59 protein-coding genes and 2 tRNA genes (2 of these 61 only partly in view) are annotated in these 54,349 nt (G+C 63.1%); 38 read left to right on the top strand and 23 right to left on the bottom strand.

Features of this window, described 5'->3' with window-relative positions; all coding sequences use genetic code 11:
* Positions 1–162, top strand: partial view of a molybdopterin-containing oxidoreductase family protein gene (locus tag AC1RZR_RS26360; protein WP_481826457.1) — the end only. It extends 1,953 nt beyond the left edge of the window; 162 of the gene's 2,115 nt are visible here — the last part of the coding sequence; its start codon lies off the left edge, out of view; the stop codon is at positions 160–162.
* A gap of 26 nt (positions 163–188) precedes the next feature.
* Here AC1RZR_RS26360 and AC1RZR_RS26355 read toward each other — a convergent pair whose 3' ends face one another.
* Positions 189–1,331 carry a flavin-containing monooxygenase gene (locus tag AC1RZR_RS26355; protein WP_481826456.1) on the bottom strand — a complete coding sequence of 381 codons (1,143 nt, stop codon included), beginning with the start codon at positions 1,329–1,331 and terminating at the stop codon, positions 189–191.
* A 73-nt stretch (positions 1,332–1,404) separates the two neighbouring features.
* Entirely contained in the window at positions 1,405–1,884 is a 480-nt protein-coding gene (locus AC1RZR_RS26350) for an Lrp/AsnC family transcriptional regulator (RefSeq protein WP_481826455.1), read from the bottom strand.
* Positions 1,885–1,990: 106 nt separating this feature from the next.
* Between AC1RZR_RS26350 and AC1RZR_RS26345 the strand changes: the two genes are divergently transcribed.
* The 11 genes from AC1RZR_RS26345 to AC1RZR_RS26295 all read left to right on the top strand — a co-directional run bounded on the left by AC1RZR_RS26345 (position 1,991) and on the right by AC1RZR_RS26295 (position 13,372).
* Positions 1,991–3,199: a diaminopropionate ammonia-lyase gene (locus AC1RZR_RS26345; RefSeq protein WP_481826454.1), complete on the top strand. Its 1,209-nt coding sequence runs from the start codon at positions 1,991–1,993 to the stop codon at positions 3,197–3,199.
* Positions 3,196–4,422 (top strand): Zn-dependent hydrolase, encoded by a 1,227-nt coding sequence (locus AC1RZR_RS26340; protein WP_481826453.1) that lies wholly within the window; start codon positions 3,196–3,198, stop codon positions 4,420–4,422. The genes AC1RZR_RS26345 and AC1RZR_RS26340 overlap by 4 nt, the downstream gene beginning before the upstream one ends.
* An 18-nt stretch (positions 4,423–4,440) precedes the next feature.
* The gene (locus AC1RZR_RS26335; RefSeq protein WP_481826452.1) at positions 4,441–5,613 is read left to right on the top strand and encodes a M20 aminoacylase family protein; all 1,173 of its coding nucleotides are present in this window, start codon (positions 4,441–4,443) and stop codon (positions 5,611–5,613) included.
* Positions 5,614–5,758: 145 nt separating this feature from the next.
* Positions 5,759–6,556, top strand: coding sequence for an agmatinase (speB, locus tag AC1RZR_RS26330; RefSeq protein WP_481826451.1), 798 nt, complete (start codon positions 5,759–5,761; stop codon positions 6,554–6,556).
* Between the two features lie 285 nt (positions 6,557–6,841).
* Positions 6,842–7,054, top strand: coding sequence for a hypothetical protein (locus AC1RZR_RS26325; RefSeq protein WP_481826450.1), 213 nt, complete (start codon positions 6,842–6,844; stop codon positions 7,052–7,054).
* A gap of 107 nt (positions 7,055–7,161) precedes the next feature.
* Entirely contained in the window at positions 7,162–7,335 is a 174-nt protein-coding gene (locus tag AC1RZR_RS26320) for a hypothetical protein (protein WP_477276362.1), read from the top strand.
* Positions 7,336–7,408: 73 nt separating this feature from the next.
* Positions 7,409–9,502: an ATP-dependent helicase gene (locus AC1RZR_RS26315; protein WP_481826449.1), complete on the top strand. Its 2,094-nt coding sequence runs from the start codon at positions 7,409–7,411 to the stop codon at positions 9,500–9,502.
* Between the two features lie 15 nt (positions 9,503–9,517).
* Entirely contained in the window at positions 9,518–10,312 is a 795-nt protein-coding gene (gene dapB, locus AC1RZR_RS26310; RefSeq protein ID WP_481826448.1) for a 4-hydroxy-tetrahydrodipicolinate reductase, read from the top strand.
* Positions 10,313–10,462: 150 nt separating this feature from the next.
* On the top strand, positions 10,463–11,470 hold the full coding sequence (locus AC1RZR_RS26305) for an ABC transporter substrate-binding protein (RefSeq protein ID WP_477276368.1): 1,008 nt from the start codon (positions 10,463–10,465) through the stop codon (positions 11,468–11,470).
* Positions 11,471–11,624: 154 nt separating this feature from the next.
* The gene (locus AC1RZR_RS26300; protein ID WP_477276370.1) at positions 11,625–12,479 is read left to right on the top strand and encodes an ABC transporter ATP-binding protein; all 855 of its coding nucleotides are present in this window, start codon (positions 11,625–11,627) and stop codon (positions 12,477–12,479) included.
* 14 nt (positions 12,480–12,493) lie between these two features.
* The gene (locus AC1RZR_RS26295; protein WP_477276372.1) at positions 12,494–13,372 is read left to right on the top strand and encodes an ABC transporter permease; all 879 of its coding nucleotides are present in this window, start codon (positions 12,494–12,496) and stop codon (positions 13,370–13,372) included.
* A 21-nt stretch (positions 13,373–13,393) separates the two neighbouring features.
* Here AC1RZR_RS26295 and AC1RZR_RS26290 read toward each other — a convergent pair whose 3' ends face one another.
* Both AC1RZR_RS26290 and AC1RZR_RS26285 read right to left on the bottom strand, forming a co-directional pair.
* Entirely contained in the window at positions 13,394–14,746 is a 1,353-nt protein-coding gene (locus AC1RZR_RS26290; protein ID WP_477276374.1) for a sensor histidine kinase, read from the bottom strand.
* A complete protein-coding gene (locus tag AC1RZR_RS26285) occupies positions 14,736–15,404 on the bottom strand; it encodes a response regulator (RefSeq protein WP_477276376.1) in 669 nt (222 codons plus the stop codon). Before AC1RZR_RS26285 ends, AC1RZR_RS26290 begins: the two co-directional genes overlap by 11 nt.
* Positions 15,405–15,977: 573 nt before the next feature.
* On the opposite strand from AC1RZR_RS26285, the gene AC1RZR_RS26280 reads away from it, so the two are divergent.
* The 3 genes from AC1RZR_RS26280 to AC1RZR_RS26270 all read left to right on the top strand — a co-directional run bounded on the left by AC1RZR_RS26280 (position 15,978) and on the right by AC1RZR_RS26270 (position 16,965).
* The gene (locus tag AC1RZR_RS26280; protein WP_477276378.1) at positions 15,978–16,211 is read left to right on the top strand and encodes a DUF680 domain-containing protein; all 234 of its coding nucleotides are present in this window, start codon (positions 15,978–15,980) and stop codon (positions 16,209–16,211) included.
* 61 nt (positions 16,212–16,272) lie between these two features.
* The gene (locus tag AC1RZR_RS26275; RefSeq protein ID WP_379106408.1) at positions 16,273–16,500 is read left to right on the top strand and encodes a DUF680 domain-containing protein; all 228 of its coding nucleotides are present in this window, start codon (positions 16,273–16,275) and stop codon (positions 16,498–16,500) included.
* Between the two features lie 225 nt (positions 16,501–16,725).
* On the top strand, positions 16,726–16,965 hold the full coding sequence (locus AC1RZR_RS26270; RefSeq protein WP_477276380.1) for a DUF680 domain-containing protein: 240 nt from the start codon (positions 16,726–16,728) through the stop codon (positions 16,963–16,965).
* A 49-nt stretch (positions 16,966–17,014) separates the two neighbouring features.
* On the opposite strand, the gene AC1RZR_RS26265 is transcribed toward AC1RZR_RS26270, so the two are convergent.
* From AC1RZR_RS26265 to AC1RZR_RS26250, 4 genes are read right to left on the bottom strand one after another with little or no spacing between them, the layout of a single operon-like run.
* Positions 17,015–17,524, bottom strand: a complete 510-nt coding sequence (locus AC1RZR_RS26265; protein WP_477276382.1) for a SixA phosphatase family protein — start codon at positions 17,522–17,524, stop codon at positions 17,015–17,017.
* A gap of 16 nt (positions 17,525–17,540) precedes the next feature.
* Positions 17,541–18,254 (bottom strand): phosphoribosylglycinamide formyltransferase, encoded by a 714-nt coding sequence (gene purN, locus AC1RZR_RS26260; RefSeq protein WP_477276384.1) that lies wholly within the window; start codon positions 18,252–18,254, stop codon positions 17,541–17,543.
* A complete protein-coding gene (gene purM, locus AC1RZR_RS26255; protein WP_477276386.1) occupies positions 18,251–19,315 on the bottom strand; it encodes a phosphoribosylformylglycinamidine cyclo-ligase in 1,065 nt (354 codons plus the stop codon). Before purM ends, purN begins: the two co-directional genes overlap by 4 nt.
* Entirely contained in the window at positions 19,312–19,518 is a 207-nt protein-coding gene (locus AC1RZR_RS26250) for a hypothetical protein (protein WP_477276388.1), read from the bottom strand. Before AC1RZR_RS26250 ends, purM begins: the two co-directional genes overlap by 4 nt.
* Before the next feature lie 70 nt (positions 19,519–19,588).
* Here AC1RZR_RS26250 and AC1RZR_RS26245 point away from each other — a divergent pair, with 70 nt between their 5' ends.
* From AC1RZR_RS26245 to hdaA, 4 genes are all read left to right on the top strand, one after another.
* The gene (locus AC1RZR_RS26245; RefSeq protein WP_477276390.1) at positions 19,589–20,578 is read left to right on the top strand and encodes a methyltransferase; all 990 of its coding nucleotides are present in this window, start codon (positions 19,589–19,591) and stop codon (positions 20,576–20,578) included.
* A gap of 133 nt (positions 20,579–20,711) precedes the next feature.
* Positions 20,712–21,269: a CDP-alcohol phosphatidyltransferase family protein gene (locus AC1RZR_RS26240; protein ID WP_477276392.1), complete on the top strand. Its 558-nt coding sequence runs from the start codon at positions 20,712–20,714 to the stop codon at positions 21,267–21,269.
* The gene (locus tag AC1RZR_RS26235) at positions 21,241–22,443 is read left to right on the top strand and encodes an AI-2E family transporter (protein ID WP_477276394.1); all 1,203 of its coding nucleotides are present in this window, start codon (positions 21,241–21,243) and stop codon (positions 22,441–22,443) included. Before AC1RZR_RS26240 ends, AC1RZR_RS26235 begins: the two co-directional genes overlap by 29 nt.
* 47 nt (positions 22,444–22,490) lie before the next feature.
* Positions 22,491–23,195 (top strand): DnaA regulatory inactivator HdaA, encoded by a 705-nt coding sequence (gene hdaA, locus AC1RZR_RS26230; RefSeq protein ID WP_477276396.1) that lies wholly within the window; start codon positions 22,491–22,493, stop codon positions 23,193–23,195.
* A 50-nt stretch (positions 23,196–23,245) separates the two neighbouring features.
* On the opposite strand, the gene AC1RZR_RS26225 is transcribed toward hdaA, so the two are convergent.
* Complete coding sequence (locus tag AC1RZR_RS26225; RefSeq protein ID WP_481826447.1) at positions 23,246–24,148, bottom strand: LysR family transcriptional regulator; 903 nt, start codon at positions 24,146–24,148, stop codon at positions 23,246–23,248.
* Between the two features lie 118 nt (positions 24,149–24,266).
* On the opposite strand from AC1RZR_RS26225, the gene AC1RZR_RS26220 reads away from it, so the two are divergent.
* Positions 24,267–25,133: an NAD(P)H-binding protein gene (locus AC1RZR_RS26220; protein ID WP_477276400.1), complete on the top strand. Its 867-nt coding sequence runs from the start codon at positions 24,267–24,269 to the stop codon at positions 25,131–25,133.
* A 21-nt stretch (positions 25,134–25,154) separates the two neighbouring features.
* Here AC1RZR_RS26220 and AC1RZR_RS26215 read toward each other — a convergent pair.
* A tRNA-Pro gene (locus tag AC1RZR_RS26215) sits at positions 25,155–25,231 on the bottom strand.
* Positions 25,232–25,355: 124 nt separating this feature from the next.
* On the opposite strand from AC1RZR_RS26215, the gene AC1RZR_RS26210 reads away from it, so the two are divergent.
* From AC1RZR_RS26210 to AC1RZR_RS26185, 6 genes are all read left to right on the top strand, one after another.
* Entirely contained in the window at positions 25,356–25,661 is a 306-nt protein-coding gene (locus AC1RZR_RS26210; RefSeq protein WP_109662967.1) for an ETC complex I subunit, read from the top strand.
* 46 nt (positions 25,662–25,707) lie between these two features.
* Positions 25,708–25,784, top strand: a tRNA-Arg gene (locus AC1RZR_RS26205).
* A gap of 285 nt (positions 25,785–26,069) precedes the next feature.
* Positions 26,070–26,294 (top strand): hypothetical protein, encoded by a 225-nt coding sequence (locus AC1RZR_RS26200; protein WP_477276404.1) that lies wholly within the window; start codon positions 26,070–26,072, stop codon positions 26,292–26,294.
* 189 nt (positions 26,295–26,483) lie between these two features.
* A complete protein-coding gene (locus tag AC1RZR_RS26195) occupies positions 26,484–27,272 on the top strand; it encodes a GGDEF domain-containing protein (RefSeq protein WP_481826446.1) in 789 nt (262 codons plus the stop codon).
* 155 nt (positions 27,273–27,427) lie between these two features.
* Entirely contained in the window at positions 27,428–28,435 is a 1,008-nt protein-coding gene (locus AC1RZR_RS26190) for a glycosyltransferase family 4 protein (protein WP_481826445.1), read from the top strand.
* A gap of 148 nt (positions 28,436–28,583) precedes the next feature.
* Positions 28,584–29,810 carry an anion transporter gene (locus AC1RZR_RS26185; RefSeq protein WP_481826444.1) on the top strand — a complete coding sequence of 409 codons (1,227 nt, stop codon included), beginning with the start codon at positions 28,584–28,586 and terminating at the stop codon, positions 29,808–29,810.
* Here AC1RZR_RS26185 and AC1RZR_RS26180 read toward each other — a convergent pair.
* Positions 29,807–30,394, bottom strand: coding sequence for a TetR/AcrR family transcriptional regulator (locus tag AC1RZR_RS26180; protein WP_481826443.1), 588 nt, complete (start codon positions 30,392–30,394; stop codon positions 29,807–29,809). The genes AC1RZR_RS26185 and AC1RZR_RS26180 overlap by 4 nt on opposite strands.
* 80 nt (positions 30,395–30,474) lie before the next feature.
* Here AC1RZR_RS26180 and AC1RZR_RS26175 point away from each other — a divergent pair, with 80 nt between their 5' ends.
* Positions 30,475–31,371 (top strand): crotonase/enoyl-CoA hydratase family protein, encoded by an 897-nt coding sequence (locus AC1RZR_RS26175; RefSeq protein ID WP_481826442.1) that lies wholly within the window; start codon positions 30,475–30,477, stop codon positions 31,369–31,371.
* Here the strand turns inward: AC1RZR_RS26175 and AC1RZR_RS26170 are convergent.
* The 5 genes from AC1RZR_RS26170 to AC1RZR_RS26150 form a co-directional block, all read right to left on the bottom strand.
* Entirely contained in the window at positions 31,317–31,625 is a 309-nt protein-coding gene (locus tag AC1RZR_RS26170; RefSeq protein ID WP_481826441.1) for a cupredoxin domain-containing protein, read from the bottom strand. The two genes, AC1RZR_RS26175 and AC1RZR_RS26170, sit on opposite strands and share 55 nt — an antisense overlap.
* Before the next feature lie 11 nt (positions 31,626–31,636).
* Positions 31,637–32,161, bottom strand: a complete 525-nt coding sequence (locus AC1RZR_RS26165) for a DUF4142 domain-containing protein (protein WP_481826440.1) — start codon at positions 32,159–32,161, stop codon at positions 31,637–31,639.
* Positions 32,162–32,274: 113 nt separating this feature from the next.
* A complete protein-coding gene (locus tag AC1RZR_RS26160; RefSeq protein ID WP_481826439.1) occupies positions 32,275–32,949 on the bottom strand; it encodes an RNA polymerase sigma factor in 675 nt (224 codons plus the stop codon).
* A 101-nt stretch (positions 32,950–33,050) separates the two neighbouring features.
* A complete protein-coding gene (locus AC1RZR_RS26155) occupies positions 33,051–34,139 on the bottom strand; it encodes an HPP family protein (RefSeq protein WP_481826438.1) in 1,089 nt (362 codons plus the stop codon).
* A gap of 252 nt (positions 34,140–34,391) precedes the next feature.
* On the bottom strand, positions 34,392–35,561 hold the full coding sequence (locus AC1RZR_RS26150) for a cystathionine beta-lyase (RefSeq protein WP_481826437.1): 1,170 nt from the start codon (positions 35,559–35,561) through the stop codon (positions 34,392–34,394).
* Between the two features lie 329 nt (positions 35,562–35,890).
* Here AC1RZR_RS26150 and AC1RZR_RS26145 point away from each other — a divergent pair, with 329 nt between their 5' ends.
* From AC1RZR_RS26145 to AC1RZR_RS26115, 7 genes are all read left to right on the top strand, one after another.
* Positions 35,891–36,526, top strand: coding sequence for a DUF1326 domain-containing protein (locus AC1RZR_RS26145; RefSeq protein ID WP_477276424.1), 636 nt, complete (start codon positions 35,891–35,893; stop codon positions 36,524–36,526).
* 9 nt (positions 36,527–36,535) lie between these two features.
* Entirely contained in the window at positions 36,536–37,426 is an 891-nt protein-coding gene (locus AC1RZR_RS26140) for a DUF2182 domain-containing protein (RefSeq protein ID WP_477276426.1), read from the top strand.
* A gap of 422 nt (positions 37,427–37,848) precedes the next feature.
* Positions 37,849–38,877 carry an amino acid ABC transporter substrate-binding protein gene (locus tag AC1RZR_RS26135; protein WP_481826436.1) on the top strand — a complete coding sequence of 343 codons (1,029 nt, stop codon included), beginning with the start codon at positions 37,849–37,851 and terminating at the stop codon, positions 38,875–38,877.
* Between the two features lie 63 nt (positions 38,878–38,940).
* Complete coding sequence (locus AC1RZR_RS26130) at positions 38,941–40,128, top strand: amino acid ABC transporter permease (protein WP_477276430.1); 1,188 nt, start codon at positions 38,941–38,943, stop codon at positions 40,126–40,128.
* A 4-nt stretch (positions 40,129–40,132) separates the two neighbouring features.
* Positions 40,133–41,290 carry an amino acid ABC transporter permease gene (locus AC1RZR_RS26125; protein WP_481826435.1) on the top strand — a complete coding sequence of 386 codons (1,158 nt, stop codon included), beginning with the start codon at positions 40,133–40,135 and terminating at the stop codon, positions 41,288–41,290.
* A gap of 79 nt (positions 41,291–41,369) precedes the next feature.
* Positions 41,370–42,119: an amino acid ABC transporter ATP-binding protein gene (locus AC1RZR_RS26120; RefSeq protein ID WP_031240865.1), complete on the top strand. Its 750-nt coding sequence runs from the start codon at positions 41,370–41,372 to the stop codon at positions 42,117–42,119.
* A 115-nt stretch (positions 42,120–42,234) separates the two neighbouring features.
* Positions 42,235–42,903 carry a TIGR02117 family protein gene (locus AC1RZR_RS26115; protein WP_481826434.1) on the top strand — a complete coding sequence of 223 codons (669 nt, stop codon included), beginning with the start codon at positions 42,235–42,237 and terminating at the stop codon, positions 42,901–42,903.
* Between the two features lie 29 nt (positions 42,904–42,932).
* On the opposite strand, the gene AC1RZR_RS26110 is transcribed toward AC1RZR_RS26115, so the two are convergent.
* Together AC1RZR_RS26110 and AC1RZR_RS26105 are read right to left on the bottom strand one after the other, a co-directional pair.
* Positions 42,933–44,171, bottom strand: a complete 1,239-nt coding sequence (locus AC1RZR_RS26110; protein ID WP_481826433.1) for an FAD-dependent monooxygenase — start codon at positions 44,169–44,171, stop codon at positions 42,933–42,935.
* Positions 44,172–44,190: 19 nt separating this feature from the next.
* Complete coding sequence (locus tag AC1RZR_RS26105; RefSeq protein ID WP_481826432.1) at positions 44,191–44,436, bottom strand: zinc-finger domain-containing protein; 246 nt, start codon at positions 44,434–44,436, stop codon at positions 44,191–44,193.
* 145 nt (positions 44,437–44,581) lie between these two features.
* Here AC1RZR_RS26105 and AC1RZR_RS26100 point away from each other — a divergent pair, with 145 nt between their 5' ends.
* Together AC1RZR_RS26100 and ppx are read left to right on the top strand one after the other, a co-directional pair.
* A complete protein-coding gene (locus tag AC1RZR_RS26100; RefSeq protein ID WP_481826431.1) occupies positions 44,582–46,783 on the top strand; it encodes an RNA degradosome polyphosphate kinase in 2,202 nt (733 codons plus the stop codon).
* On the top strand, positions 46,783–48,318 hold the full coding sequence (ppx, locus tag AC1RZR_RS26095) for an exopolyphosphatase (RefSeq protein WP_481826430.1): 1,536 nt from the start codon (positions 46,783–46,785) through the stop codon (positions 48,316–48,318). Before AC1RZR_RS26100 ends, ppx begins: the two co-directional genes overlap by 1 nt.
* A 10-nt stretch (positions 48,319–48,328) precedes the next feature.
* Here the strand turns inward: ppx and AC1RZR_RS26090 are convergent, their stop codons facing one another.
* From AC1RZR_RS26090 to betI, 5 genes are all read right to left on the bottom strand, one after another.
* On the bottom strand, positions 48,329–48,745 hold the full coding sequence (locus AC1RZR_RS26090) for a DoxX family protein (RefSeq protein WP_477276440.1): 417 nt from the start codon (positions 48,743–48,745) through the stop codon (positions 48,329–48,331).
* 193 nt (positions 48,746–48,938) lie between these two features.
* The gene (locus tag AC1RZR_RS26085; protein WP_477276442.1) at positions 48,939–49,358 is read right to left on the bottom strand and encodes a DoxX family protein; all 420 of its coding nucleotides are present in this window, start codon (positions 49,356–49,358) and stop codon (positions 48,939–48,941) included.
* Between the two features lie 178 nt (positions 49,359–49,536).
* Positions 49,537–50,934, bottom strand: coding sequence for a class II fumarate hydratase (gene fumC, locus AC1RZR_RS26080; protein WP_481826429.1), 1,398 nt, complete (start codon positions 50,932–50,934; stop codon positions 49,537–49,539).
* 125 nt (positions 50,935–51,059) lie between these two features.
* Positions 51,060–51,818, bottom strand: a complete 759-nt coding sequence (locus AC1RZR_RS26075) for an SDR family NAD(P)-dependent oxidoreductase (RefSeq protein WP_481826428.1) — start codon at positions 51,816–51,818, stop codon at positions 51,060–51,062.
* Between the two features lie 71 nt (positions 51,819–51,889).
* On the bottom strand, positions 51,890–52,552 hold the full coding sequence (gene betI, locus AC1RZR_RS26070; RefSeq protein ID WP_477276448.1) for a choline-binding transcriptional repressor BetI: 663 nt from the start codon (positions 52,550–52,552) through the stop codon (positions 51,890–51,892).
* A gap of 81 nt (positions 52,553–52,633) precedes the next feature.
* Here betI and choX point away from each other — a divergent pair, with 81 nt between their 5' ends.
* Both choX and AC1RZR_RS26060 read left to right on the top strand, forming a co-directional pair.
* The gene (gene choX / locus AC1RZR_RS26065; protein ID WP_481826427.1) at positions 52,634–53,572 is read left to right on the top strand and encodes a choline ABC transporter substrate-binding protein; all 939 of its coding nucleotides are present in this window, start codon (positions 52,634–52,636) and stop codon (positions 53,570–53,572) included.
* Positions 53,569–54,349, top strand: partial view of an alpha/beta fold hydrolase gene (locus tag AC1RZR_RS26060; RefSeq protein ID WP_481826426.1) — the 5' portion only. Its footprint extends 59 nt past the window's final position; 781 of the gene's 840 nt are visible here — the first part of the coding sequence; its start codon is at positions 53,569–53,571; its stop codon lies beyond the right edge, outside the window. The genes choX and AC1RZR_RS26060 overlap by 4 nt, the downstream gene beginning before the upstream one ends.

Genomic DNA, 54,349 nt, shown 5'->3' with positions numbered 1-54,349 from the left:
ATCAAGCGCGGCGTCGTCATCGCTGAGGGCATCTGGCCAAACAGCGCGCATGAACGCGGTGAGGGCATCAATGTGCTGACCGGCGCCGATGCGCCAGCACCCTATGGCGGTGCAGCATTCCACGACAACAAGGTCTGGCTGCGCGCGGCAAGCCGAGGCTGAAGAGAACTCCGCTCGTTCGCGCCAAATTATACCGGCAGGATTTCGGCCGCCTTTTTTCGGTCTCGTCGCAGGCGGATGTCGTCAGCGATCTGCTCTGCCTCGATCGAGATTTCGCGCAGCAATCCAGTGACTGGATTGTGAAAGCCGATGAGATAAAGGCCGAGCTCCGAGGCTCGCGCGTTGACGCCGCTGCGGCCCGGCTGGACGTCGGACGGTAGCAATCTGGCAAAGCCCGGCCGGAAGCCTGTGGCGAAGATGATCGCATCGAACTCGCTCTGCTTGCCATCGGCAAAACGGGCGCCCTGTTCGGTGATCTCGGCAATGTCGGGTGCGACCTTGATCGCGCCTTCGCGGATCTTGCGGACCGTGCCGACATCGATCACCGGGATGCGCGACGCCACGGCGATCTGCTGCAACATTCCTTGGCTCGGCCGCCTGAGCCCAAATTTCTCCAGCCGGCCGAGCGCCAGATCGAGAATGACAGGGAATAGCGCATCATTGATGCGTTGCGGCATCAGGCGCGCCGCCATGCCGATCATCTGGATGGGCACGCCAAGCAGCTCGCGCGGCACGATATGAACGCCGCCGCGCACCGAAATCGTTGGTCGCGCGCCGCCTTCCACCAGATCGAGCGCAATCTCGGCGCCGGTGTTGCCCATGCCGATGATCAGCACCGATTGGCCGGCAAAAGGCGTGGCGTTGAGATAGTCGGCGCTATGCAGCCTCTTACCCCTGAAGGCATCGGCGCCGGCAAATCCGGGCATCAGTGGCTCGGCGTTGTTACCCGATGCGATCACCACGTGGGAGGCATGCACGATGCCGGATGTCGCTTCGACATGCCAGCTTCTACCTTGCCGGGTAACCGCCCGCACCGTCTCTCCAAATCGGGGCCGCAGATCGAAGCGTTGCGCGTAGGCATCGAGATAGTCAGCGAAGAGATTGCGCGGCACGTAGCGCGGATAATTCTTGGGAAAGGGCACGAAGGGCAGCGAGGAATAGCGTTTGGTCGTGTGCAGGTGGACGCGCTCATAGTGGCGTCGCCAGGCGGGTGCGGTCTGCTCCTCTTTTTCGAGGACGACGAAGTCGACCCCCGTCTGCCGCAGGCATGCAGCAATGGCCAGGCCTGCCGGCCCGGCACCGATGATTGCAACTGAAGTGATGTCGTCCAACCGCGCCTCCGCCGCCGAATTCGTGACGCCGAGAATGTCAGAAACATGGCGGGCAGGCGAGGGCCAGCAATTCTCATCCGGGCAAGGGCACCGTCAGCCCGACCTTGACGCGGTCCATCGCAACGAAGGTGCGGAACTTCCGCACATTGTTGCTGTCGAAGAACAGTTTTCGCGTCAGCGCCTCATAGGCGCCCATGTCGGCCACGGTGATGACGAGGATGAAGTCGGCCTCGCCGGTGACGTAGTAGCATTGCTGCACTTCCGGTGCGGCCGAGAATTGCCGCTTGGCCGTGTCGATGAGCTCGGCGCGTTCGCTCTCGAGCTCCACCTCGACGAAGAGGGTGATCGGTTGGCCGACCGCCGCCGGCTCGAGGACGGCGACATTGCCGGCGATGACGCCGCTCTGTTCCATGCGCTTGATGCGGCGCTGCACTGCCGGCGCCGACAGGTTCACCGCTTCGCCGATCAGCCGCTGCGGCGTCGTGTTGTCCCGCTGCAGGATGGCAAGGATGGCGAGATCGAAACTGTCGAGTGGAAGCGGCGATTCAGGCAATAGACACGTCCTTGACGAAACAAACTTGCAATTCAAGGGCTATATTACAGCGCCCTTTGCATCGGTCCTGCAATATGTTCTCGCTGGACGCCAAGGAGGGCCGCCAGTGTTCCTGCTCAATCACAATGCCTTGCACCGCCGGCCGCTCGACCATGCCGATGCCGAAACCCTGGGGGTTGCCGGGGCCGACACGGTCGAGCGTTTCCTTGCCCGTCGCGACAATCACCGGGAAACGCCATTGCATGCGCTGCCGGCGCTCGCTGCCGAACTCGGCCTCGGTGCGTTGCATGTCAAGGATGAGGGGTTTCGCCTCGGCCTTGGCAGCTTCAAGGCGCTTGGCGGTGCCTATGCTGTCTTCCGTCTGGTGCTGGAAGAGGCAAGCCGGTCGCTTGGCCGGCCCGTCGACGTGGCCGATCTCGATCAGCCGGATGTGCGGGCGGTCGCCGCGACGATGACCGTTGCCTGCGCGACCGACGGCAATCACGGCCGCTCGGTCGCGCAAGGTGCGCAACTCGTCGGTGCGCGTGCGGCGATCTTCGTCCATGCCGGCGTCAGCGAGGAGCGTATCGCGGCGATCGCCCGCTATGGCGCCGAGATGATCCGGGTCGACGGCACTTATGACGACTCGGTCAGGCAAGCCGCTCGAGTTTCGGATGAGAAAGGCTGGACCGTGGTCTCCGACACCTCGTGGCCGGGCTATGAGCGCATTCCCGGCCTTGTCATGCAGGGTTATACGGCGATCGTACGTGAAGCGCTGCGCCAGCTCCGCGAGCCACCGACCCATGTCTTCGTGCAGGCCGGTGTCGGCGGCATTGCCGCCGCGGTGGCAGGCCATCTGGCCATCGTGCTCGGTGACGCCAGACCGGCGTTTATCGTGGTCGAGCCGGCGCGTGCCGCTTGTGTTTTTGCAGCCGCCCAGGCCGGGCGCCCGGTCAAGGTCGCGCATGACCAGCCGACCGTGATGGCCATGCTCGAATGCTACGAAGCCTCTCCGATCGCCTGGCGCGTGCTGGCGCGCGCCGCCGATGCCTTCATGACGGTGGATGAGGACGAGGCCATCGCGGTGATGCGCCGGCTGGCGCGGCCAAGCGCAGGCGATCCGGTGATCGTCGCCGGCGAAAGCGGCGGTGTCGGCCTGGCCGGGCTGATCCGGGCGGTGGCCGACAACCAGGCCAGTCTCGGACTCGACCGCCAATCGCGAGTGCTGGTGATCAACACCGAAGGCGCCACCGACCCGCATCGTTACGCCGAACTGGTTGGTATGAGCGCGGCCGATGTGCTGGCCGGCAAGATGCTTGCAGGAGCAGCGTTGTGATCGGGGTCGACGCGCTGCGCCTGCTTGGCCGCATCCGCGAACTGGGCGCCGTTGGTCGCAACGGCGAGGGCAAGCTGGTGCGCCTTGCCGCCTCCGATGCCGACCGGCTCGGCCGCGACCTGTTGGTCGGCTGGCTCAGGCAGGCTGGGCTCGATATCGCCGTCGACCGGGTCGGCAATATTTTCGGCATCTGGCAAAGCGCGGACAATGCAGGGCAGGCGCCGCTGCTCATCGGTTCGCACATCGACACCGTCATCGATGCCGGCATCTATGATGGCTGCTACGGCGTGCTTGCCGGGCTGGAGGTGATCGAGACGCTCAAGGCATCAGGCTTTTCGCCATCGCGCCCGGTGGCGGTCGCCGCCTTCACCAACGAGGAAGGCGTGCGCTATACCCCCGACATGATGGGGTCACTGGTCCATGCCGGCGGCATCGATGCTGATACGGTGCTGGCCGCGGTCGGCACCGATGGCAGTGTGCTTGGACAGGAGCTTGCCCGCATCGGCTATGCCGGCGACCAGGAGCCCGGCTTCCTTAAGCCGCACGCCTATCTGGAACTGCATATCGAGCAAGGGCCGGTGCTGGAGCGTGAAGACGTGCCGATCGGCGCGGTCGAAAATCTGCAAGGCATCTCCTGGCAACGCATCACCATCGACGGTGTCGCCAACCATGCCGGCACCACGCCGATGTCGATGCGCAGCGATGCCGGCCACGCTGCCGCCAGGATCATCACCTTCCTTCACGATAGGGCCAAGGGCTCGAACAAGCCGACGGTCGCCACCGTCGGTACGATGCGCTTCGAGCCGAATGCCATCAACGTCATTCCCTCCCGAGCCATCTTCACCGTCGATCTGCGCGATCCCGACGAGCAGCGCCTGCGGGTGGAGGAAGCTGCACTTGCTGCCTATCTCGAGCAGCTTGCGGGCGCCGAAGGCGTGACGATCTCGGTGGAGCGGCTGGCCCGCTTCGAGCCGGTGATGTTCGACATCCACATCGTCGAACTGATCGCGGCCGCCGCGAAAAACCGCGGCCTTGGCGTTAGACGCATGACGTCCGGCGCCGGCCACGATGCACAGATGATCGCGCGCATTGCGCCGGCAGCGATGATCTTCGTGCCGAGTGCCGGCGGCATCAGCCACAATCCGCGCGAGCACACCGAAGATGCCGAGCTTGTTGCCGGCGCCAACATCCTGCTTGATGTGGTCACAGAGCTTGCAAAGTAGTCAGGAGGGGCAGAAGAAATGTCCGAACTCGATCGTGACGCGCTGAAGCAGGAGCTGATTTTCTGGCGGCGCGATTTACACGCCCATCCGGAGTTCGGCTTCGAGGAAAAGCGCACCGCGGCCTTTGTCGCCGCCAAGCTGCGCGAATTCGGGTTGGACGATGTCGCCGAAGGCGTCGGCGGCACCGGCGTCGTCGGCACGCTGAAGCGCGGCAGCGGCAACCGGGCGATTGCGCTGAGGGCCGACATGGATGCGCTGCGCATCACCGAGCAGTCAGCCGCGCCCTACCGTTCCGGCAATCCCGGCATCATGCATGCCTGCGGCCATGACGGCCACACCACGATGCTGCTCGGCGCGGCAAAACTGCTGGCCGGTGAGGGCGGTTTCGACGGCATCGTGCGCTTCATCTTCCAGCCAGCCGAGGAATGGGGCAAGGGCGCACTCTCCATGCTCGACGATGGGTTGATGCAGCGCTTCCCCTTTGACGAGATCTTTGGCCTGCACAACATGCCCGGCCTGCCCATCGGGCATTTCGAGACACGCGCCGGTCCGATCATGTCGGCCGAGGACAATTTCGAGATCGTGCTGAAAGGGCTCGGCGGCCATGCCGCGCGCCCGCATTCGGGCAATGAAACGCTGGTCGCCGCCTGCGCGCTGGTCACAAATCTGCAGACCATCGTCTCGCGCCGGTTGAGCCCGGCCGACATCTCGGTGGTTTCGGTGACCGAGTTGATCACCGACGGCACTCGCAACGCACTGCCCGGTCTTGCCCGCATCCTCGGCGATGCGCGCAGCTTCCGCCCCGAGGTCAGCGCCGAGATCGAGCGGCAGATGCGCATCATCGCCGAAGGCACCGCAGCTGCCTACAATGTCAGCGCCGAGGTCAATTACAGCCGCGAGTTCGTGCCGCTGCGCAATGATGCCGAACTGGTCGATGCGGCGTTTGCCGCCGCCGGAAGCGTTTTCGAGCCCGCCAACATCGCCGTCGCCCGCGAGCCGATGACCGCCTCGGAGGATTTCGCCCGCTTCCTCGATCATGTGCCGGGCTGTTTCGTCTTCCTCGGCAATGGCGAGACGTCGGCGCCGCTGCACAATTCCAGCTACGACTTCAACGATGACGGGCTGCTGTTCGGTACGAATTTTCAAGTCGCCCTGGTCAGGCAACGACTGAGCGGCGACGCGGGAAGATGATCGCGGCTTGATTGCCAGGCTGCGCTCGTCGCTGGCCCAAACACCATCGCTATCGACAGCCAGCTCCCGAGATTATTGATCTCTCCCAGTCCTTTGTTGAATTCCCCCAATTCTTGTTGGACTCACTGCCGGAGATCGGACGCTGATGACCAGGGTTTCACTTCTGGGAATTCCCCACGACGACAACTCGTCCTTCCTTAAAGGCCCGGCGCAAGCGCCCGCCCATGTCCGTCCTGAATTGTTCTCCGATGCCTACAGCATGTGGAGCGAAACTGGTTTCGATCTGACCGACAGGCTTGTCGATCATGGCGACGTCCGCTTCGACGCCGCCACCGATCCATGGGACCTGATCGAAAGCGAGGTTGGACGAGCCTTGGAGTCGGGCGATCCGTTGATCTGCCTCGGCGGCGACCACGCCATCTCCTGGCCGATACTGCGCGCGGTGCGCCGGCGACATCCCAGCCTGACCATTCTGCACATCGACGCGCACCCCGACATGTATGATGCCTATCAAGGCAATCCGCGCTCCCACACCTCGCCCTTCGCCCGCATCATGGAAGCGCGGCTTGCCGACCGCCTCATCCAGGTCGGGTTGCGGACCGTCAACGACCATCATCGCGACCAGTTCAAGCGGTTCGGTGTCGAGGTGATCGAGGCGGCGCGGTTCAGCGACAATCTGCAACTCGATCTCAAGACGCCGGTCTATATCTCGATGGACCTCGATGGGCTCGACCCGGCTTTTGCGCCAGGTGTCTCGCACCGCGAACCCGGAGGTTTGACCTCGCGTCAGGTCATCAACCTGATTCAATCGGTCAACCAGCCGATTGTGGCGGCTGATATCGTTGAATTAAACCCGCCTCGCGACATCGCCAACCTGACCGCCATCGTGGCGGCAAAACTCCTCAAGGAAATTGCCGGAATGATGGTCAAGACGCGCGTGTAACGGGCCCGCGACCAGCAACTGGCGTCAATCGGTACGCTTTTAACGAAGACAATCACCCGATGACGCCAGGGAAAGACTCAGCTAGCCTCTGCTCTGCGGCGGACCTATTATCCGCTTGGCCGGCGCTTCATCCTCCTCCCAAGCGGCGCCGGCCTTCTTCCCTAGCCTTCTCTTTGCTGATGCTAAATTAGCGAAAGTTAAATTTGGAGCCTTTGGGCTTGCCGGAAATTAGCGTCTTTCGGTCATAAATTTGGCATGCCTTTGGGGTGGCTGGCAGGAAGATAGATGCGCGGGCGTGGATGGATCAAGGCGTTGCGTCAGGACGAGGCTCAGCAGCTGCGTGCGCGCATCGCCGAACTGGAGCGCGATCTGATGGCGACGTCAGCCCAGGGGCGCCACAAGCGGCACGAGGCAGGGCACGAACTTCGCAATGCGAAGTTCCGCCTCCAGCGTCTCGAGGAATGCATCACCGAAATACCGGAGAAATGTGTGCGTTAGCGGATCTATCGCCGCCCTCGATCTTTTGACGCCCAGTCAAGACGGTCGGCGGGAGGAACCAAATGCCGTCTCCTCGGTTGGTCCTGTTCCAATGGAGGATTGCAACTATGATCCGTCTGCTTTTGGCCGGCGCTTTGGCCTATGTCACTTATCGCATCACCAGGAAGATGGTCGAGGACGTGCCCGATACAATCGACCCGCTGCTGGTGCCGCCGTCGCAATATGATCGTGAGACCTTGCGCCGGCAGTCAGTGGCGATGGGGATCGACCCGCAGCGTTAGGTGATCCTCCACATGCGCCAATACATCGTCGCATCGACATTGCGAACAAAGCAGAAACGATGCTTGATGGGCGATGAACCTCGCCACCCCTGATTCGACCTTCCGGGAACCGACCCTCCAGCCTGCCTATCTCGCCCGGCTGAACGACGCCCAGCGTCAGGCCGTCGAGCATGGCGACGGACAGGTCGCCGGGCCACTGTTGGTCATCGCTGGCGCCGGCTCCGGCAAGACCAACACGCTGGCGCACCGCGTCGCCCATCTGATCGTCAAGGGGGCGGATCCGCGCCGAATTCTGCTGATGACCTTTTCGCGCCGCGCCGCGTCAGAAATGGCGAGGCGCGTCGAACGCATCGCCGGCGAGGTGCTGGGCCGCGACGCGGCGGTGATCACCGATGCGCTGACCTGGGCCGGCACCTTTCACGGCATCGGTGCCCGGCTGCTGCGCGACTATGCGCTGGAGATCGGCCTCGACCCGGCCTTCACCATCCACGACCGCGAGGATTCCGCCGACCTGATGAATCTGGTCCGGCATGAGCTCGGCTTCTCGAAAACGGAAGCGCGTTTTCCGACCAAAGGCACCTGCCTTGCCATTTACTCGCGTGCCGTCAACGCGCAGGCGCCGCTGGGCGAAGTGCTGGGGTCCGCCTTCCCCTGGTGCGCCGGCTGGGCCGAGCAGCTGAAGCAGTTGTTCGCTGGTTATGTCGAGGCCAAGCAGGCGCAGAACGTGCTCGATTACGACGACCTGCTGCTCTACTGGGCGCAGATGGCTGCCGAGCCTGAAATAGCGGCGCATCTGGGTGGACGTTTCGACCATGTGCTGGTCGATGAATACCAGGACACCAATCGCCTGCAGGCCTCGATCCTGATGGCGCTCAAACCCGACGGTGCCGGGCTGACGGTGGTCGGTGACGATGCGCAGTCGATCTATTCGTTTCGCGCCGCCGAAGTTCGCAACATCCTCGATTTTCCCCGGCAGTTCGCGCAGGCCGCCGATGTGGTGATGCTGGAGCGCAACTATCGTTCGACGGAGACCATTCTGGCGGCAGCCAATGCGGTGATCGGCGAGGCCTCGGAGCGCTTTACCAAAAACCTGTGGTCAGAGCGCAAATCAACCGACAAGCCAAGGCTGGTGAGCGTGCGCGACGAGGTCGAGCAGGCCAATTTCGTCTGCGACACCATTTTGGCCGAACGAGAAGCTGGCACGGCGCTGAAATCGCAGGCGGTGCTGTTTCGCGCCTCGCACCACAGCGGTCCGCTGGAGATCGAGCTGACGCGGCGCAACATTCCCTTCGTCAAGTTCGGCGGCCTTAAATTCCTCGATGCCGCCCACGTCAAGGATGTGCTGGCGGTGCTGCGCTTTGCCGAGAACCCGCGCGACCGTGTCGCCGGCTTCCGCGTACTGCAGCTGATGCCCGGCATCGGGCCTTCGGCCGCCGCTCAGATCGTCGAGACGATGACGACGGCGCTGGATGAGGCGATGGGCTTGGCCGGCTGGCGCCCGCCGCAACGCGCGGTGGATGACTGGCCGGGCTTCGTCGCGCTCTATTCCGGCCTGCGGGCCGGTGCCAAATGGCCTGCCGACCTCGAACAGGTCAGGCTCTGGTACGAGCCGCATCTGGAGCGCATCCACGAGGATGCGATCACGCGCCGGGCCGACCTGTTGCAGCTTGAACAGATCGGCTCGGGCTATGCCTCGCGCGAACGCTTCCTCACCGAGTTGACGCTCGATCCGCCGGACGCCACCAGCGACCAGGCCGGACCGCCGCATCGCGACGAGGACTATCTGATCCTGTCGACCATCCACTCGGCCAAGGGCCAGGAGTGGAAGAATGTGTTCGTGCTCAACACGGTCGACGGCTGCATCCCGGCCGATCTCGGCGTCGGCACCAAGGAGGACATCGAGGAGGAACGCCGGCTGCTCTACGTGGCGATGACACGGGCCAAGGACAATCTCAATCTGATCATGCCGCAGCGGTTCTTTCCGCATGGTCAGGCGGCGCGCGGCGACCGCCACCTCTATGCCTCTCGCACCCGCTTCATTCCGGCCTCGATCCTCGCTGCCTTCCAGCAGGTTTCGTGGCCGACCGCGCAGGCGGCACAGGGCAGGGCACCCCGGCCCGAGGTGCGTGTCGACATTGGCGCGCGCATGCGCGGCATGTGGAAATAGCCGCGGGGATAGCGCATGTCCCAACCGCCGATCAGGATTGCCATCGCGGGTGCACAGGGCCGCATGGGCCGCCAGATGGCGGACGCCGTGCAGTCCGATGCCCGGCTGGCGCTCGCCGCCCGTTTCCACCGGCCGGGCATCGTCGGCGACGGGCTGGTGAGCCGTGACGAGGCACTTGCCATGGCCGACGTGGTCATCGATTTCACCACGCCGGCTGCCTCGGCCGATCTGGCAAGATCTTGCGCTGACCGTGGCGGCCCAGCCCTGGTCATCGGATCGACAGGCTTCGATGCCACTGAGTTGGCGACCATCGCCAATGCCGCGAAAAGCATTGCCATCGTCCGCTCCGGCAGCTTTTCACTCGGGCTCAACATGCTCATCGGATTGGTCGAGCAGGCGGCGAGAGCGCTCGATTCCGACGACTGGGATATCGAGATCGTCGAGGCGCACCATCGCCACAAGATCGATGCGCCGTCCGGGACGGCACTGATGCTGGGACAGGCCGCAGCCGGCGGACGCGGCATCGAACTGGAGACGGTCGCAAGGCGCGTCCGCGATGGCGTCACCGGCGCACGGCCGATAGGCGAGATCGGCTTTGCGGTGATGCGTGCTGGCAGCATCGTTGGCGAGCACAGCGTCAGCTTTTGCGCCGAGGGCGAGACCGTGACCCTGTCGCATTCGGCCGGCGACCGCATCATGTTCGCCCGTGGCGCCATCGCCGCCGCCCTCTGGGTGGTGGCGCGGCCGCCCGGTGAATATGACATGCGCGACGTGCTGGGACTGAGCGCCCCGGTACGGCATTCCGGCTGATCCTTTTCGTCAGCCGGCTGAAAGCCAGCTGAAAGCTTGGGCGTGCCATGACAGGGTCGCGGTGTCACCGCATGACCGGTTCTTGAGCGGCCGGCGAGGAGGAGAATGCGGCGCAGCTTCACGGCGCGTCGCCCAAGTGGAGGAAGTTTCGTGACCGGTTTCATCTCGAAGTGCGCCTTGCGCGCGCTAACCCTGGCCATCGTCGCCACGGGCGCCACGGCGGCATCGGCGGCCGACAAGATCACCATCATCGTCGGCGGCATGGAAAAGCAGATCTACCTGCCGGCCATGCTCACCCAGCAGCTCGGCTACTTCAAGGACCAGGGGCTCGATGTCGAACTGGTCAATTCGCGCGCCGGCGTCGAGGCCGAAAATGAACTGCTGGCCGGCGCCGTGCAGGGCGTCGTCGGCTTCTACGACCATACCGTCGACCTGCAATCGAAGGGCAAGTACATCCAGTCGATCGTCCAGTTCAGCCAGGCACCGGGCGAGGTCGAGCTTGTCTCCGCCAAGCACCCCGAGATCAAGTCGCCAGCCGACTTCAAGGGCGCCACGCTAGGCGTCACCGGACTCGGCTCCTCGACCGATTTCCTGACCCAGTACCTTGCCGTGCGCAACGGCTTGAAACCCGGCGACTACACACTGCTGCCGGTCGGCGCCGGCAACACCTTCATCGCCGCCATCAAGCAGGACCAGATCCAGGCCGGCATGACCACCGAGCCGACCATTGCGCAGTTGCTGAAGACCGGCGAGGCCAGCGTCCTGGTCGACATGCGTACCCCTGAAAAGACCAAGGAAGCGCTGGGCGGGCCCTATCCGGCGGCCTCCTTCTATGTCCAGTCCGCATGGCTCGAAAGCCACAAGGACGAGGCGCAGAAACTTGCCAATGCCTTCGTCATGACGATGAAGTTCATCGCCAGCCATTCGGCCGAGGAGATCGCCGACAAGATGCCGAAGGACTACTATGCCGGCAACAGGGATCTCTATGTGCAGGGCCTGGCCGGTGGCAAGGCGATGTTCACGCCCGACGGCCGCATGCCGGCCGATGGCCCGCCGACCGTGCTCAAGGTTCTCTCGACATTTTCGAAGAGCCTGCAGGGCAAGCAGATCGACCTGTCGAAGACCTACACGACGGAATTCGTCGACGCCGCCAAATAGCAGCACGCTGAAGGGCCACAGGCCGCCCGCCAGAGAACAAGGGCTTGCGCTGTTCGCTTGATTCACATCGGCAGCAGCGCGGCCGTTCCCAAAACACTTGAGAGACCCGCGGCAGTGTCGCGGGCCCCTTGCCCCATAGCGACAGGAGTATGCCATGCAACTGCAACCCATGGCGGCCGAGAAGCTGTCTCAGGCCGCGCTGCCAGCCGATGCGGCAATCGCCATCGACGACGTGACGCTGCGCTTCGTCACGCCGGACGGCCACATGATGACGGCGATCCGCGACTTCACCATGACGGTGGCGCGCGGCGAATTCGCCTGCGTGGTCGGGCCGACCGGCTGCGGCAAGTCGACGACGCTCAATCTCGTCACCGGCCTGCTGCGGCCGACGACCGGCAATGTCCGTGTCATGGGCAACCCGGTCATCGACATCAGCCGCGACATCGGTTTTGTCTTCCAGGCTGACGCGCTGTTTCCGTGGCGCAGCGTCATCGACAATGTCGCTGCCGGCCCGCTCTATCGCGGTACGCCCAAGGCGCAGGCCTATGAGCGGGCGCGCGACTGGATCGCCCGTGTCGGCCTCGGCCGCTTCGAAAAGCACTATCCGCACCAGCTTTCGGGCGGCATGCGCAAGCGCGTCGCGCTCGCCCAGACCTTCATCAACCAGCCCAAGATCCTGCTGATGGACGAGCCGTTCAGCGCGCTCGATATGCAGACGCGCACCGCCATGCAGGACGAACTGCTGGGTCTGTGGTCGGAGCAGAAATCCTCCGTCGTCTTCGTCACCCATGACCTCGAGGAGGCGGTGGCGCTGGCCGACAAGGTCTATGTGCTGACGGCGGGACCAGGAACGGTCAAGAGCGTCTATCGCATCGACCTGCCGCGCCCGCGCGTCATGGCCGACATCCGCTACGACCCCAAATTCGTCGAGATCGCCAAGGTGATCTGGAACGATCTGCGCGAGGAAGTGCAGCTCGGCCAGAGCCGCACCTTGCAGACCGGCCATTGAGAGGAGACGCCGCCATGACCGCCATCTCTGCCACCACCTCTCAGGCCGCCGTGCGCGATGCCTCCATCGCCGTTGCCGAAGGCCGGGCCAGGGCACGGCTGCACCGCCGCCATGCGTTGGTCATCGGGTTGCGCTTGGCTATCCTGGTCGCCTTCCTCGGCCTGTGGGAACTCGGCGCCGACTACAACATCATCGACCCGTTCTTCTTCGCCAGCCCGTCCGGCATCTGGCAGCAGATCTGGGTGTGGATCACCGAAGGCACGTCGCAAGGCCCGCTCTGGGTACAGATCTACGTCACGCTGGAGGAAACCTTTCTCGGCTTCGTCATCGGCGCCGTTGGCGGTATCGCCGCCGGCATCATCCTTGGCCGCAACCGGCTGCTCGCCGATGTCTTTTCGATCTACATCAAGATCGCCAATTCGGTGCCGCGTGTCGTGCTCGGCTCGGTGTTCATCATCGCGCTCGGCCTCGGCATGGCCTCCAAGGTGGCGCTGGCCGTGGTGATGGTGTTCTTCGTCGTCTTCGCCAACGCTTTCCAAGGCGTTCGCGAGGCCGACAGGGCAATGATCGCCAACGCCCAGATCCTTGGTGCCTCGCCGTTCCAGATCACCCGCACCGTCATCATTCCCTCGGCGATGAGCTGGATCCTGGCCAGCCTGCATGTCAGTTTCGGCTTTGCCCTGGTCGGCGCGGTGGTTGGCGAATTCCTCGGCGCCAAGCAAGGCATGGGCCTGCTGATCTCGACCGCGCAGGGTGCTTTCAACGCCAATGGCGTCTTTGCCGCCATGATCATCCTGGCGGTGATGGCGCTGGTGGTGGAGTTCATCATCACTCGCTTCGAGAACTACGTCGTCAAATGGCGGCCGGCGCCGTTCAGTGAGCAGGGGACATGATCCGCGTCTGACCCGCTGCGATCAGGCCAAAGGCAGCCTTACCTCAACCACCAGACCGCCGGCCGCGCCATCCCCGAGGGTGACGCGGCCGCCGGCATTTTCGACGACCTCGCGCACGATGGCGAGGCCAAGCCCGCTGCCTTCCTCGGTGGAGCCGGCAATGCGGTAGAAGCGCTCGAACACGTGGTCTCGCTCGTCCACTGGGATGCCGGGCCCGTCATCGGTGACCGTCAACACGGCCTGGCCGTCGACGGCCGCCAGCTTCAGCGTGACGCTGCCGCCGGCCTGGGAGTAGCGCAGCGCGTTGTCGACAAGGTTGACGATCATCTCGCGTAGCATGGTGCCGTCGCCGATGACCGGCACAGGTCCGGCCTCCTCGAGGCCGAGATCGATGTTGCGATCGATTGCTGTCGGCGCATGCGTTTCCAACACGTGCCGAGCGGCTTCGGTCAGGTCGACGCGGTCGGCGCGCGGCCGCCGGCTGCCCGGCTCGGCGCGCGACAGGGTCAGGAGCTGTTCGGCCAGCCGCGCCAGCTTGCCGGAGCTTGCCTGCAGCGCCACCAGGGCTTCCTGGCGCGCCTCGGCGGCACTTTCGCGCAGTGCATAGCTCGCCTGTGTCGACAGCAATGCCAATGGCGTGCGCAACTGGTGCGCCGCATTGGCGATGAAGCGGCGCTGCGCCGCCATCTGCGCCCGCACCCGCTCCATATAGACGTTCAGCGCATCGATCAGCGGCCGGATTTCGGTTTGCGCACCTGGCACTTCGACGGGGTCGAGGTCGCTGCGGCTTGGCGACTGCACCGCGTCGCGCAGCCGGATCAGCGGTGCCAGGCCGCGACGCAGGCCGAGCAGCACGAAGATGCCGGCGATCGCCACCAGCGCCAGTTGCTGGGCAAAGGCGCTGAACCACAGCTGTTTGACCATCGCATCGTGTCCGGCCAGCGTAACGCCCACGGTGACGGATATTGGCGAGTCAGCTCCTGCGCCGACCACCGCATGACTGAATGTCAGCAGCCGCAGCACGTGGTCGCGATAGGTCGCTTCCATGCTGGGGTGCTTCGGATCCTCGGGCAGGTCGGGATAGCCGGTCAGCAGCCGCCCGCCGGCCGTCTCGACACGATAGTAGACGCTGTCGCGGTCGCCGGTATCGAACATCTCGATCGCCGCCGGCGGCACCGTGGCATCGAGCACGCCGTCCACTATGGCGACTTGTTCGGCAATCGCGCGTGCCGAACCCAACAGCATCCGGTCGGTGACCAGATCGGCGGTCGCCAGCGCGCTGCGGTGGCTGGTCCACAGGTTGATCGTGGCGAGCCCGGCGAGCGGCAACACCACCCAGGCCAACAGCTGCAAACGGAGGCTGCTACTCCTCATGGCGCAAGAGATAGCCGAGGCCACGCAAGGTGGCGATCTGGACGCGCGACCCTTCGAGCTTCTTGCGCACACGGTGCACATAGATCTCGATGGCGCTGGGGTCGGCATCGGTCTCGAAATCATATATCGCCGCCGACAGAGCCGCCTTGCTCACGGTGCGCCCGGCCTTGACCATCAATTGTTCAAGCACCGCATGCTCGCGCGGGGTCAGCGCCAGCGTTTCGCCGGCAAGTGAAAACAGCCTTGTGTTGGTGTCGAAGACGAGATCGCCGCAAGCAACGACTGGCGCGGTGCGGTCGTTGGCGCGGCGCAGCTGCACGCGGATGCGCGCCTCCAGTTCCTCGATCTGGAACGGTTTCGCCAGATAGTCGTCGGCGCCTTCGTTCAGGCCTTTGACCCGGCCGTCGAGGCTGGCATTGGCGGTCAGCACGATCACCGGCACCGAGTTGCCGCGCGCCCTCAGCATGCGCAGCACTTCCAGGCCGCCCATGCGCGGCAATGCCAGGTCAAGGATGACAAGCGCGTGGCCGCCGGCGGCCAGCGCGTGCTCGACATCCTCGCCGTCATGGACGATATCGACGACATAGTTCGCCTGCCGCAAGGTCTTGCCCAGCCAGTCGGCAAGTTCGCGATTGTCTTCGACGAGCAGCAGCCGCATTTCTATCGCTGTCCTGGGAAGCAGGTCACCCGAATTCCGTCTGTCCTTCGACCAGCACGGCGAGGTCGCGTCCGTTTGATGATCGTGCACAAGCGATAATATCGATCGATCGGCAAGGCAAATGCGCGGACTGACGGACACCGTCAACCGCCGCCTCCACCTGCGACAGCTTGGAATCCCGAAAGCAGTGCCGGGCTGTCATTCCGGCGGACGTAGGCTCACACCAATTCGAACTGGCACACCGAAACTCCGGACCCTGCAGATACAGACAATCGAACCAGTCGGTTCAATTTATGTTGACGCACCGTGATGAGATGGTGAACGCCGGCTCAGCGAACGGCCGTACAGCTTGCCGAGCGCATCTTATAACTATCTGATATTTATAAAGAAAATTTTGACCACTTCAACTCCCGGCCCCGTTTGAAGGTCTGGATTCGGAGCGCAGAGGAACATCTTCGTGATTGGAAGTCGGCCAAAGGAAACCCATTTCGGTGTGGTCCGAGCGACGCGAAATTCCTCCCAAGGGCACGCCACTAGACGGACTGAACTGAGAAACTACTGGAAGTTAAGATAATGACCAAGATCGCTCTTACCGCCGCCGCCATCCTCGTTGCCACGGGCACCGCTTTTGCCGGCAGCGACCACTATGGTTCCGACAATGTCAACCAGCCGGCCGTAGCCGTGCCCGCTGGTAAAATCGACCACAGCTTCACGGCTTCGATCCGCAAGCCGGTCGAGTACCACGGCTTCAAGCTGACGCCCAATTCGGACCAGCCGGAATCCGGCCAGGGCATCTGGGGTCGGTAAGCCGGCGTCTGTCCGACCGTCCCAAACCAGAACCATCAATCGTCAGTCAGGAGTATTTGAAATGACCAAGATCGCTCTTACCGCCGCCGCCATTCTCGTCGCCACGGGCACCGCTTTTGCCGGCAGCGACCACTATGGCTCCAACGATGTCAACCAGCCGGTTGCCAGCCAGTCGGTTTCCAACATCGACACCACGCACACCGGCTCAATCCTGAAGTCCGAAAAGGCGCAGGCTGACGCCAATGCCAACGTGCCGGCTCCGTCTGGCCGTGGCATCTGGGGCCGCTAATTCGTTCAATCCTGGACGACAACAAAGAGCGGTGGGCTTGGCCCGCCGCTCTTGTTTTTGCGCAACAGGATCGACGCCAACTGCGGCGTGGGCCGGGCCTGCCATCTTCGCAGTCGGCAAAAAAGTTCAGCGTCCAGGAATAAAACCGGACTGCCTGAAGTCTTGTCCTTAGCGGAACCGTCCTCCCAAGACACCGCCTAACGGAAAGAACAAGGAGACTTGAAAATGAACAGGATTGCTCTTGCCGCCACCATCATCCTCGTTGCCACGGGCAGCGCTTTTGCCGGCAGCGATCACTATGGCTCAGACAAGGCCAATCAGCCGGTTGCACCGGTTGCCAGCGTCGATCGTGCCGTCACCGGCTCAGTCAAGACCATGCATATGGCTGAGCTCAAGGCTGCGGACGCCAAGAAGAAGACCACAACCAGTTGGCCCGAACCGGGTCAGGGTATCTGGGGCAATTGATGTCTCGAGCAGGTACGCGGCAGGCCGCCGTCACATCTGTCTTCGCACCCTAGCCCAGATCTTTCGGCCGCAGACAATGTGTCAGGCGGGCGGAGGACAGGCCAGACCAATCTCCTTCGAAGATGAAGCGCGCAAGGGCTGCAGTCGGGAATTTTTCCTCGAGCCGCTTGCGCGCCTTGGCCTCCGATCCCGGCCCGGCAAGCTGCTTGGCCAAATCCTCCAGGCCCGGATTGTGGCCGACCACAAGCAAGCTGCCGCTCGAAGCGTCGGCCTGACGTATCTGGCTCAGAATATCGGCCGCTGAAGCATCATAGAGCGCATCGGCGAACGCGACCCGGGGGTGAGCGGGCAAGTCCGCCGCCACCAGCCGCCACGTATCGCGGGTTCGCAGCGCCGCCGATACCAGCGCCAGGTCCGGCAGCCAGTCGCGTGCCACAAGCTCGCGCGCCATCAATCGTGCCGCCTTCAATCCGCGCTGGGCGAGCGGCCGGTCGAAATCACCGAGGTCAGGGTCGTCCCAGCTCGATTTTGCGTGGCGAAGCAGGAGAAGCTGTTTCATCGCCATATGTCTTGGCTCAGGGGGTTATGCGCGCCAACTGCTCGAGATCGGCTTCCTCGCGCAGCGGGTCGGGCGCCATCACCACCGAGGTTCCGTTGTCTGCATCGTCGGCGAAGTGGGCAAGCACGGTGCGTCCGGCCTCCATGCGCGCCTTGCCTTCGGCGACCAGTCCCAGCGCCAGCGGATAGAGCCGGTGCTCGGCCTTCAGCACACGGGCAGCCAGTGCATCTGCATTGTCGCCCACCATCACCGGCACGGCCGCCTGCGCGATGATCGGGCCATCATCCATCTCGGAGGTGACGAAATGCACCGTGCAGCCATGTATGCGCATGCCAGCCGCCAGCGCGCGCGCATGCGTGTCGAGCCCCTTGAACGCCGGTAGCAGGGCAGGGTGGATGTTGATCATGCGGCCTTGCCATTTCTGGACGAAGCCTGGGGTGAGGATGCGCATATAGCCGGCCAGCGCCACGATCTCGGCATTGAGTACCGCAAGCGCGGCGTCGATCGCCGCGTCATGCGCCTGCTTGCTGCCATGGTCGGCGCGGGAGATGACCTGTGTGGCGATGCCGCGCGCCTTGGCGATGCCGAGGCCGGCGGCGTCAGCCTTGTCGGAAATGACGCCGACGATTTCGGCCGGGAAGGCGGGGTCGCTGGCCGCCGCGATCAGCGCTGTCATGTTGGAGCCGCGCCCAGAAATCAGGACAACGGTGCGTTTCCTCTGCGCGCTCATAGGCCGATCGAGCCCCGATAGATGACGCCGGCATCGCGGCGCGGCACGATGCGGCCGATCGGCGTCACCGTCTCGCCGGCTTCCTGCAGCACGGCGGCAACCTGCGCCGCCTGGCCTGAAGCGACCGCCAAGATCATGCCGATGCCGCAATTGAAGGTGCGCATCATCTCCTCCGGCGCAACGCCGCCGGTCTTGGCCAGCCACGAGAACACCGCCGGGACGTCGATCGCCTCGAGATCGAGTTCGGCCGAAAAGTCCTTGGGCAGCACGCGCGGAATGTTTTCCGGGAAGCCGCCGCCGGTGATGTGGGCGAGCGCCTTGATGCCGTGCGTGCCGCGTATGGCCTTGAGGATCGACTTGACGTAGATGCGGGTCGGCTCGAGCAGCGCCTCGGCCAGAGTGGCCTCGTCGTTGAACGGCGCCGGATCGCTCCATGCCAGCCCGCTGGTGGCGACGATGCGGCGCACCAGCGAAAATCCGTTCGAATGCAGGCCGGAGGAAGCGAGGCCCAGCAGTACATCGCCTTCGACGATGTCGTCGGTGGGCAGCAGTTGCCCGCGTTCGGCCGCGCCCACCGCAAAGCCGGCGAGGTCGTAGTCCTTGCCGTGGTACATGCCGGGCATTTCGGCCGTCTCGCCGCCGATCAGCGCGCAGCCGGCCTGCCGGCAGCCCTCGGCAATGCCGCCGACGATCGCGGCACCCTGGTCGGGATCGAGCTTGCCGGTGGCAAAATAGTCGAGGAAGAACAGCGGTTCCGCTCCTTGCACGACGATGTCGTTGACGCACATGGCGACGAGATCGATGCCGATCGTGTCGTGTTTGCCGGCATCGATGGCGATCTTGAGCTTGGTGCCGACGCCGTCATTGGCAGCCACCAGCACCGGATCGGCAAAACCGGCCGCCTTGAGGTCGAACAGGCCGCCAAAGCCGCCGATCTCGCCATCGGCACCCGGCCGGCGTGTGGCGCGCACCAGTGGCTTGATCTTCTCGACCATGAGATTGCCAGCATCGATATCGACGCCGGCCTCAGCATAGGTGAGCCCGTTCCTGCGCTTGCTCATTTCTGGCGCTTGCTCATCGTTGTTTCGTTTGCGGGCTCTTCGCATGAACGGCTTCGCCCCGCAAGGATGACGGTGGGATGCCGAAGTTTTGCCCCGATAAAAAGCGTGGAGAGCGGGTTTTCGGCGGCGGTAACGCCGCTTGTGTGAAATCCCCCTGATTTTTTATCGGAGGCAAAACCCCATACCTGCGTCTGCGCCTTCACCCCTTGCATCCTTGTGTCTGGCTGTTGTTGGTGCTCTGTTGCTTCGCATCAGGCATCCGGGGGCAGGGCCATGCTCAATCCGTCGCAACAGATCATGAGGCTAGGCTTTGGATTCGCCGTTTCACAGGCGTTGCGCGTAATTATCGAACTCGGCATCCCCGATCTCCTGGCTGTCAGCGAGCAGTCTGTGGATGAACTGGCGGCCGCCACTCAGTCTGATGCTGACGCGCTTTACCGTGTAATGCGACTTCTCGCGCCGGAAGGCGTATTTAGGGAAGTACTGCCCCGTCATTTCGAATTGACGGAGGTTGGCGCCGTGCTGCGCTCCGATCAGCCGGGTCCTCGTGACTTCGTCCGCATGATCAACAGTGAGGCCTATCTTGCCTTCGAGCAGCTCTTGCATTCTGTCCGCACCGGAAAGCCAGCCTTCGACAAGGTGTTCGGGAGCCCAAGGTTTGACTGGTTGTCGGAACACCCGGAGCAGGCTGCCTTGTTTCAGCGGGCCATGGTCGCCTTGAGCCAAGGCAGTAACGAGGCCGTTGCCGAAGCTTGTGACTTCGGGCCGTTCACAAGGGTCGTCGACGTTGGCGGCGGACATGGTCAGCTTCTCTCGGCGATCCTGGCCCGCAACCCCCATTTGAGCGGCGTGCTTTTCGATCTGCCTTCGGGCGTCGCGGCAGCACGCCAGGGTACCGGAGGCGACCTGCCGCGCACCGAATTTATCGCAGGTGATTTCTTTGAAAGCGTTCCCACCGGTGACGTCTACGTCATCAAGAAGGTCGTTCACGATTGGGACGATGGGCGTGCCGCGGAGATCCTGCGAAATTGCCGCAAGGCAATGTTGCCGAACGGAAAGGTGCTTGTGGCCGAGACCCTCGTGCCGCCTGGTGACGAACCGAACCAGATCAAGGGTATCGACGTGGTCATGCTCGCCGTCACTGGCGGCCTGGAGAGGACGCAGGTCCAATATGCAAGCTTGTTCGACGCCGCTGGGCTACGCCTTGAGCGAGTGATTCAGACCCGAGGACCCATTTCCATCCTTGAGGCGTCTGCGGCCTAACCGAAGAATATCTCAATGTGAGCCTAGGTCGCGGTGCATCGCCGTCCAGCTACTTTGCTTTGTGTGGCGCTTCTCCCTTGCGATCCCCTGCGTCTCCATCATCTATCAGCCAGCAAACCCGACAGGCACGCATTTGACCATCCCCAACCTGATCACCATCCTGCGCCTTGTTCTGGTGCCAGCGGTCGTGCTGGCGATGCTGCAGGCGCGCTGGGACTGGGCCTTTGCCGGTTTCCTCATTGCCGGCATTTCCGATGGCGTCGACGGCTTCATCGCCCGCCGTTTCAACCAGCAGTCCGAGCTCGGCGCCTATCTCGATCCGATGGCCGACAAGCTGCTGCTGGTTTCGGTCTTCGTCGTCATGGGCTTCATCGGGCAATTGCCGCTGTGGCTGGTCGTCACCATGGTGTCGCGCGACGCTCTGATCGTCTGCGCGGTGCTGTTGTCCTCGATCATGGCCCATCCGGTCGAGATGAAGCCGCTTTTCGTGTCGAAGGCCAACACCGCCATCCAGATCGTGCTGGCGGCGGTTGTGCTGGGCGAACTTGCCCTTGCTGTTGACCTCGACCCGCTGCGGCCGGCCCTCATATTGCTGTCCGGGGTCTTGACCGTGGCTTCGGCCGCGGCCTATCTCGTGGCTTGGCTGAGGCATATGAGCGGCTATGGCGAAAGCTCCAATCCGGACATCTGAGAGAGAAGCGGCAGTTGAGAGAGAGGCGGCAGTGATCGAGGCTGCGGCTGCCGATCTAGCTGCGTCCTCCGCCTTTCGCCGGCAGATCTTCTTCTGGCTGGCCGGCGCCGCGGTGCTCGCGCTTTTCCTCTATGTCTTCAGCAACATCCTGCTGCCCTTCGTTGCAGGCATGGTGCTTGCCTATTTCCTCGATCCGGTCGCGGACCGGCTGCAGCGGCTCGGCCTGTCCCGCATCATGGCAACGGTGGTCATCCTCATCACCTTCCTCATCGTACTGGTGCTGGCCTTCGTCATCCTCATTCCCGTGCTGGCGACGCAGATGGCCGATTTCGCCGGCAAATTGCCGGAATATCTGACCCGACTGCAGAGTCTGATCACGTCGTTCGACCCGAAATGGCTGGAACAGAAATTCGGCGTCAACGCCAATAGTTTGCGAGATGGGTTGAACTCGCTGCTGACCTCGGGCTTCGGCCTGCTCTCCACGGTCTTCACCTCGATCTGGAGTTCCGGTGTGGCGCTGGTCTCGGTGGTCAGCCTTTTCGTGGTGACGCCGGTCGTCGCTTTCTACATGCTGCTCGACTGGGACCGCATGGTGGCGGTCATCGACAGCTGGGTACCGCGCGACAATGTGGCGACGGTGCGCGCCATCGCCAGGGACATCAACACCGCCACCGCCGGCTTCGTGCGCGGCCAGGGCACGCTGTGTCTGATTCTTGGCGCAATATATGCCACCGGGCTGACGCTGACCGGGCTGAATTTTGGCATCCTCATCGGCCTGTTCGCCGGGCTGATCTCATTCATCCCCTATGTCGGCTCGCTGACCGGGCTGGTGCTGGCCGTCGGCGTCGCCTTCGTCCAGTTCTGGCCGGACTGGACCATGATCGTCGCCGTCGCGGTGGTGTTCTTCATCGGCCAGTTCATCGAAGGCAACATCCTGCAGCCGCGGCTGGTCGGCAAGAGCGTCGGACTGCATCCGGTGTGGCTGATGTTCTCGCTGTTTGCCTTTGGTGCGCTGTTCGGCTTCGTCGGCCTGCTGATTGCCGTGCCGGCTTCGGCGGCAGTTGCAGTGCTGGTGCGGTTTGCCATAGCCCGCTATCTCGAGTCGCCGCTCTACAGGGGCCATGGAACCGCACCGGAGCTCCCGGCCGATCGGCGCAAGGCCATCAAGCCATGATCCGGCCGGTGACCAGGTGTCTTGCCGGCCCGCAGGGCTGAGCCCGCATGAGTGACCAGAAAACCGACCCGCCGCGTCAGTTGCCGCTCGATCTCGGCCATGGCACCGGCTATTCGCGTGACGACCTCGTCGTCTCTGGCACCAACAACCAGGCAGTGGCCTTGGTTGATCGCTGGCCGGACTGGCCTTCGCCGGTGGTGGTGCTGGCCGGTCCCGCGGGTTCGGGCAAGACGCATCTCGCCTCGATCTGGCGCGCGCGCGCCAACGCGGTGGCGGTCGACGCCAGGCGCGTCGGCGACAGCATCGCCAGTCTCGGTGCCCGACCGGCGCTGATCGACGATGTCGATACCGGGGCGGTCGACGAGCAAGGGCTGTTCCACTTGATCAATGCGGTGCGTAGTGCCGGATCGACACTGCTCCTGACAGCGCGACGCTTCCCATCGGCCTGGGGTGTCAGCCTGCCGGATCTTGCCTCTCGGCTGAAAGCGGCGGCGACGGTCGAGATCTATGAGCCCGACGATCACTTGCTCGCCGGCGTCATCACCAAGCTGTTCGCCGATCGCCAGATCGAGGTCGAGCCGCATGTCGTTCAGTATCTGGTCCGTCGCATCGAGCGCTCGCTGGCGACAGCCATGCGCGTGGTGGAGCGGCTGGACCGCACCGCGCTCGAGCGCAAGACGCCGATCACGCGGACATTGGCAGCCGAGACCGTCAGCGCCATGGACGAGGGGCAGGGCGAGTTCGAGATCTAGGCTGGATTCGCCAAAAAGGTGCGGTCAGCGGGCTGACGTCAGACCGGCGTTCAACCCAGATGCGATTGCACAAAGTCGATGAAGGCGCGCACCTTGGCCGGCGGCAGATGGCGCGATGGGTAGAGCGCATAGAGCGGAAAGCTCTCGCCATGCCAGTCCGGCAGGACTTCGACCAGAGCGCCTTGCCGGATGAGGTGCTGCACGCCGATTGCCTTGATCCTGGCGATGCCGACGCCGTTGAGGCAGGCGCCGAGCATGGTGCCAAACTCGGTGACCATGAGACGGCCGGTGGTCTTGACGTCGACAACCTCGCCGGCGCGTCGAAACCGCCACTCCTCGATCGGCTGACCGGTCAGCGAATCCCGAACCTGGATGCAGGCATGATCCACGAGGTCGGAAGGAGCGACCGGACATCCATGCGCCTTCAGATAGACCGGCGCCGCAACCGTCACCGTGCGCGTCTCGACGAGCTTCCTTGCCACCAGGGACGACACAGGCGGTGTCCCGAAGCGGATGGCGATGTCAAATCCTTCGCCCACCAGGTCTCCCAACTGGTCTCGCGCGACCAGTTCGAGCGATAGGTCGGGATAAAGCGACAGGAATTCACGGATATGCGGCGTGAACAGCTGGCGCGAGAAAAAGGCATCGACGTTGACGCGCAGCCGGCCGCGCACGGCGACAGACGTGCCGGAGGTGACGGTTACCGCGTCTTCGATCCCTGTCAGCAGCGGGGCGACCTCGGCATAAAGCCGGCGGCCCTCGTCGGTCAGCGACACCGCTCGTGTCGTCCGGTCGAGCAACCGCACGCCAACGCGGGCTTCGAGGCGCGAGACAGCGCGGCTGACGCCTGAGCGCGACAGGCCGAGCGCGTCCGCCGCCCGGGCAAAGCTGCCGCCTTCGGCAATCGCGGCCAGCACGCCGACATTGGAGATCACGCGTCCATCAAACGTCATTTTGCTTATCCGATGATTTTAGATCAACAATGCTATGACTTAATGGCACTCACTGCAACAGTGAGTGCCGGGCTAGAGATCCGTCATCCCACGCCGCAGAGATGAATGGAGACGGATCATGTATGCAATCACCGGCATTACCGGAAAAGTCGGCGGCGCGTTGGCGCGAGGCTTGCTCGCCACTGGCCAGCCAGTCCGCGCTGTTGTGCGCGACGCCGCAAAGGCCCAGCAATGGGCGGCACTCGGTTGTGATGTCGCGGTAGGTGCCATGGAGGATGCCGTAGCGCTGGCCGAAGCCTTCAACGGTGCCACGGCCGTATTCATCCTGCCGCCGCCGGTGTTCGATCCCGAGCCCGGCTATCCTGAAACGCAAGCGGTGATCGACAGCGTCGTAGCGGCGTTGGAAGCCGCAAGACCGGCCAAGGTCGTCTGCCTGTCTACCGTTGGCGCCGATGCGGTTCAGGACAATCTGCTGTCACAGCGCAGGATGATGGAGGCCGCGCTGAGCGCTCTCCCGTTGACACTCACCTTCCTGCGGCCCGCCTGGTTCCTCGATAATGCCGCCTGGGACGTAACGTCGGCGCGCGAAACGGGCCTGATCCAAAGCTTCCTGTTGCCGACGGACAGGGCGCTGCCGATGGTTGCCGCCGAGGATGTCGGGCGAGCGGCGGCGGAGCTCATCCAGCAGGACTGGACCGGCACGCGCATCGTCGAACTGGAAGGCCCAGCCCGTGTATCGCCTGATGACCTTGCCGCAGCCTTCGCCACAGTACTTGGCAGGCCGGTGCGCGCCGTGCCGGTGCCGCGCGAAACCTGGGAAGCGCTTTTTCGTTCGCAAGGCATGAAGAACCCGCAGCCCCGCCTGCGCATGCTCGACGGCTTCAACGAGGGCTGGATTGCATTCTCCGATCAAACGAAGACGGTCAAGGGGATGACAGATGCGACGGCCGTCGTTGCCGCTCTCGTCGCGGGCACAAGCGCTTAGATCTCGCGGAATATGAGAGGATGGTCGGAGTGGAGAGATTCGAACTCCCGACCCTCTGGTCCCAAACCAGATGCGCTACCAGGCTGCGCTACACTCCGAACGGTCTGTTGCCTATTCATTTCAGTGTTGCATGGCAAGTGCAAAAACCTTGCCGCCGTGCGCATTGCGCAGTAATGACGGGCGAAGGGTGGCGATGCTGCCTTGCACAATAACGAGGTGGCCATGTCCGCGCGCATTTTCAGCCCAGCCAAAACCGCGATGCAGTCCGGCAAGGCCAAGACCGGCCACTGGGTGCTCGAATTCGATCCCGAGATGCGCAAGAAGATCGATCCCCTGATGGGCTACACGACGTCGGGAGACATGAGGAGCCAGATCAGGCTCACCTTCGACACCAGGGAAGAGGCGGTGGCCTACGCCGAAAAGGAAGCGCTCGCCTACCGCGTCGAGGAGCCGAAAGAGACCAAGCGTCGCCAGATTTCCTATGCGGAGAATTTCCGCTATGACCGCCGGACGCCCTGGACGCATTGACCGGCGGCTGGCGCCAAATATCCAGCCGGCCCAGTGGCCGGCCAGCGGTCCCGTAGCTCAGCTGGATAGAGCACCGGCCTTCTAAGCCGATGGTCACAGGTTCGAATCCTGTCGGGATCGCCAATAATTTCAAAGGCTTGCGCCGGTCGGTCTGATCAAGGCCGCAAGATCCGCCGTCCCGCGACTGCCCCGCGCCCGCAACCCTATGCAACAGGACGTTGAGCCTTGGAAATGCCGCCCATTCGGTGCAGCGATCCGTAATTATTTCGTGATCCGGTATGGTCGGAACCTTAGCTCCCATCACGCGTTCCGGGCCTTGTATTCGCGGTGCCTCATAAAAAGACAATGTGCGGGCCTACGAATGGGGTGGGGCAAAACAAGCGCGGCTGGGGGAGGAGAAACCAGACCATGTCGTATCGTGAAATTGGAACGTCCCCCGCATTGGGGCGGCGTATCGCTGAACTCAAGGCCAGAATGCGGGATGCCGAAATCTCCGATCATGAGATGAAAACGTTTCAAAAGGTCGCCGCCATCATGGGGGCAGGCGACGGCTCCCTGCGACTGGACGCCGACGACCTGATCGCGGCATCCTTCGTTGTCGGGACGCTGGGTGGACCGGCGCCCAACCGCTGACATTCAGGATTCCCCGCATCAGCCGAAGTCCAGCAAACAGACGGCATCACCCTCACCGGCGATCACTGCTGCCGTCGGTGTCGTTGACCTTCGGCTGCCGTGTCTCCCGATATCGAATTGGAAGGAAAGTCTTATCAATTTGTTTGCGTTGGTGCGTCATAGTAGCGGCGGCTAACGGAGTGGAATGCGATGAAGCTCGATCTGTCGCCGACGAGCTGGGGCAGGGTGATCGTTGTCACGGCAGCCGGTACGGCGTTCTTCATTGCCGTGGCGTTCTTCGTCGATTCCTTCAATTTCCCCTATCTCTCAGCCGAGGCGGTGTGGCGGGCGCAAGTGACCGATCTGATGCTGCCCTTGGTGCTGGGCGGCTCGTTTCTGTCTTTCCTCATGTGGAAGATCCGCCAGCTGGCCATCGCCCAGCGCGATCTCAGCATCGTTGCCGCCACCGACAGCCTGACGGCGGTGCTGAACCGCGGCGCCTTCTCGATGCTGGTCGAGGCCTATCTTGAGCAGACCCGCAAGCAGGAGCACACCAATTCGGGGGCACTGCTGATCATCGACGCCGACCATTTCAAGTTGATCAACGACCGGCTCGGGCATGACTGCGGCGACCAGGCGCTCAAGCTGATAGCGCAGGCAATCAAAGGCCAGCTGCGCGGCGGCGATATCGTTGGCCGCATCGGTGGCGAGGAATTCGGCGTGTTTCTTCCCGGGGTGGATCCCGCGCAATCCTGGGTGGTTGCCGAAAGCATCCGCCGGCGCATCCGTGAAATGGACTTTTCTCCAGGCGGGCGGCCATGCCCATTGTCCGTCAGCATCGGCGGCACAAGCTTTACCGGCCCGACCACCTTCGAAGAGATTTTCGTGGCGGCCGACAGACGGCTTTATACGGCCAAGTCGAACGGGCGCGATCAAGTCAGCTTCGATCCGGCAGGTGCCTCTCCGGCGCCTCTGCCCAGCATCGCCACGGTGCATTGACAACGGAGAAGGAAGCTGGCGTGGACCGCTTCCTTGACGTCCCCATAACGCCGTGATTCCTCCGCGTCGGTGATGTATGGATCACCGCTGAAACGGTCCTGCGCTCCTGAGTTCCCCAAGCGTCCGGGCTGGCGGTCCAGTCACCGCTAGTCTCAATGCCGGCGAACGAGTGGCGGGACGGCAAGATCAGCGCGGCAACCATGATTCATCTGTTCAATGGCTTTCAGAACCCGTTTGGCGGCAGTGACCTCGAAACCCTGGAGCTGTACCGGTTGCTGAGCGCCGACTCCGAGGTGCGTCTGTGGGCAACGTCCTCAAGGGTATCCGGCGAGTTGATGCGGCAATTTCCGATTCGCCGCATCTCACTGCCAAAGTGGAATGTGCCGGATGGCGGGACCTACGTCTTCCTTGGCGCGCACTGGCGCAACAAGATATGGCCTTACCTGATCCCCCGGCCGCGCCGGCTGATCTATGTCTTCAATACCTTTCACCCGAAAGTCATCGCGCTGACGACGCGCATGCCCCGCATGCTGAACTGGCCCGACGCCGAACTGGTGCTGATTTCCGATTTTCAGAAACGCATGCTGCGGGTCGATGGCGTCGTGCATCCGTCGCCGATCGATATCGAACGTTTCCTACCGCAACCGGCCAAGCCGGGTCGTCCGTTCACGCTGGGACGATTGAGCCGCGACACCCCTGACAAACATCATGCGGAAGATGTGCCGCTCTACGAAGCATTGCTGGCAGGTGGCGACGCGCTGCGGATTCAGGGCGGAATGGTGCTCGAGGACAGGCTTAAACCGCATTCGCGACTCGAACTCCTCCCACAAGGCCGGTTTGCGGCTGAAGAGTTCCTGCCGACGCTCGACGTGTTCTACTATCGCAGCGGCTCGCATGTGGAGACGTTCGGCCGGGTGGTGTTCGAAGCGATGGCCTGTGGTCTGCCCGTGGTCTGCCATTCGCATGGCGGCTACGCCGACCATATCAGGCATGGCGAAAACGGTTTTCTGTTCGAAACGACGCAACAGGCGGGGCAGATCCTGGCCGACCTCAAAGCCGACCCGGGGCTGCGTGCGACAGTGGGCCGCGAGGCGCGGCGGACCGTCGAGCAGCTGTTTTCCTCGCAGGCGCTTCGACAGCGGCTGGATTTCTATCTGCGTTAGGGGCACGTCATCCACTGGGCTTTGCGGACACCTTCGGTCCCCGGCCTGTTTGTCATCGATCTCGACATCGCGCTAAAGCTGGCACGCGAGCGAATCAACGGGGCGGACGGGCCGCGGCGCGCCACAGACCGAGCAGGACTTCCTACCGATGACATTGATGGGCGCGGCGGCACTGCTGATCCTGGTCCTGACCTACGCCGGTGTCGCCATTGGCCGCATCCCGGGCCTGCGCCTCGACCGGGCCGGGATCGCGCTGCTCGGCGGGGCCGCGATGATCGCCATTGGCGCGCTCGGCATGGAGGATGCCTACCGCGCGATCAATTTCGACACCATCACGCTTCTGCTCGGCATGATGATCGTGGTGGCGCATCTGAAGGTCTCAGGCGCCTTTCGCGGCCTCGGCGCCGTCGCCATCGAACACGCGCATGCGCCCTTCATGCTCCTGGTGATGGTGACGCTACTCACCGGCGTGCTGTCGGCCTTCCTGGTCAACGACGCCATCTGCCTTGTGATGGCACCGATCGTCGTCCACGTCACCCGCGTCATCAAGCGCAATCCCATCCCCTATCTGATCGCCACCGCCACCGCGTCGAATTGCGGCAGCGTCGCCACCATCACCGGCAATCCGCAAAACATGGTCATCGGCGCGCTGTCGGGCATTTCCTATCCAGCCTTTTCGGCCGCACTCGCGCCGGTCGCCTTGTTTGGCCTCGTCGCGGTCATTGTCATTGTCCGCATCGTTTACCGGACCGAATTCGCCCGCACGGTCCAACTGACGCCCGAGGTCTCGCGTGGCCGTATGCACAAGGGACAGGTGCTGAAGGCGGTGGTGGTCTGCATTGGATTGGCCGTCGCCTTCTTCGCCGGCGTGCCGGTCGCCAAGGCGGCACTCGTCGGCGGCGCCATCCTGTTGCTCACCCGTGCCATCAAACCGGAACGCATCTACCGCGAGATCGACGGGCCGCTGCTGTTCATGTTCGCCGGTCTGTTCGTGGTCGTTGCCGGCGCGGAAAAGACACTGCTGACGCCCGACATCATCGCCTCGGCAAAGGACCTCGGCCTGGACGATGTCTGGCGCTTGTCCGGCTTCACCGCGGTGCTCTCCAACATCATGAGCAATGTCCCGGCCGTGCTGGCACTCAGGCCCTTCATACCCGGCCTCGAAAACCCCGAACGTGCCTGGCTGGTCGTCGCCATGAGTTCGACGCTGGCCGGCAATTTCACGCTGCTCGGCTCGGTCGCCAACCTGATCGTCGCCGAACAGGCAAGGGCTGCCGGCACGCAGCTGTCGTTCGGCGCCTTCTTCAAGGTCGGCTTGCCGCTGACGCTGATAACGCTTGCCGTGGGCACGGCATGGCTGGCGTTGGGATTCTAGACCTGGTTGCTTGAAATTCGCGCCTGGACAAGCCTCGCCGCGGCGCGGCCGGCTGCCTCGATATAATCGGGGTTGCGGTGGATCAGCATGATCGAAAACGAGCCGTCTATCAGCAGCACGATCTCGCGTGCCAGGGCTTGCGGCTCCTCGACGCTGCGGTCGGACAATTCGCCAGCCAGCCATGTTTCAAAATTTGACTTGTGCCGCGACCCGACCTTGATCGCCGGATGTCCAGGCATCGAAGCGAGTTCAGCAGCCGTGCGCAGGAAGCCGCATCCCTTCCATTTCGGATGGCGTGCGGCCCTCGCCAGATTGGTGAAGATCGCCTCGACCTTGCGATCCGCCCCGCCTTCGGCGGCATCGAACCAGCCGGCCATCCGCTTCAGATTGGGTTGGTCGCGGCCATCGAGATAGGCGGCGATCAGATCGTCCTTGCTCTTGAAGTGGTAATAGAGCGTCCGCTTGGTGAGCCCTGCCTTTTCGGCGATGGCATCGACGCTGACCCGGCCGATTCCCTCCGCATAGAAGAGCTTCGTCGCGGCTTCGACAATGCGTTTGCGGGTAGGACTCGACGCTTCAGGCATGAGGTGATGTATACCGACTAGTAAATATACAAGCAATCGAATGCGTGATCCTTTCCAGAGGTATCTGGAAAGGAAGAACAATGACCGATCTTGTCCTGAGCGAGACCCGCGACGGGGTAACCATCCTCACCCTCAACCGGCCGGAGAAACTCAACGCGCTGAATTATGCCCTGATCGATCGCCTGCTTGCGATCCTTGACGACATCGAAGTCGATGACGGCGTCCGCGCCGTCGTTCTGACTGGCGCAGGGGAGCGGGCGTTTTCGGCGGGAGGCGATATTCACGAGTTCTCGGCCAGCGTGGCGCTTGGCGCCGACGTCGCGATGCGCGACTTCGTCATGCGCGGGCAGCGGTTGACGGCAAGGCTGGAAGCGTTCCGCAAACCGGTCATCGCCGCCGTCAACGGCATTGCCTTTGGCGGAGGCTGCGAAATCACCGAGGCCGTGCCGCTCGCAATCGCCAGCGATCGCGCCCTGTTCGCCAAGCCGGAAATCAACCTCGCAATGCCACCGACATTTGGCGGAACGCAGCGCTTGCCTAGGCTGGCCGGGCGCAAGCGTGCGCTCGAACTGCTTTTGACCGGCGATTGGTTTCCGCCCCAGCGCGCCCTTGAACTTGGCCTGGTCAACCAGGTGGTGCCGCATGGCGATTTGATGCCGGCCGCAATCGGCCTTGCCAGGCGTATCCTGCGGCACTCAGATCTGGCGGTCGCCAGCATCCTAACGGCAGTGGCGCGCGGCCTCAACCAGAGCATCGCCGAAGGCTTGCTGGTCGAGGCCGAGCAGTTCGCCCGCATGGCTCCGACCGCAGATCTGCGCGAAGGGCTCGATGCCTGGCTGACGTGCCGCGAGCCCCGCTATGATGGCTCGTGGACGCATGTCGCGCGGCCTGACGAGGCCAGGCGGGCCTCGTTGGCGCTGGATCAGGGCGCCACCACCAAACGGCCTTTCATGTTGGGGTGGAAGCGGCAGAAATAGTCGACCGTCTCCGCCTTCTGCAAGGTGAGGCTCGCGGACTTTTTCGGCGGGATCATCACCTCCCAACCGCCCTTGACGGTGGCCGTGTGGGCGAACACGTCGTTGTTCACCCACTCGATCCTATCGCCGACCTTCGCCTCGACGATGGCTGGCGAGAACACCAGCTTGTCGATGGTGACCTGGATGGTTTCACCCTGTGCCGGAACGATACCGATGGCCAGCGTCAACGCAATCCACAGATGGCGTTTCGACATGATCGCTGTCCTCACTTCAGCATGCCGGCGACATGTTCGGCATGCTGCTCATGGCCCTGGAATATCTTCAGGCCGGTTTCCAGCAGGCTCTTCAGTTCGGCATTGCTGGCCGACGGGATGAGCAGTGTTTCGAGAGCGCCGTTGACCTGCTTGTGGTAGGCGACCTCGTTGTCGACATAGGCCTTGTCGAAGGCGGCACCCTCGAGCTTGGCGAGCTTGGTCCTTTCTTCGGCGGCAGCCTTGCTCAACGCCTGGCTGGTGGCGTTGTCTTCCGGCGTGACCTTCAGCTTCTTGACCAGGTCGAGCGCCTGCACGTTCACCGCTTCGTGGTCGCGCACCATGTCTTTGGCGAAGTCCACGACGTCCTTGTTCTTCGATTTCTCGATCGCCAGCTTGGCCGCTTCAACGTCGATGACCCCAGCCGTGTAGGCGATGTGGGCGATCTGCGGGTCGGTCGGCTTGTGGGCGGCTTGTGCAAACGGTGCAGAGCCAAGCAGCAGCATGGCGGCCAGGGCAGCGGTGTGACGAATAAGCATGGCATCTCCTTCGCCCGGAGCGGAAATCGCGCCGGGCAGCTTTTTCAGTTGACGGTCATTGGATGCAGGGCAGCGGCAAATGTTCCCGCCAAAATGAGCCAATACGACGAGGGTCAGCTTTCCAGGCCGAGCCGCCACATCACGGCGCTGGTCAGCCTTTCGCAACGCCGGCCGGCGAAGGGAAACGCATCGAGCAGCACCGGCCCGATCTGGTCGTCCAGGGCCTTGCGCACCAGGGCGCGCGCACGGTGCAGCCTTGTCTTGACGGTTTGTGGCCGCACGCCGAGAAGATCGGCGGTATCTTCGATGCTCAGCCCTTCGATTACGCGCGCCACGAACACCGTCCGGTAGACATCGGGAAGGCTGTCGGTGGCCTGTTCAACCAGCTGGAGGATCTGCCGTTGCGCCATCGTCCGCTCCGGATCGTCGCTGGGGTTGATGGGGAACCGGATGATCTCGGCTTGCGGATTTTCCGGCAGTGCCACCGTTCTGCGCCTTTTGCGCAGGCGGCCGAGCGCCTCGTTGATGACGATACGCGACAGCCAGGTGGCGAGCGAGGAATCGCCGCGAAAGGCATCGAGATGAGCGAAGGCCCTGACATAGGCCTCCTGCACGATGTCCTCGGCCTCGCTGTCATTGCGCACCACGCCGCGGGCGATGCGGTAGAGCCTCTGATTGTGCGTCTTGATGATGGTGCGGAAAGCGTCGCCTTCGCGCGCCAGGGCGCGGCGTACGAGCTGCATGTCGCCTGAAGCAACAGAAGGCATCGCCGTCAAGACAGCAGGCATGGCCAGTTCCTCAACCCAATCTCGGACCCGAACCCGATTGAGAGATTGGATGGCATTGTCGGCAAAAGGTTCCCGGCCGTATTCGCCGGGTCCGGCTGTGGCTACCGTGGAGCTTCCGGCGAAGGCTTGTCAGCAACCTGCAGGCGTGCCGTGGCCGCCAGCAGATCGGTCTGGGTGATCAGCCCGAGAATCCGCCTGTCGTCGTCGACGATGATGACCGCATGGCTGCGGCCGTCGGTGAGCATGGGCAACAGACCCATGGCGGCGAAACCGGCGGCGGCTGTCGCCGCTGGCGATATGACGGGCCCAACCGTGCCGGAGGCCAGCGCCAGTTCCCGCAACCCCACGGTGCCTGCCAGCCTTGCCTCTGCGTCGACGACGGGCAAGGTACGGATGTTGTGGTCAAGCAGCAACTGGCGTGCCGCCCCGGCGGAGGTGTGTGCGTCGACCGAGATCACATCGCGCGACATGATGGCCTCGCAGAGAAGGTTCTGGTGCGCGCGCACCATCGCCTGCAATTCGACTTGCCGCAGCAGCCGGTCGAGATCGTTGCGATCGATATCGAACGTCTCGTCAAGTGCACCAAGCGCGGCATCGATGTCCTCGGGCTGGAAGCCGACGCGCAACTGCGCTGGTAGATCGACGGTGCCGTGGCTGTTCGTCGGTGCTGAAACCAGCACGTGCGGGTAATTGCGCCGGGCCAGCTTGTGGAAGCCATAGCCGAGCGCCACCAGCAGAAGCGAGTTCAGTGCCACCGGCACGAATGGAAACAGGAAGCCGGCGCTGATGACGGCAGGCCCTCCCAGCACGGCGGTCAGGGCGGCCGCCCCGCCCGGCGGATGCAGGCAGCGCGTGAACGACATGGCGGCGATGGCCAGCGCCACCGCGATGCCGGTGGCAAGGGCGGTTTCGTGGATGAAATGCGCGACGATCACGCCGACCAGGGCCGATATCGTGTTGCCGCCGATGATCGACCATGGCTGCGCCAGCGGACTGGCCGGCACCGCGAACAGGAGCACGGCCGAGGCTCCCATCGGTGCCACCAGCAACGGCACGTGCGGGCCGTTGCCGAGCACCAGGCCACCGATCGCCCCGGTCAGTGCAATGCCGATCGTCGCGCCGACGCAGGCGATGATGCGCTCGCGCAGCGTCGCGCCGGCAAGAATGGGAACAAAGAGGCGAAAGGCCATGGGGTCGGAACTCAGCCGGTATTCCAGAGGAAGTCGAAACCGCGATGATCGCACCGCAATGACGCGGCAATGTCGAAGTTGAAAGCCAAATTGATCCGCGAAGTCGCGGTTTGGAGAAATAGAATTCCGTGACGTTGTTGCCGCATCCGCCGCGGTGCCGATTTGGCTCCGCAGGGCGACGTGGCGGTTCACCAGTCTTTCGAGCTGCTTGCACTGACCCGTTGAATCAGTTTGGCAGAGTGCCCTGATCGCTCAGGCAGCCGCCGCCGCGGTCAGGCCGCGCAAGATGTCGGCCTTCAGGTCCTCGACATCCTCGAGGCCGATTTGCAGGCGGATCAACGGACCTTCATACGGACCTTTCGCAACAACGCGGTCGCCGAGCCAGACCGGCACGGCAAGGCTCTCATAGCCGCCCCAGGAATAACCGAGGCCGAAGATCTGCAACGCATCGAGGAAGGCGTGCTGCTGCTTCTGGCCACCGCCGGCAAGCACGATGGAAAAGATGCCGCTCGAGCCCGAGAAGTCACGCTTCCACAGGCCATGGTCCGGATGGCTGGGAAGGGCAGGGTGGAGCACGCGCGCCACGCCCTTCTGCCCCTCGAGCCAGGAGGCGATGGCGAGCGCGCTGCGCTGATGGTGCTCGAGGCGAACGCCCATGGTGCGCAGGCCCCGCAGCACCTGATAGACATCGTCGGGTCCGGCGCAGCAGCCAAGCGTGCAGAAGCTTTCGTAGAGATGCTTCCAGCAGCCTTCGTTGGCCGAGACCGTGCCAAGCAGCACGTCGGAATGGCCGGCCGGGTATTTCGTCGCCGCATGGATCGAGATGTCGACGCCGTGGTCGAGCGGACGGAAATACAGCGGCGTGGCCCAGGTGTTGTCCATCATGACGAGGGCGCCGGCCGCGTGCGCCGCCTTGACGATGGCCGGGATGTCTTGCAGCTCGAACGTGTTGGAGGCCGGCGATTCGGTGAACACCACCTTGGTGTTGGGCTTGATCAACGCCGCGATGCCGGCGCCGGCATCGGGGGCGTAGTACTCGACCTCGACGCCCAGCCGCTTCAGCATGGTGTCGGCGAAATTGCGCGTCGGGTGATAGACAGAATCGACGATCAGAAGATGGTCGCCCGCCGACACGAAGGCCAGCAGCGGTATCGTCACCGCCGCAAGGCCCGAAGGCACCACGATAGTGCCGGCCGAGCCTTCCAGTGCATCTATGGCGTGGGCAAGGGCATCGGTCGTCGGCGTGCCGCGCGTGCCGTAGGTGTATTTCTGGCTACGTGCCGCCATCGACGCCGCGTCAGGATAAAGCACGGTTGAGGCATGCACCACCGGCGGATTGACGAAGCCGAAATAGTCATGCGGATTGTTGCCCGAATGGGCCAGCCGCGTGTTGATACCCAGTCCGTCGCCGTCTTTCGCCATTCTTCTTCGCCTTGTTTGACAAGGCGCTAGCCATAGTGCGGCGGCAATGGCCGTGCAACCGGCCCGCACCCGCCAGGGAACCGACTTCGGATGTACCAAGTCATCCCTGGTGAAAGGCGCTCAATCTTGCACCGGTCCCAGCGCATTGCGCCCCTGGCCGGTCGGCTATTGAAGACGGCCGGGAAAGATATATGATTGAATCCTAATACTTTTGCCGGACTGCCTCGATCAGACGCTGCCGGATGATCATTCCCGGTTGACCTCCTGATCCCCTGCGATCCGGGCATCTCGCTTGCATAGACATGAATGCAGCCAAGGGGAGGAATATCATGACCGACGTCAAGTGGATGATAAAGGCGCGCGAGTTCGTCAACTGCAACTGCGCCTATGGCTGCCCGTGCCAGTTCAACGCTTTGCCGACGGATGGATCCTGCCGGGCGGTGGTCGGCGTGGAAATCGAAAGCGGCTATCATGGCGACACCAGGCTGGATGGTTTGCGCTTTGCCGGTGTCTTCCGCTGGCCCGGGGCAATCCACCACGGCGGGGGCGAGGCGGCAGTGGTCATTGACGAGCGGGCGACCGAGGCGCAGCGCGGAGCGCTGCTTCGCATTCTCAGCGGTGAGGACACCGAACCCGGCGCGACCATATTCCAGGTCTTTTCGACCACGCTGGAAACGGTCCACGACCCGATCTTCGCGGCAATAGACTTCGAAGTCGACGTCGATGCCCGAGCGGCTCGCCTCGACGTGCCGGGCGTAACCTCGGGCCACGGCGAGCCGATCAAGAATCCCGTCACCGGCGCGGAGCATCGGGCGCGCATCGACCTCACGCATGGTTTCGAATATTCGCTTGCCGAGGTCGGGCGCGGCTGGACGAAGGCAACCGGCCCGATCAAGTTCGAGCTGGCAGACTCGCACAGCCATTTCGCCAATTTGCACCTCTCGCAAAGTGGCATCGTGCATTGACCTGATCCAATGAGCGACACGGCCCTCGAGGCGGTGCTGCGGCGGGACCGCACAGTCGTGACGGCCGCGCTCGTCATTATTGCCGTGCTCGCATGGGCCTATGTACTGTGGCTCGCCGCCGACATGACCATGCCGGATGCTGCCACGCCGAGCGCCACAAGTGGCGACATGGGTGACATGGACATGTCGGGTACCAATGCGGGCGGCATGGACATGCCGGGTATGGACATGGGTGGCATGGACATGGGCGCTGCGGTGGCGCCCGGTTTCCGGGCTTGGGCGCCAGCCGACTTCGCTTTCATCTTCGCCATGTGGGCCGTCATGATGGTTGGCATGATGACGCCGTCGGTCGCGCCGATGGTGCTGCTCTATGCCGGGGTCGGCCGCAAGGCGCGGGCGGGCGGGCGGCCCATCGCATCGACTGCATGGTTTTTTACCGGCTATCTGCTCGTCTGGGTTGCCTTCAGCGCGGCGGCGACCGGCACGCAATGGCTGCTGACCAGTCTCACCTTGCTGAGCCCGATGATGGCAACCAACAGTACGGTTCTCGGCGGCCTCGTCCTGATCGCCGCCGGTCTCTATCAATGGACTCCGATGAAGGGCGTCTGCCTGCAGCAATGCCAGGCACCGGTCGCATTTCTGGCCAGTCATGGCGGGTTCCGCTCCGATCCGCCTGGTGCGCTTCGATTCGGGATCCGTCACGGCGCCTATTGCCTCGGCTGTTGCTGGGCGTTGATGGCGCTCCTGTTCGTCGGCGGCGTCATGAACGTGCTGTGGATCGCCGGCATCGCCATCCTTGTTCTCCTGGAGAAGACGGTCCCGACCGGGCAGCTGATCCCGCGCATCTCTGGCGCGCTGATGGCGGCAATCGGCGCCTGGCTGCTCGTTCAAGCAATTTGAGCGGGGGCTCCTCCCGTTTCGGGCGGCACATGCGACCTGTCCTCGCCATGTGACGTCTTTAGATATGCCAATCTATCCCGGGATAAATCCAGCAGCGCGCAGCAAATCCTCCTGACGGATTTCGATGGCAAAGTCCGGATCCGCGGCTGGCCGGCCTTTGCCAATTTTGTTTGCGCGGCTTGCTAATTTCCTGGTGCCCTTGGCTGCAATTCAGGCATTTGCCGCGGTTGGTTTTCAAACTCTTTGGAATTCGGTCATTTTCCTTGACCTCACGGGAATTATCGCCTTCGATGCCATTCGTGAATGGGAGGCAGCGCGTCGGTTGCGATGCGGGGTTCCGGGTATGGGCCGGAATGGGAGCTGCGTTCACACGGGAAAAGATCAGGGTTTGCCTGAAAAACAGAGAAAAGGGTCTGTGGGTCATGAAACATATTGCTATCAGCATTCTTGGCGCCGCCACGCTTGGATTGATGGCGTCGGCCGCCTCGGCAACGACGCTCGATACCGTCAAGGCAAAGGGCTTCATCCAGTGCGGTGTCTCGACCGGCCTGGCTGGCTTCTCGGCGCCGGACGACAAGGGTGACTGGCAAGGTATCGATGCGGATTTCTGCCGCGCTGTCGCGGCCGCCGTCTTTGGTGACGGCACCAAGGTCAAGTTCACCCCACTTAGCGCCAAGGAGCGGTTCACCGCTCTGCAATCCGGTGAGGTCGACATCCTGTCGCGCAACACCACCTGGACCATCAATCGCGATACCGCACTCGGCCTGAACTTCATCGGCGTCACCTACTATGACGGCCAGGGCTTCATGATCAATGCCAAGAAGCTGCCCGGCGTCAATTCGGCGCTGCAGCTTTCCGGCGCCGCTGTCTGCGTGCAGAGCGGCACGACCACCGAGCTCAATCTCGCCGACTATTTCAAGGCCAACAAGATGGAGTACAACCCGGTCGTCTTCGAGAAGCTGGAAGAAGTCAACGCCGCCTACGACGCCGGCCGCTGCGACGTCTACACCACCGATCAGTCGGGCCTCTACGGCATCCGCCTGACGCTCGGGGCGCCGGCCGACCACGTCGTGCTGCCCGAGATCATCTCCAAGGAGCCGCTCGGACCGGCCGTCCGCCAGGGCGACGACCAGTGGTACCACATCGTCAAGTGGACTTATTTCGCGCTGCTGCAGGCAGAAGAACTCGGCATCACCAAGGCCAATGTCGATGAAATGAAGAACTCGCCCAGCCCGGAGATCAAGCGCGTGCTCGGCCAGGAAGCCGATACCAAGATCGGTACCGATCTCGGTGTCTCCAACGACTGGGTCGTCAACATCGTCAAGGCCGTCGGCAATTACGGCGAAATGTTCGACCGCAATGTCGGTTCGGGCAGCCCGCTGAAGATCGCCCGCGGCATCAATGCGCTGTGGACCAAAGGCGGCCTGCAATACGCTCCGCCGATCCGCTGATCGAAATGTGATCCGGAAGGCAGATCCTCTGCCTTCCGGTTTCTCTTTCCAGGGGACGGTCGAATGGCGTCGCAGGAAGTTATTCGAGTGGAGCCAAGTCGCGCTTCTCTCATCAACGATCCGAAAGTCCGCAGCATTTTCTATCAATGCTTGGTCGTTGCTTTGCTGGTGTCCGGTGTCTGGTGGATCGTCCACAACACGATCGTGAACCTGACGAACCTGCACATTGCCTCCGGGTTTACCTTTCTGAAGGGCCGCGCCGGCTTCGATATTTCCGATACGGCGATCGCCTATACGTCGGACTCCACCTATGGCCGGGCCATCATCGTCGGCTTGATCAACACGTTGATCGTCGCGTTTGTAGGCATCATCACTGCCACCATCATCGGTTTCATCGTCGGTGTCGGCCGGCTGTCGAAAAACTGGCTGATCCAGAAGATCTGCACCGTCTATGTCGAGGTGTTTCGCAACATTCCGCCTCTGCTAGTCATCTTCTTCTGGTATTCCGGCGTGCTCGCCGTGCTGCCGCCGCCGCGCGACAGCATCAACCTGCCGTTCGGCTCCTTCCTCAACCAGCGCGGCTTCTATTTTCCGCGCGCCATCTGGGGCGACGGCTCCTGGCTGATCCTGGTGGGACTGTTTGCCGGCATCGCCATGGCGTGGTTCGTCGCCCGCAAGGCGCATCAGCGGCAGATGGCGACCGGCCAGCAATTCCCGGTATTCTGGACATCGCTGGCGCTGATTGTCGGGCTGCCGCTGCTCGCCTATGCGCTGAGCGGCTTTCCGCTAACCTTCGACTTTCCCAAACAGTCCACCTTCAACCTGACCGGCGGTTTCGCCGTCAAGCCGGAGTTTCTGTCGCTCTACCTGGCGCTGTCGTTTTATACCGCGGCCTTCATCGCCGAGATCGTGCGCGCCGGCATTCGCGGCGTCGCCAGGGGCCAGAGCGAGGCGTCTGAGGCGCTTGGCCTGCGCTCCGGCCAGCTGTTGCGGCTGGTGGTTGTGCCGCAGGCCATGCGCATCGTCATTCCGCCGTTGGCCAGCCAGTACCTCAACCTGACCAAGAATTCCTCGCTCGCCATCGCCATCGGCTATCCCGACCTGACGGCGACGACCGGCACGGTGCTCAACCAGACCGGCCAGGCTGTGGAATGCGTGGTCATCATGATGGTGATCTATCTGGCCATCAGCCTTCTGACCTCGCTGTTGATGAACTGGTTCAACGCCAAAATGGCGCTGGTGGAGAGGTAGGGACATGCAAGAACATGATATGTCCTGGGTGCGCACCGAAATGGCGCTGGCGCAGCCGGCGCCGGCCAGCGTCACGGGCTTCGGTGCCTGGGTGCGCAAGAACCTGATCGCCTCAGCAGGCGACGCCATCCTGACCATTGTCGGCATCGCGCTGGTGGCGATAATCCTGCCGCAGATCATCAACTGGGCGTTCATCAACGCCGTGTGGACGGGACCGGACCGGACCGTGTGCGCCACGGTGGCGCAGGGCGGTATCCAGCCAGATGGCTGGTCGGGTGCCTGCTGGGCCTTCATCAACGCCAAGTTCGGCCAGGTCATGTTCGGCACCTACACGATCGAGGAGCGCTGGCGGCCGATCCTGACCGGCATATTGTTTGTGGTGCTTCTGGTGCCGATGCTGATGCCGAGTGTGCCACGCAAAGGCCTCAACGCCCTGCTGTTGTTCGTCTTTTTCCCCATCGTGTCCTATTTCCTTTTGGTCGGAGGTTCCTTCGGTCTGGAACATGTCGAAACCGCGCGCTGGGGCGGCCTGCTGGTGACGCTGTCGCTGTCTTTCGTGGCCATCGTCGCGTCGCTCCCGCTCGGCATCGTGCTGGCGCTCGGCCGGCGCTCCAAGATGCCGGTCGTCAAGATGCTGTGCGTCATCTTCATCGAAGCTGTACGCGGCATTCCGCTGATCACCGTTCTGTTCATGGCCAGCGTCATGCTGCCGCTGTTCCTGCCGCCGGGCGTCACCTTCGACAAGTACCTGCGCGCGCTGATCGGCGTGTCGCTGTTTTCCGCCGCCTATATGGCCGAGGTGGTGCGCGGCGGCCTGCAGGCGATCCCCAAGGGCCAGTATGAAGGCGCCGATTCGCTCGGTCTCGGCTATTGGCAGAAGATGTATTTCATCGTCATGCCGCAGGCGTTGAAGCTGGTGATTCCGGGCATCGTCAACACCTTCATCGGCATGTTCAAGGACACCACCCTGGTCCTCATCATCTCGATGTTCGACCTGCTCGGCATCATCAAGCAGAACTTCGCCGACCCCAACTGGGCGACGGCGCAGACGGCCAAGTCGGGTCTGGTCTTCGCGGCCTTCGTCTTCTGGCTGTTCTGCTTCGGCATGTCGCGTTATTCAATGTACACCGAACGTCGGCTCGATACCGGCCACAAACGCTAAACAAAAGAACAAGGGGACCCCTGCCATGGTCATAGAAAATGCCGTCAGCGCGGAAGAGATCAAGGTCAACGCCGCCAAGATGCACATCTCGACCACCGATGTCGCCATCGACATCATCGCCATGCACAAATGGTATGGTGAGTTCCATGTGCTGAAGGACATCAACCTGAAAGTGATGCGCGGCGAGCGTATCGTCATCTGCGGTCCGTCGGGCTCCGGCAAATCGACGATGATCCGCTGCATCAACCGTCTGGAAGAGCACCAGAAGGGCAAGATCATCGTCGACGGCAAGGAATTGACCAACGATCTGAAGAAGATCGACGAGGTGCGCCGGGAGGTCGGCATGGTGTTCCAGCACTTCAACCTGTTCCCACATCTGACCATCCTGGAGAACTGCACGCTGGCGCCGATCTGGGTGCGCAAGACGCCGAAGAAGCAGGCCGAGGAAATCGCCATGCATTTCCTCAAGCGCGTCAAGATCCCGGAACAGGCAAATAAATATCCCGGCCAATTGTCCGGCGGCCAGCAGCAGCGCGTGGCGATCGCCCGCTCGCTGTGCATGAACCCGCGCATCATGCTGTTCGACGAGCCGACCTCGGCGCTCGATCCGGAAATGATCAAGGAAGTGCTGGAGACGATGGTCGGCCTTGCCGAAGAAGGCATGACCATGCTGTGCGTCACGCACGAAATGGGCTTTGCCCGCAAGGTCGCCAACCGGGTGATCTTCATGGATCAGGGCCAGATCGTCGAGCAGAACACGCCGGCCGAGTTCTTCGACCATCCGCGCCACGAGCGCACAAAACTGTTCCTGTCGCAGATCCTGCACTAGGCCTTCGACAACCAGGGAGAGCCCGGCTGAAACAGTGCCGGGCTCTTTTGCGTATGGACGTGCAGGAGGCGGGCGGTTTGTGTCGCGCCGGGGTCCGTTTGTAGGGCCGCCATTCATGAAAAAGCTGGGACGTTTTCTAGGCCTGCTGTTGATCGTCGTTGCGCTCGCTCTGACGCTGGGCACTCTCGTGCCGCGGCCGCTGTGGCGAGCGGCTGCCGCCACGCCCGCCGTCACGCACCATATCCTGGTGCTGAACAATCCGATCCACACCGACATCGCCATTCCGGTCGATGATGCCGTGCGCAAGCGCTTCCATTTTCTGGCCGAAGCCGGCATCCCGGCCGACAGTCCGGAGGTTCGCTACATCGTCTTCGGCTGGGGCGGCCGCGCCTTCTATCTGGAGACGCCGACCTGGTCAGAGTTGAAGGCGGCACCGGTGATGAAGGCGCTGACCCTCGACGCGTCGGTCATGCATGTCGATGTCGCCGGTGACATCGCCGAACCGCATCCGGAGGTTGCCGGCTTCGACATCGGCGAGGCGCGTTTTGCGGCGCTGCTCGATTTCATCGATGCAAGTTTCCAGCGCGGGCCGAAAGGCCCGATTGTTGTTCCGGACGCGGCCTATTCCAGGTCAGACGGTTTCTACGAAGCCAACGGCCATTTCAACGCGCTGGTCGGCTGCAACACCTGGACGGCGGCGGCATTGCGCACCGCCGGCCTGCGCACCGGATGGTGGAACCCGCTGCCGGCTTCGCTCGGCCTGTCGATGCGGCTTTACAATTAGCTCTCTTCCACTGGCCGGCATCCAGGCCTTCAGCGTCGGATGATTTTCTGCGGTTGCCAGCCATAAAGCCAATCCAGATCGGCGGCGAGTTTGTCCGACGAGCGCATCTTCAGGAACAGGTTGCGCGCGATAGCCACTGGACCCGCGGCATGCCAGGCAAGGCGATTGACGGCGCCGCGACGAGCGACCTTGGCGACGCGCGCCCGCCGCAGGTTCTCCCAGATTTGAAGGCTCTGTGCCGGGTCGGCGGGGAAGTCGGCAAGGACATCGGCAAGCATCGCCGCATCTTCGATCGCCATGGCGGCACCTTGCGCCGCGAACGGCGTCATCGCGTGCGCGGCATCGCCGACCAGCGCCATGCTATCGGTCGTCCAAGGTTGTTTGCTGTCGACCGTATGGATCGGCCACGCCGTCCACGGGCCGGCTTCCTCGACCAGACGGGCGAGCGCTGCCGCCGTACCGCGCAGGGCACCGGTCAAGATCCTGGTGTCGGCGTTGCCGGACCAGCCCTCGGCAATTCGTTCGCCCTTGGTGAAGGCGGCAAGATTGAAGGCAGCGCCTTTGCTGACGGGATAGGCGACCATGTGGAAGCCGGGATGCAGGAAGGTGGTGACGCAATTGATGGCACCGATCGCGGCAAAGGCTTGTCCGGCAGCGCTGTCGGCCGGAATGGTGGCCCGCCAGGCCAGCTCGCCCGAAAAGTGACTTCTCGGCGAGGCCGCCCCTTTGGTTGTGTCGATAAGCCCGCGCAGCGATGACCAAACGCCATCGGCGCCGACCAGCAGCAAGCCCCCGGCCTCGACTGTTTCGCCAGCCATCTCGGCAGCCACGGTGACACCATGGATGCCTTTGGCAATGCTGCTGACCTGCGCGCCGGTGGTCAGAAGAATGTTCGGCATCTCGGCAACGCGTGCGGTCAGGGCGCTCTGCAGGTCGGCCCTGTGGGCGACGAGATAGGGTGCCTGCCAACGGGCTTCGGCGGCTTGTCCGAGCGGCACACGTGCCAGTTCGCGCAACGTTGCGGCGTCCTTCAGTACCACGGCTTCCGGCCGTACCGCTGCCGGCAGCAGTCGGTCGAGCACCCCAAGCTGGCGAAGGATGCGTGTTGCATTGGGAGAAAGCTGGATGCCGGCGCCGGCCGCTTCCAGGCGCTGCGCCTGTTCGAACACCTGCACAAGGTAGCCGCGTTCGGCGAAAGCAACGGCAGCGGTTAGCCCGGCAACGCCGGCCCCGGCGATAACGACTTGCCGGGACCGCGTGTCGTCCATTGGGCTTGTCGCGAAAGAATCAGGCAGCCTGGTCGATGTAGGTGCAGCCGGCCGGCAGCGTTTCCGTCGCCTTCAGCTTTGGCGAATAGCGGTAGAGCGTCGAGCAATAGGGGCAGACTTTATCATTGTCGTCGCCCATGTCGAGAAACACGTGCGGATGGTCGAAAGGCGGGTTGGCGCCCGTGCACATGAATTCCTTGACGCCGATGTCGATTGCCGGGTGGCCCGCATCGTTCTGAAAATGGGGAATGGAACCGCCTGCCATCGTCGTCTCCTTAATGCAGTCTCTCTGCATCTGGATCATAACCGGTCTCTTTGCAAGTTCGATGAAATCAAACTGTCGCAAAAGCCTGTCAGAGGATAAGTTAAGCCGGTTAACCGGCGAGCGGTTGCGGGGAAGAACGGGAATCATGAACGAACTGAAGCCGGTGCAGAGCGAATTCGTGAATATCGAGGTGGTTCGCCCGGAGGGCGGCAACCCGGATCGCTTTGTCAACCGGGAGTTTTCCTGGCTGCAGTTCAACCGGCGCGTTCTCGAGGAATCGCTGAATCTCAATCATCCGCTGCTCGAGCGCGTCCGCTTCCTGTCGATCTCGGCAGCTAATCTGGACGAGTTCTTCATGGTCCGCGTCGCCGGTCTTGCTGGCCAGGTGCGCGAGGGTATCACGCTGAAGAGCCCCGACGGCCGAACCCCCGAACAGCAGCTCGAACAGCTGCTGCGGGAGGTCGAGCGGCTGCAGGAAGACCAACAGAAGAGCCTTTCGGCGCTCACCGTGCTGCTCAACAAGGAGGGCATCGAGAGCATCACCCGCGATGCGCTGACCAAGGACGAAAAGGTCTGGCTGGAAGACCATTTTCAGGAGCAGGTGTTTCCGGTGCTCACCCCGCTGTCGATCGACCCGGCACATCCGTTCCCGTTCATTCCCAATCTCGGCTTCTCGATGGCGCTGCAATTGCGCCATCGTAAGAACGGCGAGGAGATGAGCGCGCTGCTGCGCCTGCCGGTGGCGCTGAAGCGCTTCATCCGTCTGCCGGATCGCAAGCACCATGTCCGCTTCATCCCGCTGGAAGAGGCGGTCGGCCTCTATATCGGCAAGCTGTTTCCCGGCTACGAGGTCAAGGGCTCCGGCACATTCCGCATCATCCGTGACAGTGATATCGAGGTCGAGGAGGAATCCGAGGATCTGGTGCGCCTGTTCGAGACAGCGCTGAAGCGCCGCCGCCGCGGTTCGGTGATCCGCATCGAATTCGACAGACTGATGCCTGGCGAATTGCGTGAGTTCGTTGCCGGCGAACTTGGCGTGTCGTCGAGCCGCATCAGCGTCCTGACCGGGCCGCTGGCGCTCAGCCAGATTTCCGAGGTCGTCGCCGTCCCCCGCGACGACCTCAAATTCACACCTTACAATCCGCGCTTCCCCGAGCGCATCCGCGAGCATGGCGGCGACTGTTTTGCCGCAATCCGCGAGAAGGACATCGTCGTCCATCATCCCTACGAATCCTTCGACGTGGTGGTGCAGTTCCTGCGCCAGGCGATGGCCGATCCGGAAGTGGTGGCGATCAAGCAGACGCTGTACCGCACGTCAAACGACAGCCCGATCGTGCGCGCGCTGGTCGACGCGGCCGAGGCCGGCAAGTCGGTCACCGCGCTGGTCGAGCTCAAGGCGCGTTTCGACGAGGAAGCCAACATCCGCTGGGCGCGCGACCTGGAGCGCGCCGGCGTGCAGGTCGTGTTCGGCTTCCTTGAGCTGAAAACCCATGCGAAAATGTCGCTGGTGGTGCGGCGGGAGGACGGCAAGCTGCGCAATTACGTGCATCTCGGCACCGGCAACTACCACCCGGTCACCGCGCGCATCTACACCGATCTGTCCTTCTTCACCACCGATCCGACGATCGCCCGCGATGTCGCCCAACTGTTCAATTTCATCACCGGCTATGCCGAGCCGACGGATGAAATGCGGCTGGCGATCTCGCCGTTCACGCTGAGAAGCCGCATCTTGAAGCATATTGCCGACGAGATCGCCCATGCGGTGGAGGGGAGGCCGGCACGCATCTGGATGAAGATGAACGCGCTTGTCGATCCGATCATCATCGATGCGCTCTATGACGCCGGCCGTGCCGGCGTCGAGATCGACCTCGTCGTGCGCGGCATCTGCTGCCTGCGGCCGCAGGTGCCGGGCCTGTCGGAAAACATCCGTGTGAAATCGATCGTCGGCCGTTTTCTCGAACACAGCCGCATCTATTGCTTCGGAAATGGCCATGGGCTGCCGTCGGACGGCGCGATCGTCTACATCTCTTCGGCCGACCTCATGCCGCGCAATCTCGACCGCCGGGTCGAGACCATGGTGCCGATCACCAATCCAACTGTGCATGAACAGATCCTGGGCCAGATCATGCTGGGCAACATCATGGACAATCAGCAAAGTTTCGACGTATTGGCTGATGGAACCTCCCGGCGCGTCGTGCTGGAGGAGGGCGAGGAACCGTTCAACGCGCAGGAATATTTCATGACCAATCCGAGCCTGTCCGGACGGGGTGACGCGCTGAAGTCGCATGCGCCCAAGCGCATCGCGCAGTTCAAGCGCCGCAAGAAGAACGCCGCAGCGTCCAGCTGATGCTGTCCGATTCCCAGGGCCGGTTGCAGGACCGCCGACCGCTGTCCATCATCGACATCGGGTCGAACTCGATCCGCCTCGTCGTCTATGAGGGGCTGGCGCGCTCGCCGACCATGCTGTTCAACGAAAAGATGCTGGCCGGTCTCGGCCGCGGCATCGTTTCCACCGGCAAGCTCGACCCCGAGGCGGTGACGCGTTCGATGGAGGAGTTCCGCCGCTTTCGCGCGCTCTCCGACCAGGCAGGCGCCGAGCATATGTATGTCCTGGCCACCGCCGCGGCCCGCGAGGCGATCAACGGTCCCGATTTCATCCACCGTGCCGAGGACGTGCTCAAGACCGAGATCCGCGTGATCAGCGGGCGCCAGGAAGCCTATTATTCGGCGCTTGGCGTCATTTCGGGCTTCCATCCGGCCAATGGCATCGCCGGCGATCTCGGCGGCGGCAGCCTCGAACTGGTCGACGTCAACGGCGAAGCGATCGGCGACGGCATAACGCTGCCGCTAGGCGGCCTGCGCCTGCAGGACATGGCGAAGAATTCGCTGACCCAGGCGGCGAAGATCACGCGCGACGAACTGGCGAGGGCCAAGCTGTTGAAAGGCGGGCAGGGCAGGCCCTTCTACGCCGTCGGCGGCACCTGGCGAAATCTCGCCCGGCTGCACATGGAAATGACCAACTATCCGCTTGGTGTCATGCACCACTACGAGATCAGCGCCGACAGTGCGACAAACTTCCTCAAGCAGGTCGCCAAAGCCGAGATCGAGAAGGTCAAGGGTATTGAAGGCGTGTCGAAGAACCGCCGTTCGCTGCTGCCTTATGGCGCCATCGTGCTGCAGGAGATCATGGCGGCGATGCAGCCGTCGAAGATCATCGTCTCGGCGCTCGGCGTGCGCGAAGGCTTTCTCTATTCGCTGCTCGACGAGGCCGAACAGAAGGCCGATCCGCTGATTTCGGCCTCGGAGGAGCTCGCCCGTCTGCGCTCGCGCTCTGTCACCCATGCGCATGAACTTGTCGACTGGACCGCCAGGACCTTTGCCGCCTTCGGCATCGACGAGACCGAGGACGAGGCGCGCTATCGCCACGCAGCCGCATTGCTTGCCGACATCGGCTGGCGCGCGCATCCCGAATATCGCGGCAAGCAGTCGCTCAACATCATCGCACACGCGTCCTTCTTCGGCGTCGACCATCCCGGCCGTGCCTTCCTGGCGATGGCCAATGCCTATCGTCACGACGGCATTTTCAACGAAGCCATTGCACCCGAGATCAAGGCGCTGGCTTCGCCGCGTTATCTGGAGCGGGCACGCATGCTGGCGGCGATGATGCGCGTCGTCTACCTGCTGACGGCGTCGATGCCCGGCATCATGCCCAGGCTGAAATGGGAACAGCGCGCCAACGGCGTGCTGGCGCTGGTGTTGCCCGCGTCGCTGGCCGACCTCTATGGCGAACGGCCGGCCGGGCGCCTGGCGCAACTGGCAAGGATAAGCAACCGCCGGCTGGTGCTGGCCGTCGAAGGCGGCCCAAGCGTTTCGGTGAAATAGAGCGTATCGGTCAAGTAGGCCTTAACGCCGAACCGTGGCCGTCGGCTGACCACACGCCGGCCCCGGCCATCGCCAGCGCCACAAAACCGCCCGATATGGCGATGTCCTTCATCAGCATCTGCTGGTGCAGGAAGGTAAGCATCGCGTCATCGCCGCCCTGGCCGTAATGGCCGATGAAACCGGCGACAATGCAGAAGGCGGCAAGCAGCAATGCGGTGATCCGGGTCTGGAATCCGACCAGGATCAGCAGCCCGGCGATCAATTCGAACAAGCCAGTGCCCCAGGCGGCAAGCGTCGGCAGCGGCAGGCCGAGGCTGGCGAAATAGTCTGTCGTGCCGGCAATGTCGGAAAGGGCGTCGAAGCCGGAGGGTACGAACAGGGCTGCGAGCAGCAGCCGGGAAAGCAGCAGCAGTGCGTTGCGGGGCATGCTTGTCACCTCCGATGTCGATCATCGGGCACAGCCGATCGGCCGGCCGTTCAACCCGACGTCTCGACCCTACCAGCAACGCGGGTGCAAATCCCGGCAGGCAGTTCGAGATGCGTGGACCTATGCACCGACAACGCAAAAGCGGCGCGGAAAATTCCGCACCGCTTTGTCTGCATGGCTTGGGAGGGAAGGCTCAGCCGCGCTTGGCGTCGACCGAATAGGCGCCAGCGCCCGAGGTGGCCAACACGATGAAGCCGCCGGCAATCCCCAGATTCTTGAGGAAGTTGATCATCTGCATCTGGTCGGCCCAACCGGTGTGGGCGACCAGCGCGGTGGCGACGGTGAAGATCGCGAGCACCCAGGCGGTAATCCGGGTCTGGAAGCCAATGAGGATGGCGACGCCGCCGAGAAGCTCGATCAGGCCGACGATGATAGCCGTCGCGGTCGGCAGGGGCAGGCCGAGGCTGCCGAAATAGCCGGCTGTGCCGGCGATCGCGGTGAGCTTGCCGAAACCTGAAAGCAGGAAGATGACGGCAAGCAGGACGCGGCCGAGGAGGATGGTGGCTGAGGCATTGGAAGCGCCGGAACCGGCGACGGAAGTGTTGATGGACATGGTGACTCTCTCCAGGAAGGGGTTGATACCGCTGAAATAGAGCACGCGGACTGTTCACCAAAGCCGCCAGACTGGCGACACATTGTTCACAGCGCTTACATTTCCGTGATCGGGCGACTTACGCAAAATTCGCGTCGAGTCAGGCCGCGACAGGAGGAAATTCTCCCGCCGAAAAATCCTACCCCGGATGGGTCATATCCTCGGGCCGCACCAGCCGGTCGTAGTCGGCTTCGCTGACCAGCCCGGTGGCGAGCGCTTCCTCGCGCAGCGTCGTGCCGTTCTTGTGCGCGGTCTTGGCGATCTTGGCGGCATTGTCGTAACCGATGGTCGGGGCCAGCGCCGTCACCAGCATCAGCGAGCGGTCGAGTGCCGCCTTGATGTTGTCTTCTCGTGCCTCGATGCCAACCACGCAATTGTCGGTGAAGGAGACCGAAGCGTCGGAGAGCAACTGCACCGACTGCAGGAAATTGTAGGCCATCAGCGGGTTGTAGACGTTGAGCTCGAAATGGCCCTGGCTGCCGGCGAAGGTGAGGGCGGCATTGTTGCCGAACACCTGCACGCAGACCTGCGTCATCGCCTCGCACTGGGTCGGATTGACCTTGCCCGGCATGATCGAGGAGCCCGGCTCGTTTTCCGGCAGCGACAGTTCGCCGAGGCCCGAGCGCGGACCGGAACCAAGGAAGCGGATGTCGTTGGCGATTTTGAACAGCGCCGCAGCAGCCGCGTTGATGGCGCCGTGCGAGAACACCATCGAATCGTGGGCGGCGAGCGCCTCGAACTTGTTCGGCGCGGTGACGAAGGCGATGCCGGTGATGGCGGCTATGCGGTCCGCCACCCTTTCGGCGAAGCCGACGGGCGCATTGAGGCCCGTGCCGACGGCGGTGCCGCCCTGCGCCAGTTCCTGCAGGCCGGGCAGCGTCAGCTCAATGCGCTTGATCGACGAGGCGACCTGCGCGGCATAGCCCGAAAATTCCTGGCCAAGCGTCAGCGGCGTGGCATCCTGTGTGTGCGTACGGCCGATCTTGATGATGTGGGCGAATGCCCGGCTCTTGGCGTCCAGCGCCTTGTGCAGGTGCTTCAGAGCCGGCAGCAGATCGTGCACGATGCGCTCGGCGCAAGCGATGTGCATCGCCGTCGGATAGGTGTCGTTCGACGACTGGCTCATATTGACGTGGTCGTTGGGATGTACCGGCTTCTTGGAGCCCATGACGCCGCCCAGCATCTCGATCGCCCGGTTGGAGATCACCTCATTGGCGTTCATGTTGGACTGCGTGCCCGAGCCGGTCTGCCAGACGACCAGCGGGAAATGGTCGTTGAGCTTGCCATCGATAACTTCTTGCGCTGCCTCGACGATAACCTTGCCGATCGCCGGGTCGAGCCGCTTCAGTTCCATGTTGGCTTCGGCCGCCGCCCGCTTGACGATGCCGAGCGCGCGCACGATCGATGCAGGCTGCTTTTCCCAGCCGATCTTGAAATTGCCAAGCGAACGCTGTGCCTGTGCTCCCCAGTACCGGTCGGCTGCGACTTCGATCGGCCCGAACGTGTCGGTTTCGGTTCTGGTCTTTGCAGCGGTCACGGGTCTCTCCTTGTCGAAGTCGGCAACGGCGTATCGCGTTGCACAAAAGGCTTCAAGCGGAGATTGCGGGCGGGACGGATGCAAATCGGTTGAAGCCTTTAGCCCTGGAAGGAGAGCCGGGGCGCTCACCCCGCCGTATAGCCGCCATCGATGGAAAAAATGCCGCCGCTGGTCCAGGCCGCCTCGTCGCTCGCGAGATAGACCGCGATGCCGGCCAGATCGTCGGGGCCGCCGACTCTGCCGAGCGGATAGCTGCGCTCGACATATGCTTTCAGCTCCGCCTTCGCCTCGGCCAGCAAATTGTCGACCGTTTTGCGCCGCATGGCCGTGTCCACCGTGCCGGGCGCGATGGCGTTGACGCGGACGCCGCGCGGCCCGAGTTCGAAGGCCAGCGATTTGGTCAGCGAGTTCAATGCGCCTTTCGACAGGGAATAGAGGCTCGACGGCCGCTTCGGGATCATCTTGTTGGCGAAGTAAGACGAGATGTTGATCACCGATGCGCCAGCTGGCAGATGCGGCAGCAGGCCCTGGGTGAGGAAGAACACCGCCGTCACATTGAGCGCGAAGGATTGCTGGAACTGCTCCTCGCTGACGGTTTCGAACGGCACCAGGAAGGCCACGCCGGCATTGTTGACGAGTATATCGAGCGGCCTGCCGGATTGTTTCACATGCTCGACGACGGCTGCGATGCCGGCCGATGTTGCAAGGTCGGCCGACAGCGTCTCGACACTGCCGCCGAGGTGCTTGCGGGCGGCGTCGAGCTTTTTGGTGTCACGGCCGACGATCAGGACGTCCGCGCCCTCGCGCGAAAAGGCCTTTGCAATCGCGAGGCCGATCCCGTCCGACCCGCCGGTAACCAGCGCGCGCTTGTTGTGAAGTCTCATTCGACGCTCCGAGGCAAGCTTTGGCCACTTCGAGAGCAGCGCATATAAGCGGCCGCGGTCAAGCCTTCGGTCTATCCCATGGTATGAACTTCGACCGCTGCCGGCTCTCGCATGGGCTCCCGGGTTGCGAGCCGCCCCGCGACAAAATTCTTGACCTGGCGGACCGCCTGTTCGCGCGAGACGCTGCCCGGCTGCAGGCCGAGCCGCAGCCAAAGCCCGTCGATCAACGCGGTGACGCCAAGCGCGATGTCGTCGGCGTCCGCCGGCGAGGCAAGGCCGCGCAGGCCGGACAACAGGTTGGATCGCATGCGCGCGTGAATCACCTTTTGGATACGCGCCATCTTCTCGTCGCGCGGCACCTCGGCGCAGAGCGAAAGCCAGGCATGGCAAAGGGGAGGCTGAAAAAGATGCGGTTCGAAATTACCCTCGATCACGGCATCCATGCGCTCCATCGGAGTGTTGGCCCGGCGCAGCCGCGCGATCACCGCGTGGCACAGGACGGCGTTGGCTTCGCGCATCGCGTGCTCGAACAATTCCTGCTTGTTGCGGAAATAGTGCAGCACGATTCCCTTGGAGGCGCCGGCCTGGGCCGCCACCTTTTCCAGCGTCGCGCCGGCAATGCCCTCGCGCTCCAGCACCGCGAACGCCGCCTGCCGCAGCTCCTTGCGGCGTATGTCGCTGAGACGCTTGAGTTTCACCGGATCGATCCATGCATTGCGATTCCACATTGACATCTTCGCCCACTCAGATCAACAATTGACCAGTGGGACAATAAAAAGACCAAGCGGTCAATTTTGAAAATGAGGAGAACCGAAATGTTTCGCATCCTTGCAAATGGCGTCTGTCTCGCCACCCTGGCGCTGGCCTCTCATGCGGCTCAAGCAACTGAGCCCGAGCAGTGCAGGGCCGTGCGCATGGCCGAACCTGGCTGGAACGATCTGGCATTCACCACCGGGGTTGCCGATGTTCTGTTCGAAGCCCTTGGCTATCAGCCGCAGAGTTCGGTGCTCGGTATCAACGTCATCTACGAAGGCATGAAGAACAACGATCTCGACCTGTTCCTGGGTTACTGGAACCCGGCCATGGTCACCTATTACGAGCCCTACAAGAAGGACGGCTCGGTCGAGAACGTGCGCATCAATCTCGAAGGCGCCAAATACACCTTCGCTGTTCCGACCTATGTCTGGGACGCCGGCGTCAAGGACTTCGCGGACTTGCACAAGTTCGCCGACAAGTTCGGCAAGAAGATGTACGGCATCGAACCTGGCTCGAACCAGTTGATGATGGATGCCATCGCCGATCCGTCGCTTGGCCTCAATGGCTGGCAGGTCGTCGAGTCGAGCGAAGCCGGCATGCTGTCCGAGGTCGGCTACGAGATAAAGGAAAAGCAGTTCATCGTCTTCCAGGGCTGGGCGCCGCATCCGATGAACACCATGTACGACTTCAAGTATCTCACAGGCGGCGACAAGTTTTATGGCCCTAACCTCGGCGCGGCGACAGTGACCACGCAAGCCCGCAAGGGCTATATCGAACAGTGCCCGAATGCCGGGCAACTGCTGAAGAACCTGGCCTTCGACATCGATTTCGAGAATGTCGGCATGGGCTACCTGATCAATGACGGTATGAAGCCGGAAGAGGCGGGGCTGAAGGCGATCACGCTGAACAAGGATCGGCTCGACACCTGGCTCGCCGGCGTCACCACATTCGACGGCAAGCCCGGCCTTGCCGCGGTCAAGGAAAAGCTCGGCCTTTGAGATCGGCAGCACTTGATGCCTCGCCGAATGCCTGGGCGCAACAGGACGCCTGGGCCGCCCGCAAGCAATCCGTCGACAGCGGCGATCTCGACATCGCCTATGTCGAAATCGCGGGTGCCGAGCCGGCGCTGCTGTTGGTGCACGGCTTCACCGACACCAGCCGCAGCTTTTCGCTCTTGGCGCCGCATCTTGCCGGGCGCCGGCTGGTCATCCCGGATCTGCGCGGCCATGGCGGCACGCCAGCCGGCAAGGGCTGCCGCATCGCCGATTTCGCAAGTGACATTGCCAGATTGATCAGCCGCTTGCGGCTTGACCGGCCGGTGGTCGTCGGCCATTCGCTGGGCGCCATGGTGGCTATCGCACTGGCCGGGCGGCACAACGGGCTCATCGGCGGGTTGGTGCTACTGGCTGGCACATTGAAGCCCGATCTGGCGCAGGACCACCCACTGGTCATGGGCGTTCAGGCTCTGCGCGACCCGATATCGCCGGCCGACCCGTTCTATGCCTGGTGGCATGCCTGCCGGCCTGGCGTGCCCCAGGCCTTTCTCGCCGGTCTGGCGAAAGACGCCTCGGCGATGCCGGCGTCGCGCTGGCGAGCGATCCTGAAGGAAATCCGCCGCGCCGATCTGAGTGGCGCGGCGCGGGCCGTGCGGGCTCGAACGCTGATCATCACCGGCGCGCGCGACCCTCTGTTCGGTGAGGCACATCAGCAGGCACTGTCACATTCCCTTGTGGGGGCAAGTCTCGTGCACGCCGAGGCGTGTGGCCACAATCCTC

This window comes from Mesorhizobium bavaricum (genome assembly GCF_056781655.1).
Note: the sequence above shows the minus strand (reverse complement) of the source record. Positions and strands in the feature narration are given on the sequence as shown.

Excerpts from the sequence above, each read along its gene's own strand:
- purM (WP_477276386.1), bottom strand. The coding sequence starts at position 19,315 with ATGAGCAAGCGCAGGAACGGGCTCACCTATGCTGAGGCCGGCGTCGAT.
- AC1RZR_RS26270 (WP_477276380.1), top strand. The coding sequence starts at position 16,726 with ATGAACAGGATTGCTCTTGCCGCCACCATCATCCTCGTTGCCACGGGC.
- AC1RZR_RS26190 (WP_481826445.1), top strand. The coding sequence starts at position 27,428 with ATGCCGGCGAACGAGTGGCGGGACGGCAAGATCAGCGCGGCAACCATG.
- AC1RZR_RS26170 (WP_481826441.1), bottom strand. The coding sequence starts at position 31,625 with ATGTCGAAACGCCATCTGTGGATTGCGTTGACGCTGGCCATCGGTATC.
- AC1RZR_RS26120 (WP_031240865.1), top strand. The coding sequence starts at position 41,370 with ATGCACATCTCGACCACCGATGTCGCCATCGACATCATCGCCATGCAC.
- AC1RZR_RS26335 (WP_481826452.1), top strand. The coding sequence starts at position 4,441 with ATGTCCGAACTCGATCGTGACGCGCTGAAGCAGGAGCTGATTTTCTGG.
- choX (WP_481826427.1), top strand. The coding sequence starts at position 52,634 with ATGTTTCGCATCCTTGCAAATGGCGTCTGTCTCGCCACCCTGGCGCTG.
- AC1RZR_RS26125 (WP_481826435.1), top strand. The coding sequence starts at position 40,133 with ATGCAAGAACATGATATGTCCTGGGTGCGCACCGAAATGGCGCTGGCG.
- AC1RZR_RS26285 (WP_477276376.1), bottom strand. The coding sequence starts at position 15,404 with ATGCGGCTGCTGCTCGTCGAAGACAATCGCGAACTTGCCGACTGGCTG.
- speB (WP_481826451.1), top strand. The coding sequence starts at position 5,759 with ATGACCAGGGTTTCACTTCTGGGAATTCCCCACGACGACAACTCGTCC.
- AC1RZR_RS26300 (WP_477276370.1), top strand. The coding sequence starts at position 11,625 with ATGCAACTGCAACCCATGGCGGCCGAGAAGCTGTCTCAGGCCGCGCTG.
- AC1RZR_RS26290 (WP_477276374.1), bottom strand. The coding sequence starts at position 14,746 with ATGAGGAGTAGCAGCCTCCGTTTGCAGCTGTTGGCCTGGGTGGTGTTG.
- AC1RZR_RS26235 (WP_477276394.1), top strand. The coding sequence starts at position 21,241 with ATGGCGAAAGCTCCAATCCGGACATCTGAGAGAGAAGCGGCAGTTGAG.
- dapB (WP_481826448.1), top strand. The coding sequence starts at position 9,518 with ATGTCCCAACCGCCGATCAGGATTGCCATCGCGGGTGCACAGGGCCGC.
- AC1RZR_RS26135 (WP_481826436.1), top strand. The coding sequence starts at position 37,849 with ATGAAACATATTGCTATCAGCATTCTTGGCGCCGCCACGCTTGGATTG.
- AC1RZR_RS26085 (WP_477276442.1), bottom strand. The coding sequence starts at position 49,358 with ATGTCCATCAACACTTCCGTCGCCGGTTCCGGCGCTTCCAATGCCTCA.
- AC1RZR_RS26150 (WP_481826437.1), bottom strand. The coding sequence starts at position 35,561 with ATGGCGAAAGACGGCGACGGACTGGGTATCAACACGCGGCTGGCCCAT.
- AC1RZR_RS26200 (WP_477276404.1), top strand. The coding sequence starts at position 26,070 with ATGTCGTATCGTGAAATTGGAACGTCCCCCGCATTGGGGCGGCGTATC.
- AC1RZR_RS26180 (WP_481826443.1), bottom strand. The coding sequence starts at position 30,394 with ATGCCTGAAGCGTCGAGTCCTACCCGCAAACGCATTGTCGAAGCCGCG.
- AC1RZR_RS26105 (WP_481826432.1), bottom strand. The coding sequence starts at position 44,436 with ATGGCAGGCGGTTCCATTCCCCATTTTCAGAACGATGCGGGCCACCCG.
- AC1RZR_RS26265 (WP_477276382.1), bottom strand. The coding sequence starts at position 17,524 with ATGAAACAGCTTCTCCTGCTTCGCCACGCAAAATCGAGCTGGGACGAC.
- AC1RZR_RS26210 (WP_109662967.1), top strand. The coding sequence starts at position 25,356 with ATGTCCGCGCGCATTTTCAGCCCAGCCAAAACCGCGATGCAGTCCGGC.
- AC1RZR_RS26140 (WP_477276426.1), top strand. The coding sequence starts at position 36,536 with ATGAGCGACACGGCCCTCGAGGCGGTGCTGCGGCGGGACCGCACAGTC.
- betI (WP_477276448.1), bottom strand. The coding sequence starts at position 52,552 with ATGTCAATGTGGAATCGCAATGCATGGATCGATCCGGTGAAACTCAAG.
- AC1RZR_RS26245 (WP_477276390.1), top strand. The coding sequence starts at position 19,589 with ATGCTCAATCCGTCGCAACAGATCATGAGGCTAGGCTTTGGATTCGCC.
- AC1RZR_RS26175 (WP_481826442.1), top strand. The coding sequence starts at position 30,475 with ATGACCGATCTTGTCCTGAGCGAGACCCGCGACGGGGTAACCATCCTC.
- AC1RZR_RS26090 (WP_477276440.1), bottom strand. The coding sequence starts at position 48,745 with ATGCCCCGCAACGCACTGCTGCTGCTTTCCCGGCTGCTGCTCGCAGCC.
- AC1RZR_RS26185 (WP_481826444.1), top strand. The coding sequence starts at position 28,584 with ATGACATTGATGGGCGCGGCGGCACTGCTGATCCTGGTCCTGACCTAC.
- AC1RZR_RS26275 (WP_379106408.1), top strand. The coding sequence starts at position 16,273 with ATGACCAAGATCGCTCTTACCGCCGCCGCCATTCTCGTCGCCACGGGC.
- hdaA (WP_477276396.1), top strand. The coding sequence starts at position 22,491 with ATGAGTGACCAGAAAACCGACCCGCCGCGTCAGTTGCCGCTCGATCTC.
- ppx (WP_481826430.1), top strand. The coding sequence starts at position 46,783 with ATGCTGTCCGATTCCCAGGGCCGGTTGCAGGACCGCCGACCGCTGTCC.
- AC1RZR_RS26225 (WP_481826447.1), bottom strand. The coding sequence starts at position 24,148 with ATGACGTTTGATGGACGCGTGATCTCCAATGTCGGCGTGCTGGCCGCG.
- AC1RZR_RS26160 (WP_481826439.1), bottom strand. The coding sequence starts at position 32,949 with ATGCCTGCTGTCTTGACGGCGATGCCTTCTGTTGCTTCAGGCGACATG.
- AC1RZR_RS26320 (WP_477276362.1), top strand. The coding sequence starts at position 7,162 with ATGATCCGTCTGCTTTTGGCCGGCGCTTTGGCCTATGTCACTTATCGC.
- AC1RZR_RS26155 (WP_481826438.1), bottom strand. The coding sequence starts at position 34,139 with ATGGCCTTTCGCCTCTTTGTTCCCATTCTTGCCGGCGCGACGCTGCGC.
- AC1RZR_RS26295 (WP_477276372.1), top strand. The coding sequence starts at position 12,494 with ATGACCGCCATCTCTGCCACCACCTCTCAGGCCGCCGTGCGCGATGCC.
- AC1RZR_RS26145 (WP_477276424.1), top strand. The coding sequence starts at position 35,891 with ATGACCGACGTCAAGTGGATGATAAAGGCGCGCGAGTTCGTCAACTGC.
- AC1RZR_RS26110 (WP_481826433.1), bottom strand. The coding sequence starts at position 44,171 with ATGGACGACACGCGGTCCCGGCAAGTCGTTATCGCCGGGGCCGGCGTT.
- AC1RZR_RS26280 (WP_477276378.1), top strand. The coding sequence starts at position 15,978 with ATGACCAAGATCGCTCTTACCGCCGCCGCCATCCTCGTTGCCACGGGC.
- AC1RZR_RS26195 (WP_481826446.1), top strand. The coding sequence starts at position 26,484 with ATGAAGCTCGATCTGTCGCCGACGAGCTGGGGCAGGGTGATCGTTGTC.
- AC1RZR_RS26315 (WP_481826449.1), top strand. The coding sequence starts at position 7,409 with ATGAACCTCGCCACCCCTGATTCGACCTTCCGGGAACCGACCCTCCAG.
- AC1RZR_RS26325 (WP_481826450.1), top strand. The coding sequence starts at position 6,842 with ATGCGCGGGCGTGGATGGATCAAGGCGTTGCGTCAGGACGAGGCTCAG.
- AC1RZR_RS26130 (WP_477276430.1), top strand. The coding sequence starts at position 38,941 with ATGGCGTCGCAGGAAGTTATTCGAGTGGAGCCAAGTCGCGCTTCTCTC.
- AC1RZR_RS26075 (WP_481826428.1), bottom strand. The coding sequence starts at position 51,818 with ATGAGACTTCACAACAAGCGCGCGCTGGTTACCGGCGGGTCGGACGGG.
- AC1RZR_RS26115 (WP_481826434.1), top strand. The coding sequence starts at position 42,235 with ATGAAAAAGCTGGGACGTTTTCTAGGCCTGCTGTTGATCGTCGTTGCG.
- purN (WP_477276384.1), bottom strand. The coding sequence starts at position 18,254 with ATGAGCGCGCAGAGGAAACGCACCGTTGTCCTGATTTCTGGGCGCGGC.
- AC1RZR_RS26220 (WP_477276400.1), top strand. The coding sequence starts at position 24,267 with ATGTATGCAATCACCGGCATTACCGGAAAAGTCGGCGGCGCGTTGGCG.
- AC1RZR_RS26100 (WP_481826431.1), top strand. The coding sequence starts at position 44,582 with ATGAACGAACTGAAGCCGGTGCAGAGCGAATTCGTGAATATCGAGGTG.
- AC1RZR_RS26165 (WP_481826440.1), bottom strand. The coding sequence starts at position 32,161 with ATGCTTATTCGTCACACCGCTGCCCTGGCCGCCATGCTGCTGCTTGGC.